Annotated in this window: 48 protein-coding genes and 1 riboswitch (2 of these 49 running past the window's edge); of the genes, 22 read left to right on the forward strand and 26 right to left on the reverse strand. The window is 61.3% G+C overall.

Annotated elements, in window-relative coordinates; all coding sequences use genetic code 11:
- The 11 genes from murC to mraZ all read right to left on the reverse strand — a co-directional run.
- A protein-coding gene (gene murC / locus ACJ8MK_RS11875; protein ID WP_025301571.1) for a UDP-N-acetylmuramate--L-alanine ligase crosses the window boundary here: on the reverse strand, positions 1-1,194 show its 5' portion. Its footprint begins 282 nt before the window's first position; only the first 1,194 of its 1,476 coding nucleotides appear in the window; the start codon lies at positions 1,192-1,194; the stop codon falls past the left edge of the window.
- Between the two features lie 84 nt (positions 1,195-1,278).
- Positions 1,279-2,343, reverse strand: coding sequence for an undecaprenyldiphospho-muramoylpentapeptide beta-N-acetylglucosaminyltransferase (murG, locus tag ACJ8MK_RS11880; RefSeq protein ID WP_004932773.1), 1,065 nt, complete (start codon positions 2,341-2,343; stop codon positions 1,279-1,281).
- A gap of 3 nt (positions 2,344-2,346) precedes the next feature.
- Complete coding sequence (gene ftsW / locus ACJ8MK_RS11885; protein WP_004932776.1) at positions 2,347-3,549, reverse strand: cell division protein FtsW; 1,203 nt, start codon at positions 3,547-3,549, stop codon at positions 2,347-2,349.
- Positions 3,546-4,865 (reverse strand): UDP-N-acetylmuramoyl-L-alanine--D-glutamate ligase, encoded by a 1,320-nt coding sequence (gene murD / locus ACJ8MK_RS11890; RefSeq protein WP_033652914.1) that lies wholly within the window; start codon positions 4,863-4,865, stop codon positions 3,546-3,548. Before murD ends, ftsW begins: the two co-directional genes overlap by 4 nt.
- A 2-nt stretch (positions 4,866-4,867) precedes the next feature.
- The gene (mraY, locus tag ACJ8MK_RS11895; protein ID WP_004932782.1) at positions 4,868-5,950 is read right to left on the reverse strand and encodes a phospho-N-acetylmuramoyl-pentapeptide-transferase; all 1,083 of its coding nucleotides are present in this window, start codon (positions 5,948-5,950) and stop codon (positions 4,868-4,870) included.
- Positions 5,944-7,305, reverse strand: a complete 1,362-nt coding sequence (murF, locus tag ACJ8MK_RS11900) for a UDP-N-acetylmuramoyl-tripeptide--D-alanyl-D-alanine ligase (RefSeq protein ID WP_033652913.1) — start codon at positions 7,303-7,305, stop codon at positions 5,944-5,946. The genes mraY and murF overlap by 7 nt, the downstream gene beginning before the upstream one ends.
- A complete protein-coding gene (gene murE, locus ACJ8MK_RS11905; RefSeq protein WP_442517765.1) occupies positions 7,302-8,789 on the reverse strand; it encodes a UDP-N-acetylmuramoyl-L-alanyl-D-glutamate--2,6-diaminopimelate ligase in 1,488 nt (495 codons plus the stop codon). Before murE ends, murF begins: the two co-directional genes overlap by 4 nt.
- Positions 8,776-10,539, reverse strand: coding sequence for a peptidoglycan glycosyltransferase FtsI (locus ACJ8MK_RS11910; protein ID WP_004932790.1), 1,764 nt, complete (start codon positions 10,537-10,539; stop codon positions 8,776-8,778). Before ACJ8MK_RS11910 ends, murE begins: the two co-directional genes overlap by 14 nt.
- Positions 10,540-10,581: 42 nt before the next feature.
- Positions 10,582-10,902 (reverse strand): cell division protein FtsL, encoded by a 321-nt coding sequence (gene ftsL, locus ACJ8MK_RS11915; RefSeq protein ID WP_012005204.1) that lies wholly within the window; start codon positions 10,900-10,902, stop codon positions 10,582-10,584.
- The gene (gene rsmH, locus ACJ8MK_RS11920; protein ID WP_033637099.1) at positions 10,899-11,840 is read right to left on the reverse strand and encodes a 16S rRNA (cytosine(1402)-N(4))-methyltransferase RsmH; all 942 of its coding nucleotides are present in this window, start codon (positions 11,838-11,840) and stop codon (positions 10,899-10,901) included. Before rsmH ends, ftsL begins: the two co-directional genes overlap by 4 nt.
- Before the next feature lie 2 nt (positions 11,841-11,842).
- The gene (mraZ, locus tag ACJ8MK_RS11925) at positions 11,843-12,301 is read right to left on the reverse strand and encodes a division/cell wall cluster transcriptional repressor MraZ (RefSeq protein ID WP_025159638.1); all 459 of its coding nucleotides are present in this window, start codon (positions 12,299-12,301) and stop codon (positions 11,843-11,845) included.
- 862 nt (positions 12,302-13,163) lie between these two features.
- Here mraZ and ACJ8MK_RS11930 point away from each other — a divergent pair.
- Positions 13,164-13,604 (forward strand): L-alanine exporter AlaE, encoded by a 441-nt coding sequence (locus tag ACJ8MK_RS11930; protein ID WP_033637098.1) that lies wholly within the window; start codon positions 13,164-13,166, stop codon positions 13,602-13,604.
- 37 nt (positions 13,605-13,641) lie between these two features.
- On the opposite strand, the gene cra is transcribed toward ACJ8MK_RS11930, so the two are convergent.
- The 5 genes from cra to leuO all read right to left on the reverse strand — a co-directional run bounded on the left by cra (position 13,642) and on the right by leuO (position 20,616).
- Positions 13,642-14,646 (reverse strand): catabolite repressor/activator, encoded by a 1,005-nt coding sequence (cra, locus tag ACJ8MK_RS11935; protein ID WP_004932801.1) that lies wholly within the window; start codon positions 14,644-14,646, stop codon positions 13,642-13,644.
- A 218-nt stretch (positions 14,647-14,864) separates the two neighbouring features.
- Complete coding sequence (gene ilvN, locus ACJ8MK_RS11940) at positions 14,865-15,356, reverse strand: acetolactate synthase small subunit (protein ID WP_004932806.1); 492 nt, start codon at positions 15,354-15,356, stop codon at positions 14,865-14,867.
- 2 nt (positions 15,357-15,358) lie between these two features.
- Positions 15,359-17,077, reverse strand: a complete 1,719-nt coding sequence (gene ilvI / locus ACJ8MK_RS11945; RefSeq protein ID WP_060422467.1) for an acetolactate synthase 3 large subunit — start codon at positions 17,075-17,077, stop codon at positions 15,359-15,361.
- A gap of 316 nt (positions 17,078-17,393) precedes the next feature.
- Positions 17,394-19,202: an AMP-dependent synthetase/ligase gene (locus tag ACJ8MK_RS11950; RefSeq protein ID WP_033652908.1), complete on the reverse strand. Its 1,809-nt coding sequence runs from the start codon at positions 19,200-19,202 to the stop codon at positions 17,394-17,396.
- Between the two features lie 466 nt (positions 19,203-19,668).
- Positions 19,669-20,616, reverse strand: a complete 948-nt coding sequence (gene leuO / locus ACJ8MK_RS11955) for a transcriptional regulator LeuO (protein WP_033649194.1) — start codon at positions 20,614-20,616, stop codon at positions 19,669-19,671.
- 872 nt (positions 20,617-21,488) lie between these two features.
- Between leuO and leuA the strand changes: the two genes are divergently transcribed.
- The 4 genes from leuA to leuD are packed head-to-tail and all read left to right on the forward strand — an operon-like array spanning position 21,489 to position 26,171.
- Positions 21,489-23,063, forward strand: coding sequence for a 2-isopropylmalate synthase (gene leuA, locus ACJ8MK_RS11960; protein WP_004932820.1), 1,575 nt, complete (start codon positions 21,489-21,491; stop codon positions 23,061-23,063).
- Between the two features lie 2 nt (positions 23,064-23,065).
- Complete coding sequence (leuB, locus tag ACJ8MK_RS11965) at positions 23,066-24,157, forward strand: 3-isopropylmalate dehydrogenase (RefSeq protein WP_033649192.1); 1,092 nt, start codon at positions 23,066-23,068, stop codon at positions 24,155-24,157.
- Between the two features lies 1 nt (position 24,158).
- On the forward strand, positions 24,159-25,559 hold the full coding sequence (gene leuC, locus ACJ8MK_RS11970) for a 3-isopropylmalate dehydratase large subunit (RefSeq protein WP_164134596.1): 1,401 nt from the start codon (positions 24,159-24,161) through the stop codon (positions 25,557-25,559).
- A gap of 9 nt (positions 25,560-25,568) precedes the next feature.
- Positions 25,569-26,171 (forward strand): 3-isopropylmalate dehydratase small subunit, encoded by a 603-nt coding sequence (gene leuD, locus ACJ8MK_RS11975; protein WP_025159634.1) that lies wholly within the window; start codon positions 25,569-25,571, stop codon positions 26,169-26,171.
- A gap of 38 nt (positions 26,172-26,209) precedes the next feature.
- Here leuD and ACJ8MK_RS11980 read toward each other — a convergent pair whose 3' ends face one another.
- The 3 genes from ACJ8MK_RS11980 to sgrT form a co-directional block, all read right to left on the reverse strand.
- Positions 26,210-27,682 (reverse strand): DASS family sodium-coupled anion symporter, encoded by a 1,473-nt coding sequence (locus ACJ8MK_RS11980; protein ID WP_033649188.1) that lies wholly within the window; start codon positions 27,680-27,682, stop codon positions 26,210-26,212.
- 144 nt (positions 27,683-27,826) lie between these two features.
- Complete coding sequence (locus ACJ8MK_RS11985) at positions 27,827-29,023, reverse strand: sugar efflux transporter (RefSeq protein WP_033652907.1); 1,197 nt, start codon at positions 29,021-29,023, stop codon at positions 27,827-27,829.
- 154 nt (positions 29,024-29,177) lie between these two features.
- Positions 29,178-29,354 (reverse strand): glucose uptake inhibitor SgrT, encoded by a 177-nt coding sequence (sgrT, locus tag ACJ8MK_RS11990; RefSeq protein WP_170310358.1) that lies wholly within the window; start codon positions 29,352-29,354, stop codon positions 29,178-29,180.
- A gap of 88 nt (positions 29,355-29,442) precedes the next feature.
- Between sgrT and sgrR the strand changes: the two genes are divergently transcribed.
- From sgrR to ilvN (ACJ8MK_RS12025), 7 genes are all read left to right on the forward strand, one after another.
- The gene (gene sgrR / locus ACJ8MK_RS11995) at positions 29,443-31,104 is read left to right on the forward strand and encodes an HTH-type transcriptional regulator SgrR (protein WP_033652906.1); all 1,662 of its coding nucleotides are present in this window, start codon (positions 29,443-29,445) and stop codon (positions 31,102-31,104) included.
- A gap of 37 nt (positions 31,105-31,141) precedes the next feature.
- Positions 31,142-31,260: riboswitch (TPP riboswitch) on the forward strand.
- Between the two features lie 57 nt (positions 31,261-31,317).
- Positions 31,318-32,304: a thiamine ABC transporter substrate binding subunit gene (gene thiB, locus ACJ8MK_RS12000; protein ID WP_049196034.1), complete on the forward strand. Its 987-nt coding sequence runs from the start codon at positions 31,318-31,320 to the stop codon at positions 32,302-32,304.
- Positions 32,280-33,887: a thiamine/thiamine pyrophosphate ABC transporter permease ThiP gene (thiP, locus tag ACJ8MK_RS12005; protein ID WP_038873432.1), complete on the forward strand. Its 1,608-nt coding sequence runs from the start codon at positions 32,280-32,282 to the stop codon at positions 33,885-33,887. The genes thiB and thiP overlap by 25 nt, the downstream gene beginning before the upstream one ends.
- Positions 33,874-34,578: a thiamine ABC transporter ATP-binding protein ThiQ gene (gene thiQ, locus ACJ8MK_RS12010; protein WP_025301552.1), complete on the forward strand. Its 705-nt coding sequence runs from the start codon at positions 33,874-33,876 to the stop codon at positions 34,576-34,578. The genes thiP and thiQ overlap by 14 nt, the downstream gene beginning before the upstream one ends.
- An 88-nt stretch (positions 34,579-34,666) precedes the next feature.
- Complete coding sequence (ivbL, locus tag ACJ8MK_RS12015; protein WP_154747116.1) at positions 34,667-34,780, forward strand: ilvB operon leader peptide IvbL; 114 nt, start codon at positions 34,667-34,669, stop codon at positions 34,778-34,780.
- Positions 34,781-34,891: 111 nt separating this feature from the next.
- The gene (gene ilvB, locus ACJ8MK_RS12020) at positions 34,892-36,586 is read left to right on the forward strand and encodes an acetolactate synthase large subunit (protein WP_193168929.1); all 1,695 of its coding nucleotides are present in this window, start codon (positions 34,892-34,894) and stop codon (positions 36,584-36,586) included.
- 3 nt (positions 36,587-36,589) lie between these two features.
- The gene (gene ilvN / locus ACJ8MK_RS12025) at positions 36,590-36,883 is read left to right on the forward strand and encodes an acetolactate synthase small subunit (protein ID WP_060427219.1); all 294 of its coding nucleotides are present in this window, start codon (positions 36,590-36,592) and stop codon (positions 36,881-36,883) included.
- A 26-nt stretch (positions 36,884-36,909) separates the two neighbouring features.
- On the opposite strand, the gene ACJ8MK_RS12030 is transcribed toward ilvN (ACJ8MK_RS12025), so the two are convergent.
- Positions 36,910-37,680: a DedA family protein gene (locus ACJ8MK_RS12030; protein ID WP_033637083.1), complete on the reverse strand. Its 771-nt coding sequence runs from the start codon at positions 37,678-37,680 to the stop codon at positions 36,910-36,912.
- A 214-nt stretch (positions 37,681-37,894) separates the two neighbouring features.
- On the opposite strand from ACJ8MK_RS12030, the gene ACJ8MK_RS12035 reads away from it, so the two are divergent.
- From ACJ8MK_RS12035 to rluA, 3 genes are all read left to right on the forward strand, one after another.
- Positions 37,895-40,261, forward strand: a complete 2,367-nt coding sequence (locus ACJ8MK_RS12035; protein ID WP_060427220.1) for a DNA polymerase II — start codon at positions 37,895-37,897, stop codon at positions 40,259-40,261.
- Between the two features lie 246 nt (positions 40,262-40,507).
- Complete coding sequence (gene rapA, locus ACJ8MK_RS12040; RefSeq protein ID WP_033637081.1) at positions 40,508-43,414, forward strand: RNA polymerase-associated protein RapA; 2,907 nt, start codon at positions 40,508-40,510, stop codon at positions 43,412-43,414.
- 57 nt (positions 43,415-43,471) lie between these two features.
- The gene (rluA, locus tag ACJ8MK_RS12045; protein WP_033637080.1) at positions 43,472-44,122 is read left to right on the forward strand and encodes a bifunctional tRNA pseudouridine(32) synthase/23S rRNA pseudouridine(746) synthase RluA; all 651 of its coding nucleotides are present in this window, start codon (positions 43,472-43,474) and stop codon (positions 44,120-44,122) included.
- 192 nt (positions 44,123-44,314) lie between these two features.
- On the opposite strand, the gene djlA is transcribed toward rluA, so the two are convergent.
- Complete coding sequence (gene djlA, locus ACJ8MK_RS12050) at positions 44,315-45,136, reverse strand: co-chaperone DjlA (RefSeq protein ID WP_033637079.1); 822 nt, start codon at positions 45,134-45,136, stop codon at positions 44,315-44,317.
- A 227-nt stretch (positions 45,137-45,363) separates the two neighbouring features.
- Here djlA and lptD point away from each other — a divergent pair, with 227 nt between their 5' ends.
- From lptD to apaH, 6 genes are all read left to right on the forward strand, one after another.
- Complete coding sequence (gene lptD / locus ACJ8MK_RS12055) at positions 45,364-47,718, forward strand: LPS assembly protein LptD (protein WP_442517766.1); 2,355 nt, start codon at positions 45,364-45,366, stop codon at positions 47,716-47,718.
- A 65-nt stretch (positions 47,719-47,783) separates the two neighbouring features.
- Positions 47,784-49,085 (forward strand): peptidylprolyl isomerase SurA, encoded by a 1,302-nt coding sequence (gene surA / locus ACJ8MK_RS12060; RefSeq protein WP_033637077.1) that lies wholly within the window; start codon positions 47,784-47,786, stop codon positions 49,083-49,085.
- Entirely contained in the window at positions 49,072-50,064 is a 993-nt protein-coding gene (gene pdxA / locus ACJ8MK_RS12065) for a 4-hydroxythreonine-4-phosphate dehydrogenase PdxA (RefSeq protein WP_033649277.1), read from the forward strand. The genes surA and pdxA overlap by 14 nt, the downstream gene beginning before the upstream one ends.
- On the forward strand, positions 50,057-50,875 hold the full coding sequence (rsmA, locus tag ACJ8MK_RS12070; protein WP_033637076.1) for a 16S rRNA (adenine(1518)-N(6)/adenine(1519)-N(6))-dimethyltransferase RsmA: 819 nt from the start codon (positions 50,057-50,059) through the stop codon (positions 50,873-50,875). Before pdxA ends, rsmA begins: the two co-directional genes overlap by 8 nt.
- Before the next feature lie 12 nt (positions 50,876-50,887).
- Positions 50,888-51,265, forward strand: coding sequence for a Co2+/Mg2+ efflux protein ApaG (apaG, locus tag ACJ8MK_RS12075; RefSeq protein WP_016929119.1), 378 nt, complete (start codon positions 50,888-50,890; stop codon positions 51,263-51,265).
- 2 nt (positions 51,266-51,267) lie between these two features.
- Complete coding sequence (gene apaH, locus ACJ8MK_RS12080) at positions 51,268-52,119, forward strand: bis(5'-nucleosyl)-tetraphosphatase (symmetrical) ApaH (protein ID WP_021505355.1); 852 nt, start codon at positions 51,268-51,270, stop codon at positions 52,117-52,119.
- Between the two features lie 48 nt (positions 52,120-52,167).
- Here apaH and ACJ8MK_RS12085 read toward each other — a convergent pair whose 3' ends face one another.
- The 4 genes from ACJ8MK_RS12085 to ACJ8MK_RS12100 all read right to left on the reverse strand — a co-directional run bounded on the left by ACJ8MK_RS12085 (position 52,168) and on the right by ACJ8MK_RS12100 (position 56,125).
- Positions 52,168-54,057, reverse strand: coding sequence for a PhoX family protein (locus ACJ8MK_RS12085; RefSeq protein ID WP_342176431.1), 1,890 nt, complete (start codon positions 54,055-54,057; stop codon positions 52,168-52,170).
- 180 nt (positions 54,058-54,237) lie between these two features.
- Positions 54,238-54,720, reverse strand: a complete 483-nt coding sequence (folA, locus tag ACJ8MK_RS12090; RefSeq protein WP_033637073.1) for a type 3 dihydrofolate reductase — start codon at positions 54,718-54,720, stop codon at positions 54,238-54,240.
- Between the two features lie 143 nt (positions 54,721-54,863).
- Positions 54,864-55,328 carry a threonine/serine exporter gene (locus ACJ8MK_RS12095; protein ID WP_033637072.1) on the reverse strand — a complete coding sequence of 155 codons (465 nt, stop codon included), beginning with the start codon at positions 55,326-55,328 and terminating at the stop codon, positions 54,864-54,866.
- Positions 55,325-56,125 carry a threonine/serine ThrE exporter family protein gene (locus tag ACJ8MK_RS12100; RefSeq protein WP_041033215.1) on the reverse strand — a complete coding sequence of 267 codons (801 nt, stop codon included), beginning with the start codon at positions 56,123-56,125 and terminating at the stop codon, positions 55,325-55,327. Before ACJ8MK_RS12100 ends, ACJ8MK_RS12095 begins: the two co-directional genes overlap by 4 nt.
- Before the next feature lie 127 nt (positions 56,126-56,252).
- Between ACJ8MK_RS12100 and ACJ8MK_RS12105 the strand changes: the two genes are divergently transcribed.
- On the forward strand, positions 56,253-56,867 hold the full coding sequence (locus tag ACJ8MK_RS12105) for a LysE family translocator (RefSeq protein WP_015376619.1): 615 nt from the start codon (positions 56,253-56,255) through the stop codon (positions 56,865-56,867).
- A gap of 35 nt (positions 56,868-56,902) precedes the next feature.
- Here ACJ8MK_RS12105 and kefC read toward each other — a convergent pair whose 3' ends face one another.
- Positions 56,903-57,671: the 3' portion of a glutathione-regulated potassium-efflux system protein KefC gene (gene kefC / locus ACJ8MK_RS12110; RefSeq protein ID WP_033637070.1), read on the reverse strand. The gene runs 1,085 nt beyond the window's last position; 769 of the gene's 1,854 nt are visible here — the last part of the coding sequence; its start codon lies beyond the right edge, outside the window; the stop codon is at positions 56,903-56,905.

Genomic DNA, 57,671 nt, shown 5'->3' on the forward strand with positions numbered 1-57,671 from the left:
CAGCACGTTGGCGAAATCGTCGTACAGATCGCGGGTGCGCGTATAACGATGCGGCTGGAAGATCATCACCAGACGCTTGTCCGGCCAGCCGGCGCGCGCCGCTTTCAGCGTGGCGTCCACTTCGGTCGGATGGTGGCCGTAGTCGTCCACCAGCATCGCGCTGCCCGCTTTGCCGTTGACCGGCTCCAGCGGGAACTCGCCGAGGAAATCGAAGCGGCGCCCGGTGCCCTGGAAGCCCGCCAGCGCGCGCAGGATATCTTCGTCGTCGATGCCTTCTTCGGTCGCTACCGCTACCGCCGCCGCCGCGTTCAACGCATTGTGGCGGCCCGGCGCGTTCAGCGTCACCGTCAGCAACGGCTTGTCCTGACGGCTCAGGGTAAAGTGCCCCTGCGGCCCAATCTGCCGGTAGTCTTCGATGCGCACATCGGCATCTTCACTGAAGCCATAGGTGGTGATGTGGCGACCCACGCGCGGCAACAGCTCGCGCACTACCGGATCGTCGATGCACATCACCGCGCGGCCGTAGAACGGCAGGTTGTGCAAGAAATTGATAAACGTCTGCTTCAGGTTCTCAAAGTCGCCTTGGTAGGTGTCCATGTGGTCGGCTTCGATGTTGGTGACCACGGCCACCATCGGCTGCAGATGCAGGAACGACGCATCGCTCTCATCCGCTTCCGCGATCAGATAACGGCTGGACCCCAGTCGCGCATGGGTGCCCGCCGCCTTCACCAGCCCGCCGTTGACAAAGGTCGGGTCCAGGCGGGCTTCGGCGTAAATGCTCGAAACCATCGCCGTGGTGGTGGTTTTGCCGTGCGTGCCGGCGATAGCGATGCCGTGGCGAAAACGCATCAGCTCCGCCAGCATCTCTGCGCGGCGGATCACCGGGATGCGCGCTTCACGGGCGGCGACGATCTCCGGGTTGTCGGCGGAGATGGCGGTAGACACCACCACCACGCTCGCATCCAGCACGTTTTCCGGACGGTGATTGAAGTAAATCGTCGCCCCGAGCGCGCTCAACTGTTGGGTGACCGGATTCGGCGCCAGGTCGGAGCCGCTGATCTGATACCCTTCGTTTGCCAACACTTCGGCGATACCACCCATGCCGGCACCACCGATGCCGACAAAGTGAATGTGCCGGACGCGACGCATCTCGGGCACGATAGTACGTAGTTTCGCCAGTTGTTGTGTATTCATCACTCTCTCTAATCCGGATCCGGTACCCCGGCCCTACATCACATTGCTTTTATTCAGGTTCGGCACACCGAACCCCTGCACTCGTTACTTGGCGAGCCGCACCAGCTCCGCCGCCACGCGCTCGGTAGCGTCCGGAATGGCGACCGCGCGCGCTTTCTCGGCCATGGCCAGCAGCGTCTTGCGATCCCAGCTCGCCAGCAGTTCGGCCACCACATCGGCGTTGAACTGCGGCTGTTCGATAATCTTCGCCGCGCCGGCTTCTTCCAGCGGGCGCGCGTTCCAGTACTGCTGACGATCCTTATGCATGAACGGCACGAAGATCGCCGGCAGCCCCGCCGCCGCGATTTCGCTGACGGTCAACGCGCCGGAGCGGCAGACCACCACGTCGGCCCAGGCGTAGGCGGCGGCCATGTCGTCGATGAACTCGGTCACCTTGTGCTGCGTCTGCCCTACCCTTTCGTAGTCGCGCAGCACCGTTTCCAGCGCGCCCTTGCCAACCTGATGCCAGAGCGTAATTCTATCGCCCAAACGCGCCGCGACTTCAGGAACTGTCTGATTCAGCACGCGCGCGCCCTGACTTCCGCCAATCACCAGCACGCGGATCGGGCCTTCGCGCCCCTGCAACCGCTCCGCCGGCAACGGCAGCGCCAACACGTCGGTGCGCACCGGGTTGCCCACCACCTCGGCGTTCGGGAACGCACCGGGGAAGGCCTGCATCACTTTGGCGGCGATGCGCGCCAGCCAGCGGTTGGTCAAGCCGGCGATGCCGTTCTGCTCGTGCAGCACCACCGGGATGCCGCACTGCCAGGCCGCCAGGCCGCCGGGGCCGGAAACGTAACCGCCCATCCCCAGCACCACATCCGGCTGATAGCTGCGCATGATGGCTTTCGCCTGGCGCACCGCCTGCCAGATCCGCAGCGGCGCAGTCAGCTGGGCCTTCAGGCCTTTGCCGCGCAGGCCGGAGATGCGGATAAAATCAATCTCGATCCCGTGCTTCGGCACCAGATCGGCTTCCATTCGGTCTGCGGTTCCGAGCCAGCGCACCTGCCAGCCCTGCGCCATCAGATGATGCGCGACCGCCAGCCCCGGGAACACGTGCCCGCCGGTACCGCCTGCCATCACCATTAAACGCTTAGGTTTCCCGCTCATCCCTTACCTCTTCACAAACGCCTGAGCCTTGGTCAGGCGCGTTTCATAATCAATTCGCAGCAACAGCACGATGGCCGTCGACATAATCAGCAAGCTTGAACCGCCGTAACTGATCAGCGGCAGCGTCAGACCTTTGGTCGGCAGCATGCCCGCCGCGGCGCCGACGTTAACCAGCGCCTGGAAGCTGAACCATACGCCGATCGCGCAGGCCAGGAAGCCGGAGAAGCGTTGGTCGATCTCCAGCGCGCGGCGCCCGATGGACATCGCGCGAAAAGCGACGAAGAATACCATTAACAGGGCTAAAACCACACCGATATAGCCCAGTTCTTCACCCAAAATGGAGAAGATGAAGTCGGTGTGCGCTTCCGGCAAATACTCGAGTTTCTGCACCGAGTTGCCGAGCCCCTGCCCCCAGAACTCGCCGCGGCCAAACGCCATCAGCGACTGGGTCAGCTGGTAGCCGCTGCCGAACGGATCGGCCCACGGGTTCCAGAACGAGGTCACGCGGCGCATACGGTACGGTTCCGCGATGATCAGCAGCACCACGGCGAACACGCCGGAGCCGATGATCGCCAGGAATTGCCACATTTTCGCGCCGGCCAGGAACAGCATCGCCAGCGTGGTGATGAACAGCACCACCACGGTACCGAGGTCCGGCTGCGCCAGCAGCAGCACCGCCAGCACCACCATCACGCCCATCGGCTTGCAGAAGCCCCAGAAGTTGCTGCGCACCTCTTCCACCTTGCGCACCAGATAGCTCGCCAGGTAGCAGAACAGCGACAGCTTGGACAGCTCCGCCGGCTGAATACGCAGCGGGCCGAGCGCGATCCAGCGCGAGGCCCCGTTTACCGAGCTCCCCACCACCAGCACGATCAGCAGCATCACGATCGACATCAGCAGCATCACGTTGCTGTAACGCTGCCAAACTTCCATCGGGATACGCAGCGTCACCAGCGACAGACCGAACGCCAGGCCGAGGTACAGCGCGTCACGTTTGGCGAACAGGAACGGATCGTCTGCCAGGCGTTGGCCGATCGGCATCGACGCCGAGGTCACCATCACGAAGCCGATGATCGCCAACCCGAAGGTCAGCCACAGCAGGGTGCGATCGTACAGCACCATGTTGACCGCATCGTTGTCGCGCGCGCCGGTCACCCAGTCTTTCATCCGTTCTGTCAGCCCGAAGTTCGGCAAGCGTAGTTTCATCCGCCAAGCTCCTGCGCCAGGCGGGCGAACTCATCGCCGCGCACTTCAAAATTACGGAACTGATCGAGACTGGCGCAGGCCGGCGACAGCAATACCATGTCGCCGGGCTGTACGCGGCCGGCGATGGTGCGCATCGCCTGCTCCATGGTCTCGGTCAGCGTCGCCACCTCCGGCCGCAGCTGTGCCAGCTGGGCGCCATCGCGGCCAAAGCAGTACAGACGCACGTTGTCGCCCTGCAGATAGCGCGCCAGCGGCGAGAAATCGGCGGACTTGCCGTCGCCGCCCAGCAGCAGATGCAGCGTGCCGTCTACCTGCAGGCCGTTCAGCGCCGCTTCGGTGCTGCCGACGTTGGTGGCTTTGGAATCGTTGATCCAACGCACGCCGTTGTTCTCCCAGGCCAGCTGGAAGCGGTGCGCCAGGCCGGTGAAGGTGGTCAGCGCCTTCAGGCTGGACGCGCGCGGAATATTGACCGCATCCGCCAACGCCAGCGCCGCCAGGGCGTTGGTGTAATTGTGGCGGCCGGTCAGCTTCATCTCGCGCGTATTCAGCACCTTCTCACCGCGCACCCGCAGCCAGGTTTCCCCCTGCTGACGGTTCAGGTGATAGTCGCCCACGTCGGCGCCGAAGCTGACGCAGCGCGCGTCGGCGCCGCGCACCGGCATGGTCAGCGCGTCGTCGGCGTTCACCACGCACACCGCGGCGTTTTCATACACGCGCAGCTTGGCGCCGCGATACTGCTGCAGGCCGAACGGATAGCGATCCATATGATCTTCGGTCACGTTCAGGATGGTCGCCGCCGCCGCTCGCAGGCTATACGTCGTTTCCAACTGGAAGCTGGACAACTCCAGCACGTAAAGCTGGCATTCCTGGCGCAGCAGGCTCAGCGCCGGCAGGCCGATATTGCCGCCCACGCCCACCGCCCAACCGGCGGCTTTCGCCATCTCGCCCACCAGGGTGGTAACGGTGCTTTTACCGTTAGAGCCGGTGATCGCCACGATCGGCGCCTGCGCTTCACGGCAGAACAGTTCGACGTCGCCGACGATTTCCACGCCGGCGTCCGCTGCGGCGCTCAATGCCGGGGTCGCCAGCGCGACGCCCGGGCTGGCGACGATCAGATCCGCCGCCAGCAGCCAGTCCTGATTCAGATCGCCCAGATGGCGCTCCACGCTTTCAGGCAGTTTGTCCAACCCTGGCGGCGCGATACGGGTATCCATCACGCGCGGCGTCACGCCGCGCGCCATGAAGAAATCGACACAGGACAGGCCGGTGAGGCCCAACCCGATGATGACGACTTTTCTACCCTGATAGTCTGCCATGATTAACGCACCTTCAGCGTTGCCAGGCCAATCAGCACCAGCATCAGCGAAATGATCCAGAAGCGCACGATAACGCGCGGCTCCGGCCAGCCTTTCAATTCATAGTGGTGGTGAATCGGCGCCATGCGGAAAATGCGTTGCCCGCGCAGCTTGAACGATCCCACCTGCAGGATCACCGACAGCGTCTCCACCACGAACACGCCGCCCATGATCACCAGCAAGAACTCCTGACGCAGCAGCACCGCGATGGTGCCCAGCGCGCCGCCCAGCGCCAACGAACCGACGTCGCCCATAAACACCTGGGCCGGGTAAGTGTTGAACCACAGGAACCCGAGGCCGGCGCCGACGATGGCGGTACACACGATCACCAGCTCACCGGCATGACGCAGATACGGAATATGCAGGTAGTTGGCGAAGTTCATGTTACCGGTCGCCCAGGCCACCAGCGCGAAGCCGGCCGCCACGAATACCGTCGGCATGATCGCCAGGCCGTCCAGGCCATCGGTCAGGTTGACCGCGTTGCTGGTGCCGACGATGACGAAATAGGCCAGCAGGATATACAGCAGGCCCAGCTGCGGCATCACGTCCTTAAAGAACGGCACAACCAGCTCGGTGGCTGGCGTGTCTTTTCCTACGGCGTACATGGCGAATGCGACAATCAGCGCAATCACCGACTGCCAGAAATACTTCCAGCGGGCGATCAGCCCTTTGGTGTCCTTACGCACCACCTTGCGGTAGTCGTCGACGAAACCGACGATGCCGTACCCCACCAGCACGAACAGCACGCACCAGACATACGGGTTGGACGGGTAAGCCCACATCAGCACCGAAATGGTGATGGAGGTCAGGATCATGATGCCGCCCATGGTCGGCGTGCCGCGCTTGCTGAAGTGCGACTCGGGGCCGTCGTTGCGCACCACCTGGCCGAAGGACATTTCTTGCAGACGCTTGATCACCCGCGGGCCCATCCACAGCGACAGGAACAGCGCGGTCAGCAGGCTGACAATGGCTCGGAACGTCAGATAAGAAAAGACGTTGAAGCCTGAGTAATACTTGACCAAATGCTCGGCCAGCCAAACTAACATGGTGCTTTCTCCTGTAACGCGCGTACTACCTGCTCCATTGCGGCACTACGTGAACCTTTGATTAACACGGTAATGACCGCATGTTCCGACAGTAATTCCGCCACGCGCGCGATCACTGCAGTCTTGTCCTGATAATGTTCGCCGTTGCCGGAGGCTTCGCTCAGCACGCGGCTCAAACCGCCGACGCTGATCACTTTGTCGACCCCGGCCAGACGGGCGGCTTCGCCCACCTGACGGTGACACTCTTCCGCTTCCGCACCCAGCTCGGCCATATCGCCGACCACCATCACGCGGTAGCCCGGCATCTCTGCCAGCACCTGCGCCGCCGCGGTCATCGACCCGACGTTGGCGTTATAGCTGTCGTCCAGCAGCAGCTTGCCTTCGGCCAGCGCCACCGGGAACAGACGCCCCGGCACCGCCTGCAGCTGTTTCAGCCCCTGACGCACCGCTTCGAGGGTGGCGCCCACCGACATCGCCAGCGCCGTCGCCGCCAGCGCATTGGCCACGTTGTGGCGCCCCGGCAGCGGCAGCGCGATCTCGGCGGTGCCGAACGGGCTGTGCAGCGTGAACTGCGTGCCCGCGCCGTTTACCCGCACGTCGTCCGCGAAGAAGTCCACGCCTGCGGCGGCCTGCGGCGAGAAGCGCCAGACGGTTTTGCCGCCCAGCATGTTCTGCCAGTGCGGCCAGTCGTTGTTATCGGCGTTGATGATCGCCACGCCGTCGGCCGGCAGGCCGGTAAAGATTTCACCTTTCGCCTGGGCGACGCCGGCCAGCGAGCCAAAGCCTTCCAGGTGAGCCGCCGCCAGGTTGTTCACCAAAGCGGTCTGCGGCCGCGTCAATGCGGTGGTGTAAGCAATTTCGCCAATGTGGTTAGCGCCCAGCTCAATCACGGCAAAATCATGCTGCGGTTCCAGACGCAGCAACGTCAGCGGCACGCCGATGTCGTTATTGAAGTTGCCGGCGGTATACAGCACTTCGCCGCATTCGCGCAGAATGGCGGCGGTCATTTCTTTCACCGATGTCTTGCCCGAGGAGCCGGTCAGCGCCACCACGCGCGCCGGCACCTGCTGACGCACCCAGGCGCCAAGCTGCCCCAGCGCCAGACGGGTGTCTTGCACCACCAGCTGCGGCACGTCCACCAATAAGCGCTTACTGACCAGCAGCGCCCCGGCGCCTGCGGCTACGGCATCCGCCGCGAAGTCGTGAGCGTCGAAACGCTCGCCTTTCAGCGCCACAAACAGGCAACCGGCGGTCACCTTGCGGGTGTCTGTCGTCACCTCGACAATTTGGCAATCGGCGCCAATCAGCTCAGCGCTCAATACCTCAGCCAGTGTCTGAAGAGAGACAGGGATCATGCCAGCACCCCCAGCAGTCGGGCGACCGTCGTGCGGTCGGAGTAATCCAGGCGGCGGTTGCCTACCAATTGGTAATCTTCGTGGCCTTTGCCCGCCACCAACACCACATCCTGTTCCTGCGCCTGCATGATGGCGCTGGTTACCGCTTCGGCGCGGCCGTGGATCACCAGCGCCTGCCCGGCGTCCAGCAATCCGGTCAGGATGTCGTTGATAATCGCGCGCGGCTCTTCGGTACGCGGGTTGTCATCGGTGATCACCACGCGATCGGCGAACTGTTCGGCGATGCCGCCCATCAGCGGACGCTTGCCCTTGTCGCGATCGCCGCCGCAGCCGAACACGCACCACAGCTGCCCCTGGCAGTGCAGGCGCGCGGCTTCCAGCGCTTTCTCCAGCGCATCCGGCGTGTGGGCGTAATCCACCACTACCGTCGGTTTGCCCGGCGCGTTAAACACTTCCATGCGGCCGCAGACCGGCTGCAGACGGCTGCCGGTTTCCACCAGCGCCTCCAGCGGATAGCCCAGCGACAGCAGCGTCGCCAAGGCCAACAGCAGGTTGCTGACGTTGAACGCGCCCATCAGGCGGCTTTCGATCTCGCCGTCGCCCCAGCTGGAGCTGAAGCGAACGGTGGCGCCGTTGTCGTGATAGTCGACCGCCGTGGTTTTCAGCCAGCGGCCGTGGCCGCCCGGCTGCAGGTTGCCCTGCATCGTCACCGCCACCGCATCCGGCAGCTTGCTCAGCCAGCGCTGACCGACTTCATCGTCGGCGTTGATGATCGCCTGCCCCACGCTGTGGGCGGCGAACAGCGACCATTTGGCCACCTCGTAATTGGCCATATCACCGTGGTAATCCAGGTGATCGCGGCTCAGGTTGGTGAAGACCGCCGCGGCGAACGGCAGCGCCGCCACCCGGTGTTGCACCAGACCGTGCGAAGAAACTTCCATGGCGGCGAAGGTCGCGCCCTGTTCCGCCAGCTCGTTTAATACGTGTTGAACATCCACCGCAGAACCGGTGGTATTCTCGGTCGGGCACACCTGGCCCAGCAGGCCGTTGCCGACGGTGCCCATCACCGCGCTGGTTTCGCCCAGCCGTTGGCTCCACTGCGCCAGCAGCTGCGTAGTGGTGGTTTTGCCGTTGGTGCCGGTCACGCCGACCAGACGCAGACGCTCGCCCGGCTGGTGGTAAAAACGCCCCGCCAGCGCGGAAAGGCGCTGGTTCAGTTGGCTCAGGTAGATCACCGGCACGCCGTGCATTTCAACGATGGCGCCGTCTTCGGCCTGACCGTCAGCTTCGGCGATCACGGCGGCGACGCCCTGCGCGATGGCCTGCGGAATATAGCGGCGTCCATCCGTTTGATGGCCGACAACGGCGACAAACAGATCCCCGGCAGCCGCCACACGGCTGTCTAATGTCATTTCCCGCAGCGCGCGCCCGGGTGCCGTCGGCACCCACGGGGCGAGTAAGTCGCGCAAATTACGATCTGCCACCTGAACCCTCTTTCTTGTTAATCACTAATTCGCTTTTGTCACCGGTAGGCAACGCGTCAGGCTCGACGTTCATGGTGCGCAATACGCCGCCCATGATGGCGCCGAACACCGGCGCGGAGATTGCGCCACCATAGTATTTCCCACCCTGCGGGTCGTTGATGACGACCACCAGGGCAAAACGGGGGTTACTTGCCGGCGCGACGCCGGCGGTATAAGCGATGTATCGGTTGACGTATTTGCCGTCCGGGCCCACTTTTTTCGCGGTACCGGTTTTGATGGCGATACGGTATCCCTTGATGGCGGCTTTCACGCCGCCGCCGCCCGGCAGGGCCACGCTTTCCATCATGTGCACCACGGTGCGCACCAGAGGTTCAGGGAAAACGCGCTCGCCGGCGACCGGAGGGTCAACCTTGGTGATCGACAATGGGCGATATACGCCCAGGCTGCCGATCGTTGCATAGACTCGCGCCAACTGTAACGGAGTTACCATCAGCCCGTAGCCGAAAGAGAAGGTGGCCCTCTCTATGTCAGACCACCGTTGTTTTTTTGGGTATATGCCACTGCTTTCTCCGACCAGCCCCAAATTGGTCGCTTTTCCCAGCCCAAAACGAGAGTAAGTATCTACTAACGCTGAGGACGGCATCGCTAACGCCAGCTTTGAAACACCGACGTTACTCGACTTCTGCAAGATCCCGGTCAATGACAGCTCCGAGTACCGCGCCACGTCTTTGATCTCGTGGCCCTGAATGCGGTACGGGATGGTGTTCAGCACGCTGTTTTCTCTCACCACGCCGTTTTGCAGCGCGGTCATCACCACCATCGGCTTCACGGTTGAACCGGGTTCAAAAATATCGGTGATAGCACGGTTACGCATGGTCTCTTTCGGCGTACCGGCCATGTTGTTCGGGTTGTAAGACGGGCTGTTGGCCATCGCCAGCACTTCGCCGGTGTTCACGTCGATCAGCACCGCAGTGCCCGACTCGGCCTTGTTGAACGCCACCGCGTTGTTCAGCTCGCGATACACCAGCGCCTGCAGGCGTTCATCGACGCTCAGCACCAGGTTGTGCGCCGCCTGGCTGTCGACGGAGGAAATATCTTCGATCACCCGGCCGAAGCGGTCCTTACGCACCGTTCTCTCGCCCGGTTGCCCGGTCAGCCAGCGGTCGAAGCTCTTCTCGACGCCTTCGATGCCTTGCCCGTCGATATTGGTCACGCCGATAATGTGTGACGTCACCTGCCCCGCCGGATAGTAACGGCGCGACTCCTGCCGCAGGTAGATCCCCGGCAGCTTGAGTTTGTGGATGTAGTCGCCGATCGCCGGGTTCACCTGGCGCGCCAGATAAACGAAGCGCCCTTTCGGGTTGGCGTTGATGCGGTTTGAGAGTTGGTCCAGCGGGATGTTCAGCGCATCGGAAAGCGCTTTCCAACGGCTGTCCAGCGTGATGCCGCCGCGCTCGTTCAGCTCTTTCGGATCCGCCCACACCGCATTGACCGGCACGCTGACCGCCAACGGCCGGCCGGCGCGATCGCTGATCATGCCGCGCGCGGTCGGCACTTCCTGCACGCGCAGCGAACGCATGTCGCCTTCTTTCACCAGACGATCGGGGTTGATGACCTGCAGGTACGCGACGCGCAGCATCAGGCCGACCATCGCCAGCAAAATGCAGCCGCACAGCAACGCAAAACGCCAGCTGACAAAGCTGGCCTGATCTTCCTGGCGTCTCAACTTACCGGGGCGCGCTGCTTTCATGCGTTTCCTTTCTACTCCGTGTCATTATTCCGGTTAAACCATTCATTGTTTAACGATGATATTTTCCTGCGATGGATCAACGTGTTGCATCTGCAGTTTTTCTGTCGCGATACGTTCAACCCGGCTGTGATCGCCGAGGGCGTTCTCTTCTAAAATCAGGTTGCGCCACTCGATATCCAGCGCATCGCGCTCCAGCACCAGCTGTTCGCGCTCGGCGGTCAGCAGGCGGGTGCGGTGCGCGGTGGTCACCACGAAAACCGCGGAGACCAGTGACGCAATCAGTAAAATCAGGGGGATCTTGGCATTGCGCAGCAGATCGCCGCCAATCACCCCGACCAGGCCGTGACGTTCGTTGCCAATCACGCGGGCATCCTCTCAGCAATACGCAGCACCGAGCTGCGCGCACGCGGGTTGTCCGCCACTTCCGCTTCCGACGGCATCATTTTGCCCAGCGCTTTCAGCGTTCGCCCGCCCATGCTGCGCAGTTGCTCTTCGGTCAACGGAATGCCCGCCGGCACCTGAGCGCCGCGGCTGTGGTGACGCATAAAGCGTTTGACGATGCGGTCTTCCAGCGAGTGGAAGCTGATGATCGACAAACGGCCCCGTGGGGCCAGCACTTCCAGCGCGCCGTCGAGCGCACGCTCGATCTCTTCCAGCTCGCTGTTGATATAGATGCGGATCGCCTGGAAGCTGCGCGTCGCCGGATGCTTGTGCTTTTCACGGAACGGGCTGGCATCGGCAATCAGATCCGCCAACGCTTTGGTGCGCGTCATCGGCTCCACGCGGTTTCTTTCCACGATGGCGCGTGCGATGCGCTTGGCGAAACGCTCTTCGCCAAAGGTTTTCAGCACCCAGGCGATGTCGTCCGCTTCGGCCTTCATCAGCCACTCGGCGGCGGACAAACCGGTGGAGGGATCCATGCGCATGTCCAGCGGGCCATCGCGCATAAAGGAAAACCCGCGCTCTGCGTCGTCAAGCTGCGGCGAAGAAACGCCCAGATCGAGCAGAACGCCGTCGATCTTGCCCACCAATTCACGTTCCCGCACGTAGTGCGACAACTCGGAGAATGGGCCGTGTACGATGGTAAAACGAGGATCTTCAATAGATTTGGCGGCTGCAATCGCCTGAGGGTCACGGTCAATCGCCAGCAAGCGCCCTTCCGGCCCCAGCTGGGACAGAATCAGACGAGAATGGCCACCGCGACCAAAAGTACCGTCGATATATATGCCGTTGCTGCGGATATTGAGGCCGTTGACGGCTTCGTCCAGCAGGACGGTGGTGTGTTTATAGTTTTCCAACATGCTTATAGCGACAAGTCCTGTAGCCGCTCAGACAACGGTTCCTGAGTCGACTGTTCAGCGTCAATATCATCCTTGACTTGTTGATACCAGGTCTGTTCATCCCACAGTTCAAACTTGTTGAACTGACCGACCAGCATCACTTCTTTCGTGAGCCCGGCGTGTTGCCGCAGCGTATTGGCGAGCAGCAAACGACCGGCACTATCCATCTGACACTCACTGGCATGCCCCAGTAACAGGCGCTGAACGCGGCGCTCGGCGGGATTCATGCTCGACAGACGTGATAATTTTTGTTCAATAATTTCCCATTCGGGCAAAGGATAAAGCAGCAGGCAGGGCTGATGGAGGTCAATGGTACAGACCATTTGGCCTTGCGATTCCTCGTTGAGCAATTCCCGATATCGGGTAGGTACGGCGAGCCGCCCTTTGCTGTCGAGGTTGACCATCGTCGCTCCACGGAACATTCCTGAGCTACCCCTTAGTGACCGTTTTCACCACTTTACCCCACAAATTCCCACACAATGGAGTTTACGGAGGGTATGAAAACCTTGTCAAGCCAGAGCGCCAGCGCTTTGGCAATATTTCTCTGGTCATTTTGGGAGCTGACTCGCGAAAGAAACTCTGATTATTCGACGATTAAAAATTAACACCATGATAAACGGAGAGAATTTTCTAAGCGGAAAGAATCTGATTAAAAACCTTACGAACTGGCGATTAATTAACTCATTACTTCCTTCTGCAAGCCATGTCTCATTTTTCAGCTCGGCAATCTCAGTGCGGTAACCGCTGGCGAGCCGCGCCCGCCAAGGCTCGGCGCCTGGCGAATCGATCGCGGAATAAGGCCATAACTCCTTGAGTTAATAACGCTCAATCGTTATTCACCGTAAAACCGGTCGCTATTTTACTTCAATTTGCACTGCCGTGATGAGGCCGCGAAAAAAATAAATGGCTCGGATATTACGAGCAGAAGTAATTTCGATTTAAATCAATTTGGTAAGATTATTCCCAAAATACCTGTTTACAATTATGGTTTCATTTTCTTACACCTTTATTTCCACAATTTCTGCCGGAAAAAATCCTCACTTGAAGCAAAAAATCGCAACCACATGTTTTTAATGAGTTTATTTTAAAATGCCGATTTTAATCCCTCCGCCCTCACCTCTTCCCCGGTTCCGCGGGACAAAAACCGAACAAATGTTAAAAATAAAAATATAAACCTAGTTAAAAAACATAATGCAGATTAGTACACTATAAAAAACGCAAAAACCCAGACTTAACATCCAAGCATTAATAATTTAACAGCAGGTTAACCAAAGGGGATGACACATGCTTTCGCCCGCCGCTCACTGGCGTAGCGCCGCTGCCGATACGTTCGCACTGGTGGTGTACTGCTTTATCGCCGGCATGGCGATAGAAGTGTTGATCTCCGGCATGAGCTTTCAGCAATCCCTCTCTTCGCGCCTGCTGTCGATTCCGGTCAACATCCTGATCGCCTGGCCCTACGGCCGCTATCGCGATCTGTTTATTCGCACGGCGCGCCGCTGCCCGCGCGGCCAGTTCGTGCTGCGCAACCTCGCCGATCTGCTGGCCTACGTCAGTTTCCAGTCGCCGGTTTATGCCGCCATTCTGTGGAGCGTAGGCGCCGACGGCCCACAAATGCTGGCGGCGGTGACCAGTAATGCGCTGGTCTCCATGGCGATGGGCGTGGTGTATGGCTATTTCCTGGAATATTGCCGGCGGCTGTTCCGGGTGGCGGGCTATGTCTAAACCAGGAGCCCGCCAAAGCGAGCTCCCGTAGAGCGAACTATTTGCGGCTCAGGCTGCCGCGGCGGAACAGATTGCGGCGAATACGCGTCAAACCCGGCTTGGGTTTACGCGGTTCGTCCAGGCTGGCCAACACCAGCTCGAGCACGCGTTCGGCCACGTCGCGATGGCGCTGCGCCACCGCGAGCACCGGGCACTCGAGGAAATCCAACAGTTCATGGTCGCCGAAGGTGGCAATTGCCAGATCGGTCGGCAAACGGCCGCGTTGCTTCAGCGTCACGTCCATCACGCCCTGCAACAGCGAGAACGAAGTGGTGAACAGCGCCTGCGGCATCGGGTGCGTTTTCAGCCATTCGGCGAACAGCGCGCCGGCGGCTTCACGTTCATAGCTGTTGGCGTACAGGTAATCGACATGGCGGGGATCCTCTTGCCAGGCCTGACGGAAGCCCTGCTCGCGCAGGAAGCTCACCGAAAGCTCCGGCAAGGCGCCCAGATACAGCACCGATTCCGCCGGGAAGGTGCGCAGCTCCTGCGCCAGCGCAAAGGCGTCTTCCTGATCGGCCCCGACGACGCTGATGAAATGCTCGCGATCCAGCGCGCGGTCCAGCGCGATGATCGGCAGCGGATCGTTGGCCCAGCGTTGATAGAAAGGATGCTCCGGCGGCAAGGCGGTGGAGACGATGATGGCGTCCACCTGGCGCTGCAGCAGGTGCTCGATACAGCGCATTTCGTTGTCCGGCTGATCTTCGGAACAGGCGATCAGCAATTGGTAACCACGCTGGCGCGCCTGGCGTTCCAGGTAGTTGGCGATGCGGGTATAGCTGGTATTTTCCAGATCCGGGATCACCAGACCGATAGAACGGGTACGCCCGGCGCGCAGCCCCGCCGCGACGGCATTCGGGTGATAGTTATGCTCCCTGACCACGGCCATCACTTTCTCGACGGTTTTATCGCTGACACGATACTGCTTCGCCTTGCCGTTGATGACGTAACTGGCCGTCGTGCGCGAAACGCCCGCGAGACGCGCGATTTCATCCAGTTTCACATTAACCCCTTAATGACGCTGAAAATAGAAGTGAAGGCTGTGCTCGGATTAACCATGACATCCCGTGCGGTTATTCAATCCAGCCTCTGCGATCTAACAGCAGAAAACACTGCCTAGCAACCGCTTTTGCCGAAAGGTGCCAGCAATCGGGCAAAAAATACCGAAAAACAAAGGGCGCAGCCACGCCGCGCCCCTGATTATTCACCGCCAGACCGCACTCAGCGCATGATTTTGTCGCCACGCGACACGCCGACCACCCCGGAACGGGCCACTTCCACGATCTCCGCCACTTCACGCACCGCGCTCAGGAAAGCGTCGAGCTTGTCGCTGGTGCCGGCCAGCTGTACCGTGTACAGCGTCGCCGTCACATCCACGATCTGGCCACGGAAAATGTCGGCGCAGCGCTTCACCTCTTCACGGCCGTAGCCGCTGGCCTGCAGCTTCACCAGCATGATCTCGCGCTCAACGTGGGCGCCCTGCACCAGCTCGCTGACGCGCAGCACGTCCACCAGCTTGTGCAGCTGTTTCTCAATCTGCTCCAGCACTTTCTCGTCGCCGACGGTCTGGATAGTCATGCGCGACAGCGTCGGATCGTCGGTCGGCGCCACCGTCAGGCTCTCGATGTTATAACCGCGCTGGGAGAACAGCCCGACCACGCGCGACAAAGCGCCGGATTCGTTTTCCAGCAAGACAGATAAAATACGGCGCATGATCAGGTCCTCTCCGTTTTGCTAAGCCACATTTCGTCCATGCTTCCGCCGCGGATCTGCATCGGGTAAACATGTTCGGTTTCATCGACGGTCACGTCGACGAACACCAGCCGCTCTTTTTCCGCCAGCGCCTGCGCCAGCTTGCTTTCCAGCTCATCCGGCGTGCGGATGGCGATGCCGACATGACCGTAAGCCTCGGCCAGCTTGACGAAGTCCGGCAGCGAATCCATGTAGGACTGCGAGTGACGGCCGGAATAAATCATGTCCTGCCACTGCTTTACCATGCCCAGATAGCGGTTGTTGAGGTTCACCACCACCACCGGCAGGTTATATTGCAGCGCGGTGGACAGCTCCTGAATATTCATCTGAATGCTGCCGTCGCCGGTCACGCACACCACGGTTTCCTCCGGCAGCGCCAGCTTGACGCCCAGTGCCGCCGGCAGGCCGAAGCCCATGGTGCCGAGGCCGCCGGAGTTGATCCAGCGGCGCGGTTTATCGAACGGATAATAGAGTGCGGCGAACATCTGGTGCTGGCCGACGTCCGAGGTGACATACGCATCGCCTTTGGTCAGGCGGTGCAAGGTTTCGATCACCGCCTGAGGTTTGATGGTGCCGCTGTGCTTGTCGTAACCCAGGCAGTCGCGGGCACGCCACTGCTCGATAGACTGCCACCAGTCGCGCAGCGCGTCGTGATCCTGCGCTTTCTCGTCCTGTGCCAACAGCTCCAGCATCTGCACCAGCACCTGTTTGGCATCGCCGACGATCGGAATATCGGCGTCCACCGTTTTGGAGATCGAGGTCGGATCGATATCGATGTGCAGCACGGTGGCGTCCGGGCAGTATTTGGCCAGATTGTTGGTGGTGCGATCGTCGAAACGCACGCCGACGGCGAAGATCACGTCGGCGTGATGCATGGTTTTGTTGGCTTCATAGGTGCCGTGCATGCCGAGCATGCCGACGCTCTGCCGGTGGGTGCCGGGGAAAGCGCCCAATCCCATCAGGCTGCTGGTCACCGGCAGATTCAGCTGCTCCGCCAAGGCCAACAGTTCGGCTTCGCAACTGGCGTTAATCGCGCCGCCGCCGACGTACATCACCGGCTTTTTGGCCGCCAGAATGGTTTGCAGCGCGCGTTTTATCTGCCCGCGGTGCCCCTGCACCGTCGGGTTGTAAGAACGCATGCTCACGTCCTGCGGGTAGGCATAAGGCATCCGCACCGCCGGGCCGACGATATCTTTCGGCAGATCGATCACCACCGGGCCGGGCCGGCCGCTGGAAGCCAGGAAGAACGCCTTCTTCAACACCGCCGGGATGTCTTCGGTGCGTTTTACCAGGAAGCTGTGCTTCACCACCGGGCGCGAAATCCCCACCATATCGCACTCCTGGAAGGCGTCGTAGCCGATCAGCGAGCTGGGCACCTGCCCCGACAGCACCACCATCGGGATCGAGTCCATATAGGCGGTGGCGATACCGGTAATGGCGTTGGTGGCGCCGGGGCCAGAGGTCACCAGCACCACGCCCACTTCACCGGTGGCGCGCGCGTAGCCGTCGGCCATGTGCACCGCCCCCTGCTCGTGGCGCACCAGAATATGATCGATCCCTCCAACCGTATGCAGGGCGTCGTAGATATCGAGCACCGCCCCGCCGGGGTAGCCGAATACATGCTTAACGCCCTGATCGATCAACGATCGGACGACCATCTCGGCTCCTGACAACATCTCCATGGGTTTGCCTCCAGGCTTGCTTATTCTTCTCTGGCGCCGGAACGTGGCGCCTGCTGCGGGGCAATGCCCCAAAGTTTTTATGGGTTGTCGCTATCGAATTAACATAACGTCAGAATTTGGGGCAGGCAAACGACAAAATGGCTTAGCGGAGGCATGGTTATTGCCAAGCGGCTGGATATCACGGCTTTATAAAAACAATGCGCTAGCCGCAGGGTTGTCAGGCTAGGCATTGTTTCGAACAGAGGGAAAATTACAGAACTAAATCAGGTGAAGGATATGCCGCTTTTTTCGCCGGGCACATGGCCCGGCGGCGGCGTCAGGCCTGTTCCTGGTACATTGAATCGATTTCGCGCTGATAGCGCTGCAGGATCACTTTGCGGCGCAGCTTCAGCGTTGGCGTGAGCTCTCCCAACTCCATGGAAAAGGCTGCCGGCAGCAGGGTGAACTTCTTCACCTGTTCGAAGCGCGCCAGCTCCTTTTGCATCTCGCGCAGGCGCTTTTCGAACATCTCGAGGATTTCGCCGTTGCGCAGCAGTTCCAGGCGATCCTGGTATTTCAGGTTGACTGACTTCGCATACTCTTCCAGCGACTCAAAGCACGGCACGATCAGCGCAGAAACGAATTTACGCGCATCGGCGATGATCGCCACCTGCTCGATAAAGCGATCCTGCGCCAGCGTGCCTTCCAGCATCTGCGGCGCGATGTATTTGCCGCCGGAGGTTTTCATCAAATCCTTCAGCCGTTCGGTGATGAACAGGTTGCCCTCTTCATCGATCGCACCGGCGTCGCCGGTTTTCAGCCAGCCGTCCTCGGTAAAGGTCGCGGCGGTTTCCAACGGTTTGTTGAAATAGCCGCGCATCACGATCGGCCCGCGCACCTGGATTTCATTTTCCTCGCCAATGCGCACCTCGACCTCCGGCAGCGGTTTGCCGATAGAGCCGAAGCGGAAATGCCCCTCTTCCCAGCAGGAGACGGTGGCGCAGGTTTCGGTCATGCCGTAACCGTACTTGATGTTGACGCCCATCGCCTGGAAAAACAGGATCACATTGTCGTCCAGCTTGGCGCCCGCCGCCGGCAAAAAGCGCACCCGGCCGCCGAGGATACCGCGCAGCTTGCTCAACACCAGCTTGTCGGCCCAGCGGTGGGTGAAGTCGAACACTTTGCCCAACGGTTTGCCGGCCCGCTCCTGCAGGAACTTGCGCTCGCCGCAGACGATCGCCCAGTGGAACAACGCACGGCGCAGCCAAGGGGCGCGCGCCACTTTTTCATGCACCGCGCTGAAAATCTTCTCGTAGAAACGCGGCACCGCACACATCAGCGTCGGGCGGACCTGCCCCATCGCTTCCCGCACCCAATCGGTATTCGGCAGGAAGACGTTCTGCGCGCCGGAATGCATCACAAAGAAGCTCCAGGCCCGCTCGAACACGTGCGACAGCGGCAGGAAGCTGAGCGACACATCCTCTTCGCCGACCGTCAGCCTTTCATCATGCAGGTAGAGCTGCGCCGCCAGGTTGCGGTAGTCCAGCATCACCCCTTTCGGCTCGCCGGTAGTACCCGAGGTATAAATCAGGGTGAAGAGATCCTGCAGGTCGCACTCTTCAATACGCTGCCGACGTTGAGCGGCAAAAGCCGCCGGATCGGCAGCGCGCTCGAAGGCGCTCAGATGCTGTGCGATCTCGCAGCCGCGCAGATCGGCCCCCTCGTCGAAGACGATAATGTGCCGCAGCTGTGGGCAGACGCCGCGCAGCGCGATGGCGGCGTCAAGCTGCGCCTGCTCACCGACGAACAGTATGCGGATGTCAGCGTCGTTGGTGACAAACGCCGCCTGCGCCGGCGTATTGGTGGAATAGAGCGGTACGCTGACGCCACGCAGGTGCAGGATCGCGAGATCGGTCAACGACCAGGCCATCGTGTTATTGGCGAAAATACCGATGCGTTCTTGCACTTCGACGCCCAGCCCCAGCAGCCCGGCGGCGATGCGATCAATGCGGGCGGCGGCCGCTCCCCAGGTCAGTTGCAACTCGCCGTTGGGCGACCATTGGCGAAAAGCTGTGCGATCGGCTCGGTGGGTGATTTGATGCTGTATACGATGGATCAGATGGTATTGCAGCAGATTAGTGATCATAGTGTTCTAAGCCTGAAATGAATCATACAGTTAAGCCTGAACGACGCCTTGCGGCCCTCATCTCAGCTTACAGGTGTTTACTTTTTTCCGCGCAGTCTACCTACTCTCAGGCAGGGGGAAAAGCGATTTCAGCGTAGAAGTGTGAGCCAAAACTCAAGCCGGCTTTCGTGCTTTCATCAGTTGGACAGAACGGGAAGGAAAAGGTTTGCCGGCGGCAATAAAACGCGGCCCATCCGGGCCGCTGCATCGAGTTAGTTTAAAATACTAGCCGGAAAGTAAAAATCAGAATATTAATTTATATTAATTATTTTTGCTGAACGAACAAACCCACTATGAAAATAAGTTATTTTATCGCCGTAAAACCAAGAAACATCTTAATAAAAACACAGATAGTTCTTAGTTTTTATCATGAGAAAAAAACGCTCAGTTGAATATTATCTTTATATGGCTCCCATTTTTTATCGATTTACTTTGGGTTACCTGCCTCAATCAGGACGGATTTCATCCACTGGTGCCCTTTATCCCGCTCGGAGGATTCATGCCAGGAAAGATAGCAGGTTGCTTTATTGTGATTGGCGCACAAAGGAACCGCCTTTATTTTCAACGCCTCCGTCTGTTGTCTCACCAGCCAGGCTGGTGCAATCGCCACCATCTCCGTTTGCGACACCATATTCAACACGCTGTAGAGATCCGTGCACTGCTGCGTCACGGCGCGCAGCATCGGTTCCTCTAAATAAAAAGGCTTACTGAACGATCCAAAACTTTCCAGGGATACCGCCGCGTGCTGTTCGGCCAGCATTTGCTCCGGCGTCGCCTCCTCGCCCATTCTCGGGTGCGCCTGCGCGGCCGCCAGCACTAATTCGTCGTCGAACATCGCCAAACTGCGAAACTCTGCCGATTCGAAACGGCTGTAGCCGATGACAAACTCGACGTCCTGATAACGCAATTGATGTTCGATATTATTGTTGATGTATGACTTTATTTGCAGATTAAGCTGCGGCGCGATCTGTTTGACGTGATTGATTATCCCGGCGCCCAGGCGCAAGTCGAGCGGACTGCACAGCGACAAGGAAAACGCTCGCGTGCTGGTCAGCGGCTCGAACTCGGCGCCCGGCAATTCATTCTGCACCAGCTGCAACGCTTGCCGCACCGGGCCAAACAGCTGCCTGGCTCGCATGGTGGGCTGGATCCCGCGCCCACAGCGCACGAACAGTTCGTCGTTGAACATCACCTTCAGGCGCGCTACCGCGTTGCTCACCGCCGGCTGCGACATCCCTAGCGAATTAGCGGCTCGCGTAATATTTTGCATTTGCATCACGGCGTCAAACACCGTCAGCAAATTAAGATCGACGCTGCGCAAATGAATGTCCGCCGGCTCTTTGACCATAGTGATTTCTGAATCATATTCAGCCATATTTCACTCCACTAAATCCTGTGTAGATAATCTAATCCTTATGCTCGACAAACAATGAAACGCCGCATTGTCATATCTTTGCACGACAAATCCTGCCATTACCGTCATCAACCGATAAAAAACCTCGTGTTATCGACACGATATAAGTCGTATATGGAATACATGTCAGTAGTTTCTCCCGTCAGCGGGAAGAATGCCACCTGGGTAGTACTAATAATTAGGTATCAACAATGATTAATACAACTAAACAACATAGCTGCACTGTATGAGACAAACTATAAAAACACATCATAAGCAATCAAACCATCTAAAAACACCGCTCACTTTGTGTAAAATTACATTATTTTGTTATATTATGACTAAAATAATCAATTAATCATATGAATTCAATTTAAATCATTTGTATAAAAAATGTTATTTTGTTGCCCCCCGTGATTAATTCCTCTTATTTTTTCATCGCAAATCTTAACGCAACGAAATCCAGAAGCAATTAGCGCAGTATATATTCGATTCGTTTATGCTAAGCAGCGCGCAAACTGGCCCCATTTTTTCTCTAAGGCGTCGCTTTTTTGCCGAATGATCCTCTGTTTGGCCAATGGGCTGGTGCATTGTCCCCGCATTCAATCAGGTGTTGACATCGCCAGGCCAATCACGTATCAAATTAGGCAGACACCCAATTTAAGAGAAGCTGAACCCTTATGATCCGTACTCATCGTCTACTAGGCCTACTACTCAACGCATCTTGTTTGCGCGGTATGCCTATGGACGAAGTTCGGAGCTGACTCAGCCGATCACCCATAAGAAACCCGCGCTACTGCGCGGGTTTTTTTTTGCCCGCTTAGCGTGAAATCAACACGATAAGGAATGCACCGATGAGCCAACAAGTCATTATTTTCGATACCACGCTGCGTGATGGCGAACAGGCGTTGCAGGCCAGCCTGAGCGTAAAAGAGAAGATTCAGATTGCGCTGGCGCTGGAAAGAATGGGCGTCGACGTGATGGAGGTCGGCTTCCCGGTCTCTTCGCCGGGCGACTTCGAGTCGGTGCAAACCATCGCGCGCCAGATCAAGAACAGCCGCGTCTGCGGCCTGGCCCGCTGTGTGGACAAAGACATCGACGTGGCCGCCGAAGCGTTGCGCGTCGCCGAAGCATTCCGCATCCACGTATTCCTGGCCACCTCAACCCTGCACATCGAATCGAAACTGAAGCGCTCGTTCGACGAAGTATTGGAGATGGCGGTGCGCTCGGTCAAACGCGCCCGCAACTACACCGACGACGTAGAGTTCTCCTGTGAAGACGCCGGCCGCACGCCGATCGACAATCTGTGCCGCGTGGTCGAAGCCGCCATCAACGCCGGCGCCACCACCATCAATATTCCGGACACCGTCGGTTACACCACGCCGAACCAGTTCGGCGGCATCATCACCACCTTGTATGACCGCGTGCCGAACATCGACAAAGCCATCATTTCCGTGCACTGCCACGACGATTTGGGCATGGCGGTCGGCAACTCCATCGCCGCGGTTCAGGCCGGCGCCCGTCAGGTGGAAGGCACCCTGAACGGCATCGGTGAGCGCGCCGGCAACTGTTCGCTGGAAGAGGTGATCATGGCGATTAAGGTGCGCCAGGACATCATGAACGTGCACACCAACATCAATCATCAGGAAATCTTCCGCACCAGCCAGATCGTCAGCCAGCTGTGCAACATGCCGATCCCGGCCAACAAGGCGATCGTCGGCTCCAACGCCTTCGCCCACTCCTCCGGCATTCACCAGGACGGCGTGCTGAAAAACCGCGAAAACTACGAAATCATGACCCCGCAGTCGATCGGCCTGAAGGACGTGCAGTTGAACCTGACCTCCCGCTCCGGTCGCGCGGCGGTGAAACACCGCATGGAAGAGATGGGCTACCAGGAGCAGGACTACAACCTGGATACCCTGTACGCCGCCTTCCTGAAGCTGGCCGACAAAAAGGGCCAGGTGTTCGACTATGACCTGGAGGCGCTGGCCTTCATCAACAAACAGCAGGAAGAGCCGGAGCACTTCAGCCTGGGCTACTTCAGCGTGCAGTCCGGCAGCAGCATCATGGCCACCGCCTCGGTGAAACTGATCTGCGGCGGCGAAGAGAAAGCCGAAGCCGCCACCGGCAACGGCCCGGTCGATGCGGTTTATCAGGCAATCAATCGCATCACCGACTACCCGATCGAGCTGGTGAAGTACCAGTTGACCGCCAAGGGCCATGGCCGTGACGCGCTGGGCCAGGTGGATATCGTGGTCTCTTACAACGGCCGCCGCTTCCACGGCGTGGGTCTGGCGACCGACATCGTCGAATCTTCCGCCAAGGCGATGGTGCACGTGTTGAACAATATTTGGCGCTCACAGCAGGTAGAAAAAGAAAAGCAGCGCCTGCAGCAAAACAAACATCAAAATAATCAGGAAACGGTGTGAACATGACGAAGACTTATCACATTGCCGTCTTGCCCGGAGACGGCATCGGCCCGGAAGTAATGGCTCAGGCGCGCAAAGTGTTGGACGCGGTGCGTCAACGCTTTGACATTCGCATCACCACTGCCGAATACGACGTCGGCGGCATCGCCATCGATCGCCACGGCAGCCCGCTGCCGCCGGCGACCGTCGCCGGCTGCGAGCAGGCCGACGCCATCCTGTTCGGATCGGTAGGCGGCCCGAAATGGGAACACCTGCCGCCGGCCGAGCAGCCGGAACGCGGCGCGCTGTTGCCGCTGCGCAAGCACTTCAAACTGTTCAGCAACCTGCGCCCGGCGCGCCTGTATCAAGGGCTGGAGGCATTCTGCCCGCTGCGCGCCGACATCGCCGCCCGCGGCTTCGACATTCTGTGCGTGCGCGAACTGACCGGCGGCATCTACTTCGGCCAGCCGAAGGGCCGCGAAGGCCAGGGCATGCAGGAGCGCGCTTTCGATACCGAGGTGTATCACCGTTTCGAGATTGAACGCATCGCGCGCATCGCCTTCGAATCCGCCCGCAAGCGCCGCCACAAGGTGACGTCGATCGACAAGGCCAACGTGCTGCAAAGCTCCATCCTGTGGCGTGAAGTGGTCAATCAGGTCGCCAAGGATTACCCGGACGTGTCGCTGTCACACATGTATATCGACAACGCCACCATGCAGCTGATCAAGGATCCGTCCCAGTTCGACGTCTTGCTGTGCTCCAACCTGTTCGGCGACATTCTGTCCGACGAGTGCGCGATGATCACCGGCTCGATGGGCATGTTGCCGTCCGCCAGCCTGAACGAGCAAGGCTTCGGCCTGTACGAACCGGCGGGCGGTTCCGCGCCGGATATTGCCGGCAAAGGCATCGCCAACCCGATTGCGCAGATCCTGTCCGCCACCCTGCTGCTGCGTTACAGCCTGGGCGCCGATGAAGCGGCCGACGCCGTGGAGCGCGCCATCAACCAGGCGTTGGAACAGGGCTACCGCACCGCCGATCTGGCCGGTGACGGCAAAGCCGTCAGCACCGATGAAATGGGCGACATCATCGCTCGCTTTGTAGCTCAGGGGGCATAACATGGCCAAGACCTTATACCAGAAGCTGTACGACGCCCACATGGTGCACGAAGCGCCGAACGAAACGCCGTTGCTGTATATCGACCGTCACCTGGTGCACGAAGTCACTTCGCCGCAGGCGTTCGACGGCCTGCGTGCCATGGGCCGTAAGGTGCGCCAGCCCGGCAAAACCTTCGCCACCATGGATCACAACGTGTCGACCCAGACCAAAGACATCAACGCCAGCGGCGAGATGGCGCGCATCCAGATGCAGGAGCTGATCAAGAACTGCGCGGAATTCGGCGTTTCGCTGTATGACCTGAACCACCCGTTCCAGGGCATCGTGCACGTGATCGGGCCTGAGCAAGGCATGACGCTGCCGGGCATGACCATCGTTTGTGGCGACTCGCACACCGCCACCCACGGCGCTTTCGGCTCGCTGGCGTTCGGCATCGGCACCTCCGAAGTGGAACACGTGCTGGCGACCCAGACCCTGAAGCAGGGCCGCGCCAAGACCATGAAGATTGAAGTCACCGGCGACGCCGCCGAGGGTATTACCGCCAAAGACATCGTGCTGGCGGTGATCGGCAAAACCGGCAGCGCCGGCGGCACCGGCCACGTGGTGGAGTTCTGCGGCAAGGCGATCGAAGCGTTGAGCATGGAAGGACGCATGACCCTGTGCAACATGGCGATCGAAATGGGCGCCAAGGCCGGGTTGGTCGCGCCGGACGACACCACCTTCGCCTACCTGAAGGGGCGTCAGTTCGCGCCAACCGGCGAAAACTGGGAGCAGGCGGTCGCCTATTGGCGCACGCTGAAGTCCGATGCCGACGCCCAATTCGATACCGTGGTGACGCTGCGCGCCGAAGAGATCGCGCCGCAGGTCACCTGGGGCACCAACCCCGGCCAGGTGATCGCCGTCAATCAGGCGATCCCGGCGCCGGAATCGTTCAGCGATCCGGTCGAGCGCGCCTCCGCGGAAAAAGCCTTGGCCTACATGGACTTGAAACCGGGCATCAAATTGACCGACGTGCCGATCGACAAAGTGTTCATCGGCTCCTGCACCAACTCGCGCATCGAAGATCTGCGCGCGGCGGCGGCGATCGCCAAGGGGCGCAAGGTCGCCAGCGGCGTGCAGGCCATCGTGGTGCCGGGCTCCGGCCCGGTGAAGGCCCAGGCGGAAGCCGAAGGGTTGGACAAAATCTTTATCGAAGCCGGTTTCGAATGGCGTTTGCCGGGCTGCTCGATGTGTCTGGCGATGAACAACGATCGCCTGAATCCGGGCGAGCGCTGCGCGTCCACCAGCAACCGTAACTTCGAAGGGCGTCAGGGCCGCGGTGGGCGCACCCACCTGGTCAGCCCGGCGATGGCCGCCGCGGCCGCCGTTGCCGGTCACTTCGCCGACATCCGTGATATTCACTAAGGGGCTAACGTGGCTAAATTTACTCAACATACCGGCTTAGTGGTGCCTTTGGATGCGGCCAACGTCGACACCGACGCCATTATTCCCAAGCAGTTTTTACAGAAGGTCACCCGCACCGGCTTCGGCCAGCACCTGTTCAACGACTGGCGCTTCCTCGACGACGCCGGCCAGCAGCCGAACCCGGAATTCGTGCTGAACAAACCGCGCTATAAAGGCGCCAGCATCCTGTTGGCGCGCGAGAACTTCGGCTGCGGCTCCTCGCGCGAACACGCGCCCTGGGCGCTGACCGATTACGGATTCAAAGTGGTGATCGCGCCGAGCTTCGCCGATATCTTTTACGGCAACTCGTTCAACAACCAGCTGTTGCCGGTGACGCTGAGCGAACAGCAGGTGGATGAGCTGTTCAAGCTGGTGGACGCCAACGAGGGAACGGAGTTCGTGGTGGATCTGGAGAACCAGACGGTCAACGCCGGCGGCAAAAGCTATCCGTTCGAAATCGACAGCTTCCGCCGCCACTGCATGATCAACGGGCTGGACAGCATCGGCCTGACGCTGCAGCACGAAGCGGACATCTCCCGCTACGAAGCGCAGCAGCCGGCGTTTTTGAATTAATCCCCTTCACCCGCCGCCCGGCGGGTGAGTTTTTTTCCTCACCAGTAGCCCAGCAGCTTCCACCATGCTCCGCCGATCACTATCCAGATCAGCAAGTTAACCACGCTCATCACCCATCCCGCTTTCCACCATTCCCCCAGCGTCACGTAGCCGGAGCCGAAGACGATCGGCGCGGTGCCGGTACCGTAATGCGTCAGCGACATCATCAGCGAGGAAGAGAACGCCAGGATCAGGCCCAGCAGCGCCGGTGGCGCGCCGAGCGCGATGCCGGCGGCGAAGAAGGCGGCGAACATCGCCGTCACGTGCGCGGTGGTGCTGGCGAAGAAATAGTGCGAATACAAATAGATGAGGGTCAGCAAGATCGTGCCGCCCACCCAGCTCATGCCCATATGGTCGATGCCGTTGCCCACGGTTTGCGACAGCCAGCCGATCAGCCCCAGCTTGCCAAGGAAGCTGGCCATCATCACCAGCGCCGAGAACCACACCACGGTGTCCCAGGCACCTTTATGCTTGAGCACATCCTCCCAGCTCAGCACCCCGGTGGCCAGCAGCACCGCCAGGCCGATCAGCGCCGCGGTGGTGGGATTGACCGCCAGCGCCGGGCCGAAGATCATCGCCGGAATGCCGGCCCACAGCACCAGCAACAGCGCGAACACCCCGAGGGTGATTTTCTCCGGCAGCGTTACCGGCCCCAGCGCCTGCAGTTTTTCGCGCGCGAAGCGCGGCGCGTCCGGGGTACTTTTCACCTCCGGCGGATACAGCAGATAGATGACCAGCGGCATCACGATCAGCGAGCACAGTCCCGGCACCAGAGCGGCGACTGCCCACATCGACCAGGACAGCTCGAAGCTGCCGTGTGTGCCTTTGGCGATCAGGCTGACAATCAGCGGGTTAGGCGCGGTAGCGGTGATAAACATCGCCGAGGTGACCGGGTTGATGTTGTAGTTCACCAGCGACAGGTAGCGGCCGATTTTTCCGGAGGTATTGAGCTCGGGTTTGGAGCCGAAGCTGTCGGCGATCGACTTCATGATCGGGTGAATGATACCCCCGCCGCGCGCGGTGTTGCTCGGCGTCACCGGCGCCAGCGTGGTTTCCGCCAGCGTCAGCGCATAGGCGATACCCAGCGTTTTTTTGCCGAACAGCGAAATAAAGTAATAGCCGATGCGCGCGCCCAGCCCGGTTTTATTCAGGCTGAGGGAGATCATGATCGAAAAGCCGATCAGCCAGATCAGCTGGTTGGAAAAGCCGCTGAGCGCGTCGTCCAGCGCGGCGCCCGGCTTGCCGGGATTGGTGACGCCGGTCACCGCCACCAGGGCGATGGCGATCACCGAGACTGCGCCGATCGGCATCGCCTTGCCGATGATGGCGATGATGGTGCCGATAAACAGCGCCAGCAGCTGCCAGGCATTAGGCGCGACGCCCTCCGGCACGGGAATGAGGAACCAGATAATCAGCGTGGCGGCAAGGGCGCACAGGGAAGGAAGCGGTTTGAGCGGTGTGAGTTTATCCATAACGTTCCCACTGTTCTAAACGACAAGGCGGCATCTCAATAGCGAGATGGGCGTGGGCGCAACGATCGCGCGCCATATGTCTTCAGCTTGGGCGTCCGGTTCAGCCTTCTCAATGACTTGCATCAAGAATGCCGTCGTTTGACCTCACACTTCACGCACTTTGGCGCTCATCCCGAGCGCCGCCAGCGCCAACAGCGCCGCCATCCAATACACCGAGCCATGACCGAAATTCTCCACCAGCGCGCCCTGCAGCACCCCGGCCAGGATCACCCCGGTAGAGATGCTGTTGGTGAACAGCGTGGTGGCGGCGCCCGGCCGGCCCGGCATCAAATCCTGAAAATAGAGCATGCCGATACCGGCGACGATGCCGATAAACACCGCGTTGAGCAACTGCAGCGCGATCAGGGCCGGCTTGCTCTCCAACACCGTCAGCCCGAGATAAAACAGCACGCCCGCCGCCACCGCCAGCAGCATCATGTTGCGTTTGCCGAAGCGTTGGACGTAATAACCGGCCAACAGCATCGCCGGGATCTCCAACCCGGCGGCGGTGCCCATCAGCACCCCGGCCAGCCCTTCCGGCAGGCCGAGATCGGCGGTGATATACAGCGGCATATCGATGATGTACAAGGTATTGCAGGTCCACATCAGCATCGAGGCGATGAACAGCAGCCGCACATCGCGATTGCGCCAGGCGCTGGCGGGCGCAATCGGCGCGGAAGCGCCTTCCCGCAACCCTTCGCCATCCGCCGCGCGCGGCACCGAAGGCAGCATGAATCCTACCAGCAGCACGCAGACCGCGAAGGTGGCGGCGGCGATCAGGAACATCACGGTGAACCCGTAGCTGAGCGCCAGCGCAAACGACAGCGGCGGGCCGATCACCCACGCCAGCGAAAGCTGGGCGCGCATCACCGAGCTGAACATCACCACTTCACGCGCCTCGCTGTCGGCGTATTCCCGCGCCAGCGCGAAAATCTGCGGCATGGCGGTGTTGGCAACGGCGGACATCAGCACCCCGGCGGTGATTAGCGTCAGGTAGTCGCGGTTAAAGGCAAACAGCAGACAGTTGCCGACCGCCATCAGGCAGCACAACAGGATCAGCCTGCGCCGATCGCCGCGGGTATCGGAGCGTTTGGCCAGCAGAAAACTGACGACGATGCCGGCCACCGCGTTGGCGGTGTAAAACAGCCCGACCCACAGCGGCCGCACCTTGACCTCGGTGGTCAGAAACAGGCTGAGCGTCGGCGTCAGCAACGCGCCGGCGATGCCAGAAAGAAAAGCAATCAGCAGGAATGCGGCAAAGATGGGATTGATGCGCTGTGACAACCGGCTCAGGCGTTGCATATCGTCTTCCCTGACCTCAAAGCAGAAAAAAGAACCTTAGGCCACGGCGAGAAAAATGCAAGCGCATTGCCATGACCACGCATAAAAAAACCAGTGGGTCGCCCCACTGGCTGGTGAAACAGCACCATTACTCAGAAATTGGTTGCCGGAGCCCCTACAGGTGCTCGCGATACTGCTTATCGGTCATCTCTTTGATGTCCCATTGCGTCAGGTGCGCCAGCATCGCCAGCCGCGCCTGCTCGGGCACCACGCTCAGCCAGTCTGCGCGCTGGCGGCGCACCGCGCTGAAATAGCGCTGGTAGAACTGTCTGGATAAGAAAGCTTTCATCATTACGCCCTCCCCCTTTCATTGATGAAAATTATCGGCGTAATATAGGGAAAGAAAAATTGACGAGTTGAGGCAGGAGCGTTCCTCTTTTATGTCCACGTCCCGATTGCAGCAGCAGTTCATCCGCCTGTGGCAGCGCTGCCACGGTGAAACCACCGACACCACGCTGCAGGATCTGGCGGAGGTGCTGAGCTGCTCGCGGCGCCACGTGCGCTCCCTGCTGAGCGCCATGCAGCGAGAGGGCTGGCTCACCTGGCAGGCGGAGTCGGGGCGCGGCAAACGTTCGCGGCTAACCTTCCACTACACCGGCCTGGCGCTGCAGCAACAGCGGGCCGAGGAGCTGTTGGAACAGGACCGCATCGATCAGTTGGTGCAGTTGGTGGGCGACAAAAACGTGGTGCGCCAGATGCTGCTGTCGCAGCTGGGCCGCAGCTTCCGCCAGGGGAAACATATCCTGCGGGTGCTCTACTACCGGCAGCTGTACAACCTGCTGCCCGGCTCGGCGCTGCGGCGTTCGGAGACCCATTTGGCGCGCCAGATCTTCAACGGCCTGACGCGCATAAATGAGGAAAACGGGGAACTCGAGTCCGATCTGTCCCACCATTGGCAGGCGCTGACGCCGCTGCACTGGCGGTTTTACCTGCGCCCGGCGATCCATTTTCATCACGGCCGCGAGCTGGAGATGGCGGACGTCATCACTTCCCTCTCGCGTCTGACCTCGCAACCGCTGTTCTCGCATATCGAGAGCGTCACCTCGCCGACGCCGTTCGTGATCGACGTGCAGCTGCGCAGCCCCGACCACTGGCTGCCCTGGCTGCTGGGCAGCGTGCAGGCCATGATCCTGCCGCGCGAATGGCGCGAACTGCCTGATTTCGCCCGCCATCCGGTCGGCACCGGCCCCTACCGCATGGTGCGCAACCATCCCAGCCAGATGAAGATCCACGCCTTCGACGACTATTTCGGCTACCGGGCGCTGATCGACGAGGTGAACATCTGGGTGCTGCCGGAGTTTTCCGAAGAGCTGGTGCACTCCGGCGTACAGCTGCAGGGCGATGAAACCGGCAACAGCGAGCTGGAAAGCCGGCTGGAAGAGGGCTGCTATTTCCTGCTGTTCGATCAGCGCTCCCCGCTGGCTGCCGATCCCGCCATTCGCAGCTGGCTGTGCGAATTGATCAACCCCATTTCGCTGCTGAGCCACGCCGGGCCGCTCTACCAGCGCTATTGGTCGCCGGCGTACGGCCTGCTGCCGCGCTGGCACCATAACCGCACGCTGGCGCAGCAGCCCAAGCCCGCGGGCCTGACCGAACTGACGATGACCCACTTCAATGAGCATTCGGAGTTTCACGCCATTCGCCAGGCGATCGAACCGCTGCTGGCGCAGCACGGCATCCGCCTGATTGTGCAAAGCGTGGATTACGCCACCTGGCACCAGGGCGACGCGCGCAGCGATCTGTGGCTCGGCAGCGCCAACTTCTATCTGCCGCTGGAGTTTTCGCTGTTCGCCACGCTGTACGAACTGCCGCTGATGCAGCACTGCATGAACGAAGATCTGGCGCAGGACGCGGCGCTGTGGCGCGCCAACCGCTTGCCGCTGGCGGAGTTCTGCCAGCGTCTGGTCAGCAACCACCAGTTGCATCCGCTGTTCCACCACTGGTTGCAACTGCACGGCCAGCGCAGCATGCGCGGCGTGCGGATGAACACTCTCGGCTGGTTCGACTTCAAGTCCGCCTGGTTTGCCCCGCCGGAGGCATAAGCGCCTTTCGCCCGGGTCGGTTAATCTTTACAATAGCGCCGTCTCAACGGGGTGCGGTAAGTCGGGCCGCGTGATAAGCCCGATTTTCCGCTGAGAGCACACCCGTCGAACCTGATCCGGTCAATACCGGCGGAGGGATTTGAGCCCAGCGAACCGGCGACGCCGCCTCGCCCCCTCAGATACCCTTGCCCCCTTATTTTTCAGGAGTGCAACGTGGTCAAAACATATCTGCCCTGCTTATTGCTGCTGTGCGCCGCGCCGGTGTTCGCCAAGCCGACGCTGACGGTTTACACCTACGATTCCTTCGCCGCCGACTGGGGCCCCGGCCCGGCGGTGAAAAAAGCCTTCGAAGCCGAGTGCGACTGTGAATTGAAGTTCGTCGCGCTGGAAGACGGCGTCTCGCTGCTGAACCGCCTGCGCATGGAAGGCAAGAACAGCGCCGCCGACGTGGTGCTGGGGCTGGACAACAACCTGTTGCAGGCGGCGCAGCAAACCGGCCTGTTCGCGCCGAGCGGCGTCGACACCGCCAAGCTGACGGTGCCGGGCGGCTGGCAGGACGCGACCTTCGTGCCTTACGACTACGGGTACTTCGCCTTCGTCTACAACAAAGAAAAACTGAAGAACCCGCCGAAAAGCCTGCAGGAGCTGGTCAGCAGCGATCGCAACTGGAAAGTGATCTACGAAGATCCGCGCACCAGCACGCCGGGCCTCGGCCTGCTGCTGTGGATGCAAAAAGTGTATGGCGACAAGGCGCCGGCCGCCTGGCAGCAGTTGGCGAAGAAGACCGTCACCGTCACCAAAGGCTGGAGCGAAGCCTACGGCCTGTTCCTGAAAGGCGAAGGCGATCTGGTGCTCAGCTACACCACCTCTCCCGCCTATCACCTGATCGAAGAGAAAAAAGATCTCTACGCCGCCGCCACGTTCAGCGAAGGCCACTACCTGCAGGTGGAAGTGGCGGGCAAGCTGAAGGCCGCCAAACAGCCTGAGCTGGCGGAGCGCTTCATGCAGTTCATGGTGACGCCGGCGTTCCAGAACACCATCCCGACCGGCAACTGGATGTACCCGGTGATCAACACCCCACTGCCCGTCGGCTTTGAGCAGATGAGCGTGCCGCAGACCGCGCTGCAATACAGCGCCGAAGAGGTGGCCAAACAACGCGGCGGCTGGATCCGGGCATGGCAAACCGCCGTCAGCCGCTGATCCCCCGCTGGCTCTGGCCGGGGCTGCTGGCCGCCGGCGTGATCCTGCTGGTCGCCGCGCTGGCGATGGGCTCGCTGTGGCGTCACGCGCCGGACAGCGACTGGCGCGGCCTGTGGCAGGACAGCTACCTGTGGCACGTGGTGCGCTTCACCTTTTGGCAGGCGCTGCTGTCGGCGCTGATTTCGGTGCTGCCCGCCGTTCTGCTGGCACGCGCGCTCTATCGCCGCCGTTTCCCCGGCCGTCAGCTGCTGCTGCGGCTGTGCGCCATGACGCTGGTGCTGCCGGTGCTGGTGGCGGTGTTCGGCCTGCTCAGCGTCTATGGGCGCCAGGGCTGGCTGGCAACGCTGTGCGGCTGGCTGGGCGTCGAGTATGGCTTTTCGCCCTACGGCCTGCAGGGCATTCTGCTGGCGCACCTGTTCTTTAACCTGCCGCTGGCCACCCGCCTGTTGCTGCAGGCGCTGGAGAACATTCCGGTGGAGCAGCGCCAGCTGGCCGCCCAGCTGGGCATGAACGGCTGGCAGCAGTTCCGCTTCGTCGAATGGCCGGCGCTGCGCCGCCAGATCCTGCCGAGCGGCGCGTTGATCTTCATGCTGTGCTTCGCCAGCTTCGCCACCGTGCTGTCGCTGGGCGGCGGGCCGCAGGCCACCACCATCGAACTGGCGATCTACCAGGCGCTGAGTTACGACTACGATCTGGGCCGCGCCGCCATGCTGGCGCTGATCCAGTTAAGCTGTTGTCTGGGGCTGGTGTTGATCAGCCAGCGGCTGAGCCAGGCGCTGCCGGTGGGCCATACCCACGCCCAGCGCTGGCGCAACCCGGAAGACAGCCTGTGGCGGCGCGTCGGCGATTTTCTGCTGATCGCCGCCGCGCTGCTGCTGCTGCTGCCGCCTCTGCTGGCGGTGATCGCCGATGGCGCCAATCAGGCCGTCGTCAGCGTGCTGCGCCAGCCGGTGCTGTGGCAGGCGCTGTTCACGTCGCTGCGCATCGCCCTCGGCGCCGGGCTACTGTGCGTGGCGCTCACGATGATGCTGCTGTGGAGCAGCCGCGAGCTGAAGCTGCGGCAGCATCTGCGCGGCGGCCAGGCGCTGGAGCTGAGCGGCATGGTGATCCTGGCGATGCCGGGTATCGTGCTGGCCACCGGCTTCTTCCTGCTGCTGAGCGATACGATCGGGCTGCCGCAGTCACCCTATGCGCTGGTGATCCTCACCAATGCGCTGATGGCGGTGCCCTATGCGCTGAAGGTGTTGGAGAACCCGATGCGCGACCTCGCCGAACGTTACAACCCACTGTGCCTGTCGCTGGATATCCACGGCTGGCAACGGCTGCGGCTGATCGAATTGCGCGCGCTGCGCCGCCCGCTGGCGCAGGCGCTGGCCTTCGCCTGCGTGCTGTCGATCGGCGATTTCGGCGTGGTCGCCTTGTTTGGCAACGAGCATTTCCGTACCCTGCCTTTTTACCTGTATCAGCAGATTGGCGCCTACCGCAGCAACGACGGGGCGGTGACCGCGCTGCTGTTGCTGCTGTTGTGCTTCCTGTTGTTTACCCTGATCGAACGCTTACCGGGGCGCCATGCTGACGCTTGAAAAACTGACCTATCTGTATGAACACCTGCCGATGCGCTTTGATCTGCGCATCCAGCCGGGCGAGCGCGTCGCGGTGCTCGGCCCCAGCGGCGCCGGTAAAAGCACCCTGCTGAGCCTGATCGCCGGTTTTCTGCCGGCGGCCAGCGGCCGGCTGCTGCTGAACGGCGAAGACCACACCGCCACACCGCCGGCCAAACGGCCGGTGTCGATGCTGTTTCAGGAGAACAACCTGTTCGCGCACCTGACGGTAGCGCAGAACATCGGACTGGGGTTGGATCCCGGTCTGCGCTTGACTGAACAGCAGCGCCAACAGCGGGCGCATATCGCCCGTCAGGTCGGCCTGGAAGAGCACCTGGAGCGCCTGCCGTCGCAGCTTTCCGGCGGCCAGCGTCAGCGCGCCGCGCTGGCGCGCTGTTTGATTCGCCAACGGCCGATCCTGCTGCTCGACGAGCCCTTCTCGGCGCTCGATCCGGCGCTGCGCAACGAGATGCTGCAGCTGCTGCAGACGGTGTGCGAACAGCGCAACCTGACGCTGCTGATGGTGTCGCACAACCTCGACGACGCCGCGCGCATCGCCCCGCGCACGCTGCTGGTGGTCGATGGCCGCATCTATTACGACGGCCCGACGCAGGCGCTGCTGGACGGCAGCGCGCCCGAAGCGCGCGTGCTGGGCATTTCGGGTAAAGCGTGATCTGACGCGCGTTTTTTATGCTGCGCCAATAAACCTGTTGTGCGAATTTTGCGCCTGTGTTTTTATAAAAACCTGACTCTTTTTACTGATGATAAGGTTCCCTGTGATCGCATCCTCGCTGACTTCGACCCTACTAGTTACCGCGCTACCAGCCGCGGTGGTCGTCGTGCGTGTGGTGGTGGTCGTCGGCAATGCGCCGTAGGGTCCGAATCAACGCATCGATTCCCAAACCCCGCCGGCGCAAACCGGGCGGGGTTTCTTGCTTTAGCACCCTGCCCAGAAAAGCTCACCGGCCTTGAGAAAGGACAGGAACATGGCAACTTCGGGCACGCCTCAACCGGGCACCAGCTTCACCGGCGCACAATTGATCGTTCATCTGCTGGAGCGGCAGGGTATCACCACCGTCGCCGGCATCCCCGGCGGCGCCGCGCTGCCGCTGTATGACGCGCTGAGCCAAAGCACCCGCATTCACCACGTACTGGCGCGCCACGAACAGGGCGCGGGCTTTATGGCGCAGGGCATGGCGCGCGCCAACGGCAAAGCGGCGGTGTGCATCGCCTCCAGCGGGCCGGGCGCCACCAACCTGGTCACCGCCATCGCCGACGCCAAGCTCGACTCCATTCCGCTGGTGTGCATCACCGGTCAGGTGCCCTCCTCAATGATCGGCACCGACGCCTTCCAGGAGGTGGACACCTACGGCATTTCCATTCCGATCACCAAGCACAACCATCTGGTGCGCGATATCCGCGAGCTGCCGCAGGTGATCGGCGACGCGTTCCGCATCGCCGAATCCGGCCGCCCCGGCCCAGTCTGGATCGATGTGCCGAAAGATGTGCAAACCGCCACCATCACCCTGGAAGAGCTGCCGCCGATCGCCGTGCCGGACGCCGCCCCAACCTTCGATCCGGCGCTGGTTGCGCAGGCCGCCGCGATGATCAACCAGGCGAAACGCCCGATCCTCTACCTGGGCGGCGGTATCATCTGCGCCGACGCTCACCGGCAGGCGTTGGAACTGGCCGAGCGCGCCGGTCTGCCCACCACCATGACGCTGATGGCGCTGGGGGCGATGCCGGTGGAACACCCGCTGTCGCTGGGCATGTTGGGCATGCACGCGGCGCGCAGCACCAACTTCATTCTGCAGGAGGCCGATCTGCTGATCGTGCTGGGCGCGCGCTTCGACGATCGGGCAATCGGCAAAACCGAGCAGTTCTGCCCTAACGCCGCCATCATTCACGTGGATATCGATCGCGCCGAGCTGGGCAAGGTCAAACAGGCCAACGTGGCGATCCATGCCGACGTCGGCCAGGTGCTGCAACAGCTGCTGCCGCAGATCGACACGCAGCCGCGCAGCGAATGGCTGAGCACCGTCAACGACCTGAAACGCGAGTTCCCGTTCAACATGCCGAACGCCGACGATCCGCTGAGCCATTACGGCCTGGTGCTGGCCGCCGCGCGCTGCGTGGACGACAGCGCCATTATCACCACCGACGTGGGCCAGCATCAGATGTGGGTGGCGCAGGCCTATCCGCTGAGCCGGCCGCGCCAGTGGCTGACGTCGGGCGGCCTGGGCACCATGGGCTTCGGTCTGCCGGCGGCGATCGGCGCGGCGCTGGCGGAGCCTGCGCGTAAAGTGCTGTGCTTCTCCGGCGACGGCAGCCTGATGATGAACATTCAGGAAATGGCCACCGCCGTCGAGCACGATTTGGACGTGAAAATCATTTTGATGAACAACCAGGCGCTGGGGCTGGTGCACCAGCAGCAAACCCTGTTCTACCAGCAGCGCATCTTCGCCGCCGCCTATCCGAAGCGCACCGACTTCCTGAAGATCGCCGCCGGATTCGGGCTGGATACCTGCGATTTGAACGCCGCGGAAGATCCGCAGGCGGCGCTGGCCGAAGCGGTCCAACGCCCGGGGCCCTGCCTGATCCACGCGCTGATCGATATCAACGAAAAAGTGTTCCCGATGGTGCCGCCGGGCGCCGCCAACATCGACATGATTGGAGAATAAGCCATGCTGCAACCACAAGATAAACCCCAGGTGATCCTGGAGCTGGCCGTGCGCAACCATCCCGGCGTCATGTCGCACGTTTGCGGGCTGTTCGCTCGCCGCGCGTTCAACGTCGAAGGCATTCTGTGTCTGCCACTGAAGGACGGCCAGCAGAGCCGCATTTGGCTATTGGTCGCCGACGATCAGCGGCTGGAGCAAATGATCAGCCAGGTGGAAAAGCTGGAAGACGTGCTGCAGGTGAAGCGCCACAGCGAAGACGTGCAGGTATTTGAACAGCTGGAAGCGTTCTTCCAGTAATACGAAGGGGGCTTACGCCCCCGCAATCATTGCCCGGACAGCACCTGCCACAGCAGGTGCCGATACACCGGCATCAAGGGCTGCTGGCTCAGCAGATAACCGACCGCCAGCGCCGCCAGCCAGCTCAATCCGCAAACCACGCGCAGCCGCAGCGGCGTCAGCCAACGGCTCAGCCGATCGGCGCTGCGCTTATCCTCACGCCACCAGCGCCAGCTCAGCCACACAGCCAGCCAGATCGTGAGCGCCGCGGCGAGCAGCAGCCACTTGAACATCGCGCTGTTGGCGCCGGCGGGAATGTCGATCGCCACGCCCGCCAGGATGCCAGGGAAGAAATAGACCGGCGGCCAGGTCAGGCAACCGATGATGTTCGGCAAGGCAAACTTGTACGGCGGCAGATCGAGCATGCCGGCCACCATCGGCACCAGCGGGCGCGTCGGGCCAACGAAGCGGCCGATCAGAATGGTCGCCATGCTGTGCTGGTGCAAGGCGTGCTCGGTTTTGTCGAGCAGCGCTTTGTTCTTCTTCAGGAACGACCAGCGGTGCAAGGGCCCCTTGAAGGCGCGGCCGACGAAATAAGAGATCCAGTCGCCGAGCAGGCAGCCGACGATCCCCGCCGCCCAGGCGTAGTAGAAGTCCACCTTGCCGCTGCCGATCAGCGCGCCGATGCTGGCCATCATCACCGTGCCGGGCAGCAGCAGCCCCACCAGCGCCAGCGACTCGAGAAAAGCGACCAGCAGGACGACCATCAGGGTGAAAGCCAGCGACTGGGTGATCAAATCTTGTAAATAGGCTTCCATTACACCTCTGCGGATTATTCGGCCAAACGGGGCCGAGGATTTTCCAGCGCCGCCGCTGGCGAGTCAATCGATGAATTGTATGCGTATTTGGCAGCGCCGAACGCCGATGGACAATGACTGTATAAAAACACATACTATAATTTATCTATATTAGCGCCAAAACCGACATCTCGCTGAATGTCGCGCACGCCGCCCGGCGGAAGACGAAGGGGTTATGACAGCACTGCAACAGGGTTTCCTGCTCACTCGCCACTGGCGCGACACGCCCGCCGGCACCGAGGTCGAATTTTGGCTGGCGACCGACGCGGGCCCGCGTCAGCTGCGCTTGCCGCCGCAAACCTCGGTGGCGTTTATCCCCGCCGAACAAAAGCCGCGCGCGGAACTGCTGCTGCGCGAAGAACGGCAGGTGGAACTGAAACCGCTGGCACTGACGGATTTTCATCACCGCCCGATGCTGGGGCTGTACTGCCGCCAGCACCGTCAGCTCATCAAGCTGGAAAAACTGCTGCGGGAAGGCGGCGTTACGGTCTACGAGGCCGACATTCGCCCGCCCGAACGCTATCTGATGGAGCGCTTCATCACCGCGCCGGTGTGGTTCAACGGCCAGGCCAACGGCGGCGGGCCGTTGCTCAATGGCCAGATGAAGCCGGCGCCGGACTACCGCCCGACGCTCAGGCTGGTGTCGCTGGATATCGAAACCACCGCCCACGGCGAGCTTTACTCCATCGCGCTGGAAGGCTGCGGCCAGCGGCAGGTCTACATGCTGGGGCCGGCCAACGGCGGCGATGCGCCGCTGGATTTCGATCTGGAATACTGCGCCAGCCGCCCCCAACTGCTGGAACGACTCAACGCGTGGCTGGAGCGCCACGATCCCGACGCCATCATCGGCTGGAACCTGGTGCAGTTCGATCTGCGGGTGCTGCAAAAGCACGCCGAACGCTACCAAATCCCGCTGCGGCTGGGGCGCGGCGGCAACCTGTTGGAGTGGCGCGAGCACGGCTTCAAGCAGAACCACTTTTTCGCCGCCGCCGCCGGCCGCCTGATCATCGACGGCATCGAAGCGCTGAAGTCCGCCACCTGGAACTTTCCCTCCTTCAGCCTGGAGTACGTTTCGCAGGAACTGCTGGGTGAAGGCAAGGCGATCGACAACCCTTATCAACGCATGGCGGAGATCGACCGGCGCTTCGCCGAAGACAAGCCGGCGCTGGCCCGCTACAACCTGAAGGACTGCGAGCTGGTGACGCGCATCTTCGCCAAGGCCGATCTGCTCAACTTTCTGCTGGAACGCGCCACCGTCACCGGGCTGGCGGCCGATCGCAGCGGCGGATCGGTGGCGGCCTTCAGCCACCTTTATATGCCGCGCATGCACCGCCTGGGCTTTGTCGCCCCCAACCTCGGCGAACAGCCGGAGGAACACAGCCCCGGCGGCTTCGTGATGGACTCCCGGCCCGGCCTGTACGATTCGGTGCTGGTGCTGGACTATAAAAGCCTGTACCCGTCGATCATCCGCACCTTCCTGATCGATCCGGTCGGGTTGGTGGAAGGCATGCGCCACCCAAACGACGCCGATTCGGTGCCCGGCTTTCGCAACGCCCGCTTCTCGCGCAGCAAACACTGCCTGCCGGCGATCGTCGAGCAGATCTGGCAAGGGCGCGAGGCCGCCAAGCGCCAGCACAACAAGCCCCTGTCGCAGGCGCTGAAGATCATCATGAACGCGCTGTACGGCGTGTTGGGATCGAGCGGCTGCCGCTTCTTCGATCCGCGGCTGGCGTCGTCGATCACCCTGCGCGGCCACGAGATCATGCGTCAAACCCGCGAGCTGATCGAAGCCGAAGGCTATCAGGTGATTTACGGCGATACCGACTCCACCTTCGTGTGGCTGAAACAGCCGCATGACGAGCAGCAGGCGGCGCAGATCGGCCGGGCGCTGGTGCAGCGGGTCAATGCCTGGTGGCAGCAGCATCTGCAGCAGCAGTTCGGGCTGGAGAACGCGCTGGAGCTGGAGTTCGAAACCCACTATTCCCGCTTCCTGATGCCGACCATTCGCGGCGCCGAACAGGGCAGCAAGAAGCGCTACGCCGGCCTGATCGCACGCGGCGGCGGCGAGGAAGAGATGGTGTACAAAGGCCTGGAAACGGTGCGCACCGACTGGACGCCGCTGGCGCAGCAGTTCCAGCAGCAGCTCTATCAGCGCATCTTCAAACGGCAGCCCTACCAGGACTATGTGCGCGACTACGTCGGCAAAACCCTGAACGGCGACTTCGACGATCAGCTGGTGTACCGCAAGCGCCTGCGCAGGAAACTCGACGACTATCAGCGCAACGTGCCACCGCACGCCCGCGCCGCGCGCATCGCCGACGACTACAACCGCAGCCAGGGGCGGCCGCTGCAGTATCAGAACGGCGGCTGGATCAGCTACGTGATGACCGTCGCCGGGCCGGAACCGCTGGAAACGCGCCATTCGCCCATCGACTATCAGCATTACCTCGAACGCCAGCTGCAACCGGTGGCAGACGCTATACTCCCTTTCTTGCACGACGATTTCACCACGCTGGTCACCGGGCAGATGGGGCTGTTTTGAGATTGCGCCAGGTTAAGAAAAATCATCCGGTTTTGCAGGTGACGAACGCGCCGCCTTCCATTACCATAGCGCCCTTCCCAAAACTGAACCACGCTTAGCCCTGCCGTCTCGCGACGTCTGCATGGCGTGAACGGCTATTGCCCGTCAAATTTAAAACAAACCGGGATAGCAGACGTTCAGTACAGGTGCCGCGGCCCTTCCCGCCCGGTAACAAGACTTACTTACAAAGAATCGAGCCGACAATATATGCCTTTTACTCTTGGTCAACGCTGGATCAGCGACACGGAAAGCGAATTAGGACTGGGCACCGTCGTGGCGCTGGACGCGCGCATGATTACCCTGCTTTTCCCCGCCACCGGTGAAAACCGCCTCTATGCCAGAAACGATTCGCCGATCACCCGCGTGATGTTCAACCCGGGCGATACCGTCAGCAGCCACGAAGGATGGCAGCTGCAGGTGGAAGAGGTGAAAGAGGAAAACGGTCTGTTGACCTATATCGGCACCCGCCAGGACACCCAGGAGAGCGGCGTGGCGATGCGCGAAGTCCTGCTGGACAGCAAGCTGACCTTCAGCAAGCCGCAGGATCGCCTGTTCGCCGGCCAAATTGACCGCATGGACCGTTTCGCGCTGCGTTTTCGCGCGCGCAAGTATCAGAGCGAGCAGTATCGCCTGCCGTTCGCCGGCCTGCGCGGCATGCGCGCCAGCCTGATCCCGCACCAGCTGCACATCGCCCATGAAGTCGGCCAGCGCCATGCGCCGCGCGTGCTGCTGGCGGACGAAGTCGGCCTCGGCAAAACCATCGAAGCCGGCATGATCATCCACCAGCAGCTGCTGGCGGGCCGCGCCGAGCGCGTGCTGATCGTGGTGCCGGAAACGTTGCAGCACCAGTGGCTGGTGGAGATGATGCGCCGCTTCAACCTCTACTTCTCGCTGTTCGACGACAGCCGCTACGCCGAAGCCAAGCTCGACAGCAGCAACCCGTTCGAAACCGAACAGCTGGTGATCTGCTCGCTGGACTTCGTGCGCCGCAACAAGCAGCGCCTGGAAGAGCTGGCGGACGCCCAGTGGGATCTGCTGGTGGTCGACGAAGCGCACCACCTGGCCTGGAGCGAAGAAGCGCCGAGCCGCGAATATCAGGTGATCGAGCAGTTGGCCGAGCATATCCCCGGCGTGCTGCTGCTGACCGCCACCCCGGAACAGCTGGGCCAACAGAGCCACTTCGCGCGCCTGCGCCTGCTCGATCCAAACCGTTTCCACGACTACGGCGAGTTCGTCGCCGAGCAGCAGAAATACCGCCCGGTGGCCGACGCCGTCACCCTGCTGCTGAGCGGTAAACGCCTGGCCGACGACAAATTGAATCTGCTGGGCGAGCTGATCGACGAGCAGGACATCGAACCGCTGCTCAAAGCCGCCAACAGCGAAGGCGACAACGCCGAGCAGGCGCGCCAGGAGCTGGTTTCCATGCTGATGGATCGCCACGGCACCAGCCGCGTGCTGTTCCGCAACACCCGTAACGGCGTGAAGGGCTTCCCGCACCGCAACCTGCACCAGATCAAGCTGCCGTTGCCGACCCAGTATCAGACTGCGATCAAAGTGTCCGGCATCATGGGCGCCAAGAAGTCCGTCGAAGCGCGCGCGCGCGACATGCTGTACCCGGAGCAGATCTACCAGGAATTCGAGGGCGAAAACGCCACCTGGTGGAACTTCGACCCGCGCGTCGAGTGGCTGCTGGACTACCTGCTGGCCAACCGCAACGAAAAAGTGCTGGTGATCTGCGCCAAGGCCGACACCGCGCTGCAGCTGGAGCAGGTGCTGCGCGAGCGTGAAGCGATCCGCGCCGCGGTGTTCCACGAAGGGCTGTCGATTATCGAGCGCGACCGCGCCGCCGCCTACTTCGCCTCCGAAGAGGAAGGCGCGCAGGTGCTGCTGTGTTCCGAGATCGGCTCCGAAGGCCGCAACTTCCAGTTCGCCAGCCAGCTGGTGATGTTCGATCTGCCGTTCAACCCGGATCTGCTGGAGCAGCGTATCGGCCGTCTGGACCGTATCGGCCAGATGCACGATATCCAAATCATGGTGCCTTACCTGGAGCACACCGCGCAGGCGGTGCTGGGCCGCTGGTTCCACGAGGGGCTGGATGCCTTCGAACACACCTGCCCGACCGGCCGCACCATCTACGACAGCTGCTACGAGCAGTTGATCGGTTATCTGGCCGCGCCGACCGAACAGGAAGGCTTTGACGAATTCATCCACGCCTGCCGCCAGCAGCACGATCAATTGAAAGCGCAGCTGGAACAGGGCCGCGACCGCCTGCTGGAGATGCACTCCAACGGCGGCGACAAAGCCCAGGCGCTGGCTGCCGCCATCGCCGAGCAGGATAACGACGTCAATCTGGTGGGCTTCGCGCTCAACCTGTTCGACATCGTCGGCATCAACCAGGAAGACCGCAGCGACAACCTGATCGTGCTGACGCCGTCCGACCATATGCTGGTGCCGGACTTCCCGGGCCTGCCGCAGGACGGCTGCACCGTCACCTTCGATCGCGATCGGGCGCTGTCGCGCGAAGACGCGCAGTTCGTCAGTTGGGAACACCCGATCATCCGCAACGGCCTGGATCTGATCCTGTCCGGCGATACCGGCAGCTGCGCGGTGTCCCTGTTGAAAAACAAAGCGTTGCCGGTCGGCACCCTGTTGGTTGAGCTGGTGTACGTGGTGGAGGCTCAGGCGCCGAAGCACCTGCAGCTGACCCGCTTCCTGCCGCCGACGCCGATCCGCATGCTGATGGATCGCAAGGGCACCAATCTGGCGGCGCAGGTCGAGTTCGAAAGCTTCAACCGCCAGTTGAACGCGGTCAACCGCCACACCTCCAGCAAGCTGGTCAACGCCGTGCAGCAAGACGTGCACGCCATGCTGCAGCAGGCGGAAAGCTTGGTGGAAGCGCAGGCGCGCACGCTTATCGAACAGGCGAAGCAAGAGGCGGACGACAAGCTGAGCGCCGAGCTGGCGCGTCTGGAAGCGCTGAAGGCGGTCAACCCGAACATCCGCGACGACGAAGTCGAAGCGCTGGAGTTCAACCGCCGTCAGGTGCTGGCCAACCTTAATGAAGCCGGCTGGCGTCTCGACGCCATTCGTCTGGTGGTGGTCACCCACCAGTAACCGGCGCGATGCGGGGCGGCAACCGCCTCCCCGTTCGGCCCTTTTCGCGGAGCCAAGATGGAACCCTACAATCCCCCGCAGGACCCGCTGCACATCCTGTATCAGGATGAACACATCATGGTGGTCAACAAGCCCAGCGGCTTGCTGTCGGTGCCCGGCCGCGCGCCGGAAAACAAAGACAGCCTGATGACCCGCATTCAGGCCGATCATCCGGCCGCCGAATCGGTGCACCGGCTGGACATGGCCACCAGCGGGGTGATCGTGGTGGCGCTCAACAAGGCCGCCGAGCGCGAGCTGAAGCGTCAGTTCCGCGAACGTGAACCGAAGAAATCCTATATCGCCCGCGTTTGGGGGCATATGGCGCATGACGAAGGGTTGGTGGACTTGCCGCTGATCTGCGACTGGCCGAACCGGCCGCTGCAAAAGGTGTGTTTTGACACCGGCAAAGCGGCGCAGACGGAGTATCAGGTGCTGTCGCGCGACGCCGACGGCAGCACGCGCGTAAAGCTGACGCCGATCACCGGCCGCTCGCACCAGCTGCGGGTTCACATGCTGGCGCTGGGGCATCCGATCCTCGGCGACGGTTTCTACGCCCCGCCGGAGGCCAAGGCGATGGCGCCGCGGCTGCAGCTGCATGCGCAAGAGCTGCGCATCACCCACCCCGCCTTCCAGACGCCGATGCACTTTCGCGCCGAACCGGATTTCTGAATCGCCTGTTAAACGGGCCCAGCATGCCGGGCCCCTGGGGACTCCCCCCGAAATACTTACGCTCTTTCCCCTAAATAATTGGGGTTGCATCGCGGCGGCAAGCCTGCAAATCCCCGGGAGCATAGGCAACTATGTGACCGGGGTGAGCAGGTACAGCCAACAAAGAGGCAGCGCCAAGTATGACGGGGAAGGTTATTTGAAGCCTTTCTCGCGTTTGATCAGGTCGTACGCCGCCTGAATTTCCTGCGCTTTCTGCTTGGCCATTTCCATCATCTGCGGCGGCAAGCCCTTCGCCACCAGCTTATCCGGATGGTGTTCGCTCATCAATTTGCGGTAGGCGCGTTTGATGGTGGCGGCATCGTCGCTGCTGCGCACGCCGAGCACCTTGCACGCATCGTCGAGCGTCGGGCCGCGCTGAGCCTGCTGATAGCCGCCCTGCGAATACCCGCCCTGCTGACCGCCGCCGAACTGACGCCCGCCCTCCATCATGCTGAGAAACTGATCGAACTGCGCATGCGAAATGCCCAGCTCTTCGGCGATGACATACAGCACCTGGCGTTCATTCGGGTGCAGCGAGCCGTCGGCGAACGCCGCCTGAATCTGAATTTCCAGAAACATCCGAATCAAATCGAAGCGGCCAAAACAAATGCTGCGGAACTGCTGCAGCGTCTCACGCAGCGGGAACTGGCTCTGTTTCCCCTCGCGGAACGCCTGCTGCGCCGCGGTGCGCGCTTCGCCGTGCAGCTGCAGGCGATCCATGAACAGGCTGGCGATCTGGATATCTGCCTCGGTAACGCGTCCTTTGGATTTGGTCAGGTGGCCCATCACCTGAAAAGTGGTGCGGAAAAACAGCGTTTGCCGCGTTTGCTGGTCGGTGAAGAAACCCCGGCTGCGCTTATTGCTGCGCGCCGTATCGATCATATGACCGATAATCAGCCCCAGAACTACACCCCAGAATCCCGCGCCAGACCAAATGGCGACGATGACGCCGAGCAGTTTTCCCCAATACTGCATATACTCCTCAATTATCATGCCGAAAGCCGCCCGCCCCCTTCGCTTCAGGAAAGGGCGCAGGCGATTTTTCCCAGAATTTGGATTATCATACCTGTCATTTATCTTTGCGCCTAACGACGACGCAAGTAAACGGCTGGATTTAGCACTAGCGCAACGCAGATGAGTAATATAGTCTCTGACCGTTTGCCGGACATGACGCCTCTGATGACGGAACACCAAAACCGCGTATGAAAAAAAGTTTCCCAACACTGCTGGCCACGATGATTTGGACGGCACTCTACAGTCAGCACGCGCTGGCTGATCTGGCCGAGCAATGCATGCTTGGCGTTCCCGTTTACGACAAACCTTTGGTCAGCGGCGATCCAAACAGCCTGCCGGTCACCATCAATGCCGATGACTCGCGCGCCGACTATCCGAAAAGCGCCCTGTTCAGCGGCAACGTGCATATCGAGCAGGGCAACAGCACCCTGACCGCCAAAGAAGTCGAGCTGAACCAGACGCAAGACCCTGGCCAGGCGGAGCCGGTGCGCACCGTCACCGCCACCGGCGACGTGCACTACAGCGACAATCAGATCAAACTGAAAGGCCCGAAGGCCTGGTCGAACCTGAACACCAAAGATACCGACGTCTATGAAGGCGACTACCAAATGGTAGGCCGTCAGGGGCGTGGCGACGCCGACAAGATGAAAATGCGCGGCGCCAACCGTTACACCATTCTGGAAAACGGCACCTTTACCTCCTGTCTGCCGGGCGACGACAGCTGGAGCGTGGTCGGCTCCGAAGTGATCCACGATCGCGAAGAGCAGGTGGCGGAAGTGTGGAACGCCCGCTTCCGCATCGGCGGCGTGCCGGTGTTCTACAGCCCGTACCTGCAATTGCCGGTCGGCGACAAGCGCCGTTCCGGCTTCCTGATCCCGAACGCCAAGTACGGCAGCAACAACGGCTTCGAGTTCATGTTGCCGTACTACTGGAACATCGCGCCGAACTACGACGCCACCATCACGCCGCACTATATGTCCAAGCGCGGCCTGCAGTGGCAGACCGAGTTCCGCTATCTGGTGCAGCCGGGCCTCGGCCTGATGGAGTTCGACTGGTTGCCGGACGACAAGGAATACGGCAAAGATCATGACGACAGCAAGCGCTGGCTGTTCTACTGGAACCACAACGGCGTCATGGATCAGGTGTGGCGCTTCAACGTCGACTACACCAAGGTCAGCGATTCCAAATACTTCACCGATCTGGACTCCAAGTACGGTTCCACCACCGACGGCTACGCCACGCAGAAATTCAGCCTCGGCTACGCCAACGAGAACTGGAACGCCACGCTGAGTTCCAAGCAGTTCCAGATTTACGACGATACCGATCGCTCGCAGTCGGAATCGTATAAAGTTCAGCCGCAGCTGGATCTGAACTACTACAAAAACGACCTCGGCCCGTTCGATTTCCATATTTACGGCCAAGCGGCCAAGTTCACCAGCGTCAACCCATACAGCCCGGACGCCACCCGTCTGCATATGGAGCCGACGCTCAACCTGCCGCTGACCAACGGCTGGGCCAGCCTGAACACCGAAGCCAAGGTGATGGCGACCCACTACCAGCAGGATATTCCTGACGGTTTCGCCGCCAACTACCAGAGCCGCAAAGGCACCGCTGCACCGGATCTTGATGATTCGGTCAACCGCGTATTGCCGCAGTTCAAGGTCGACGGCAAGCTGGTGTTCGAACGCCCGATGATCTGGGCCGAAGGCGCCACCCAGACGCTGGAGCCGCGCGTACAGTACCTGTACGTGCCCTACCGCGACCAGAGCAACATCTACACCTACGACACCACGCTGCTGCAGACCGACTACTCCGGCCTGTTCCGCGACCGCACCTACAGCGGCCTGGATCGCATCGCTTCGCAGAACCGCGTCTCCACCGGTTTGACCACCCGCATTTATGATGACGCGCTGGTTGAACGTTTTAACGCTTCCGTGGGTCAAATCTACTACTTCAGCCGTTCGCGCACCGGCGATCAGGTAACCGGGTACGACAACAACGACGATACCGGCAGCGTGGCCTGGGCCGGCGATACCTATTGGAAAATCGACGATCGTTGGGGCCTGCGCGGCGGCCTGCAGTACGACACCCGCCTGAACAGCGTCTCGCTGGGCAACGGCGTGGTGGAATACCGCCAGGATGCCGAGCGCGTGGTGCAGTTGAACTACCGTTACGCCACGCCGGAATACATCCAGACGGCGTTGAACACCAAAACGGTTCCGGCCTTCCAGGACGGCATATCGCAGGTGGGCATCACCGGCAGCTGGCCGATCGCCGATCGTTGGGCGGTGGTCGGGGCGTATTACTACGACACCCGCGCCAAACAATCCGCCGATCAGCTGGTGGGGCTGAAGTACAACACCTGCTGCTGGGCAGTGACCCTGGGCTATGAGCGCAAGATCACCGACTGGAACAACAGCAACAGCGTTTACGACAACAGAGTTTCGTTCAACGTCGAACTGCGCGGCCTGAGCAGCGATCATAGTCTCGGCTCCGCAGAAATGCTGCGCTCCGGCATTCTGCCGTATCAGCGCGCATTCTGACGCTTTGCAACACTTTGAAAACGAGAACTTTCACCCGCATTTGCGGATTACATAATGGGAAATGTATGAAGAACTGGAGAACGCTTATTCTCGGATTGGTGGTTTGCGCCAATGCCGCGTTCGCAGCACCCCAAGAAGTGGATAAAGTCGCCGCCGTCGTGGATAACGGCGTGGTACTCGAAAGCGACGTCAACGGTCTGTTGCAGTCAGTGAAGCTCAACGCCCAGCAGGCCGGCCAGCAATTGCCGGACGACAAGACGCTGCGCCATCAGATCATCGAACGCCTGATCATGGATAACATCCAGCTGCAGATGGCCAAGAAAATGGGCATCACCGTGTCCGACGCCGATCTGGACAAGGCGATCGCCAACATCGCCGCGCAAAACAAGATGAGCGTCGATCAGCTGCGCAGCCGCCTGTCGTACGAAGGGTTGAACTACAACACCTACCGTTCGCAGATCCGCAAAGAGATGCTGATCTCCGAAGTGCGTAACAACGAAGTGCGCCGTCGCGTCACCATCCTGCCGCAGGAAGTGGATGCGCTGGCGAAACAGGTGGGCGCGCAGAACGGCAGCGACACCGAAATGAACATCAGCCACATCCTGATCCCGCTGCCGGAGAATCCGTCGCAGCAGCAGGTCGACAAAGCCGAAGAGCTGGCCAAACGCCTGGTGGGTGAGATCAACAGCGGCGCCGACTTCGGCAAGCTGGCGATCACCTACTCCGCCGATTCTCAGGCGCTGAAAGGCGGCAACATGGGCTGGGGCAAGCTGCAAGAGATCCCGACCCTGTTCGCGGAACGTCTGGTGAGCGCCAAGAAAGGCGACGTCGTCGGCCCAATCCGTTCCGGCGTCGGCTTCCACATCCTGAAAGTGAACGACATCCGCGGCGCCAGCCAGTCGGTGTCGGTTACCGAAGTGCACGCCCGTCACATCCTGCTGAAACCTTCGGTGGTGCTGACCGACGATCAGGCGCGCGCCAAGCTGCAATCCGTGGCGGAAGCGATCAAGAGCGGCCGCGCCAAGTTTGCCGACGAAGCCAAACAGCTGTCGCAGGATCCGGGTTCTGCCATGCAGGGCGGCGATCTGGGCTGGGCTTCCCCGGACATCTACGATCCGGCCTTCCGCGATGCGTTGCTGAAGCTGAGCAAGGGTGAAATCAGCGCGCCGGTCCACTCTTCCTTCGGCTGGCACCTGATTCAGCTGCTGGATACCCGCCAGGTGGATAAGACCGACGCCGCGCAGAAAGATCGCGCTTACCGCATGCTGTTCAACCGTAAATTCGCCGAAGAAGCGCAGACCTGGATGCAGGAACAGCGCGCCCAGGCTTACGTGAAGATCCTCGATGGCAGCGATGCACAGCAATAAACGCGTCGTCATTACCCCCGGTGAACCCGCCGGGGTAGGGCCGGATTTGGTAGCAGCGCTGGCGCAACAGGATTGGCCTGTTGAGCTGGTGGTGTGCGCCGATCCGGCTCTGCTGCTTGAACGCGCCAAGCGTTTGGGCCTGCCGCTGACGCTGCGCGACTACCAGCCGCAGCAACCGGCCGAAGCGCAACGCGCCGGCACGCTGACCGTGCTGCCGGTCCCGCTCGCTCACCCGGTCACCGCCGGGGAGCTGAACGTCGGCAACAGTGCCTACGTGGTGGAAACCCTGGCGCGCGCCTGCGACGGCTGCCTGAACGGCGAATTCGCTGCGCTGATCACCGGCCCGGTGAACAAGGGCGTGATCAACGACGCCGGCGTGCCGTTTATCGGCCATACCGAATTCTTTGCCGATCGCAGCCGCTGCGATCGCGTGGTGATGATGCTCGCGACCGAAGAGCTGCGCGTGGCGCTGGCGACCACCCACCTGCCGCTGCTGGCGGTGCCGGGCGCCATCACGCAACAGAGCCTGTTCGAAGTCATCCGCATCCTCGACCACGATCTGAAAACCAAATTTGGCATCGCCCGGCCGCACATTTACGTCTGCGGCCTGAACCCCCACGCCGGGGAAGGCGGCCATATGGGGCACGAAGAGATAGACACCATCATCCCTGCGCTCGACGCGCTGCGCGCTGAGGGCATCCATCTTGTCGGCCCGCTGCCGGCGGACACCCTGTTCCAGCCCAAATATCTGCAAGATGCCGATGCGGTGCTGGCGATGTATCACGATCAGGGGCTGCCGGTGCTAAAATACCAAGGGTTCGGCCGCGCGGTGAATATCACCCTCGGTTTGCCTTTCATACGCACCTCGGTCGACCACGGTACCGCTCTGGAGCTGGCCGGCACCGGCACCGCCGATGTCGGCAGTTTCCAAACGGCCCTGAATCTCGCCATTAAAATGATAATTAATTGTAATGAATAACAGAGTCCACCAAGGGCACTTTGCCCGCAAACGCTTTGGACAAAACTTTTTAACCGATCAGTTTGTCATCGATAGCATTGTCTCCGCCATTCACCCGCAGCCGGGCGAAGCGGTGGTCGAGATCGGCCCCGGCCTCGGCGCCTTGACCGAGCCGGTCGGTGCGCGCATGGACCGCATGACGGTGATCGAACTGGACCGCGATCTGGCCACCCGGCTTGAGAACCACCCGCGGCTGAAAGACAAGCTGACCATCCACCAGCAGGACGCCATGACGGTGAATTTCGCCGAACTGGCGGAGGAAGCTGGCCAACCGCTGCGCGTATTTGGTAACCTGCCGTACAATATTTCGACGCCGCTGATGTTCCACCTTTTCAGCTATACTCAGGCAATCCGCGACATGCACTTTATGTTGCAAAAAGAGGTGGTCAACCGTCTGGTGGCCGGCCCGAACAGCAAGGCCTACGGGCGTTTGACCGTGATGGCGCAGTACTACTGCAACGTCATTCCGGTGCTGGAAGTGCCGCCGACCGCGTTCGCGCCGCCGCCGAAGGTCGATTCCGCCGTGGTGCGTCTGGTGCCGCACAGCGTGCTGCCGAATCCGGTGGGCGACGTGCGCATGCTGAGCCGCATCACCACGCAGGCGTTCAACCAGCGGCGGAAAACCATCCGCAACAGCCTGGGCGACCTGTTCACGCCGGAGCAGCTGACGGAGCTGGGCGTCGATCCTTCGCTCAGAGCAGAAAATATTTCTGTGGCGCAGTACTGCAAGCTGGCGAACTGGCTGTCAGCCAATCCGGCGCCGCAGCAATAAGGAGTTGTTGTCATGATTGATTCGCCCCGCGTGTGTATTCAGGTTCAGAGCATCTATGTGGAATCACAGTCGATCCCTGAAGAAGAGCGTTACGTCTTCGCCTATACCATCACCATCCGCAATCTGGGGCGGACCGACGTGCAACTGCTGGGCCGTTACTGGCTGATCACCAACAGCAACGGCCGCCAAACCGAAGTTCAGGGCGAAGGCGTGATCGGCGAACAGCCCGTCATTCCGCCCGGCGGAGAGTTTCAGTACACCAGCGGCGCCATTCTGGAAACGCCGCTGGGCACCATGGAAGGCCATTACGAAATGGTTGACCACCAGGGTCAGCCGTTCCGCACCGCTATTCCCGTGTTTCGCTTAGCCATTCCAACGCTGATCCATTAATTATGTCGACATACCTTATCGGCGACGTTCACGGCTGTTTCGATGAACTGAAGTCGCTGCTGGCTCAGGTTGCGTTCGATCCCGAGCGCGATCAACTGTGGCTGACCGGTGATCTGGTGGCGCGCGGCCCCGCCTCGCTGGACGTGCTGCGCTACGTGCGTTCGCTCGGTCCGGCGGTGCGCATGGTGCTGGGCAACCACGATCTGCACCTGCTGGCGGTTTACGCCGGCATTAGCCGCAACAAACCCAAAGATCGCATCACCCCGCTGCTGGAGGCGCCTGACGCCGACGAGTTGATCAACTGGCTGCGCCGCCAACCGGTGCTGCAGGTGGATGATGAGCAAAAGCTGGTGATGGCGCACGCCGGCATCACCCCGCAGTGGGATATCGACACCGCGAAAATGTGCGCGCGCGAAGTGGAAGCGGTATTGAGCAGCGACAGCTATCCGCTATTCCTCGACGCCATGTACGGTGACATGCCGAACAACTGGGCGCCGGAGCTGAGCGGCCTGGCGCGCCTGCGTTTCAGCACCAATGCGTTCACGCGCATGCGCTACTGCTTCCCCAACGGCCAGCTCGACATGATCTGCAAAGATGCGCCGGGCAGCGCGCCGGCGCCGCTGAAACCGTGGTTCGAGCTGCCGCGCCTGGTGGACCCGGAATACACCATCATCTTCGGCCACTGGGCCTCGCTGGAAGGCAAGGGCACGCCGGAGGGCGTGATCGGGCTGGATACCGGCTGCTGCTGGGGCGGCGATCTGACGATGCTGCGCTGGGAAGACCGCCGTTACTTCACGCAACCCGCCAATCGCGGCGAAGCGCCTGACCACGCCGGCAGATTAGCCGCATCCTGAAAATACAAAGGCGGCCCCGTGGCCGCCTTTGTTTTCTATATTATCGCCTTACGCCCCAATCACCCCGCCATCTTCACGCGTGATCATCAACACCGATGAACGCGGGCGCGGGCTGTTGTTTGGGAAGTGCGAATCGCCCTCTTCTCCCGGATGCTGCACGTTGACGAACATCGTCTTGTAGTCCGGGGTGAAGGTGATGCCGGTCAGTTCGCAGGACTTCGGCCCCACCATGAAACGGCGAATTTCGCCGCTGATCGGATCGCCCACCAGCATCTGGTTGTTGCCCTGCCCGGCGTAATCGCCCTTGTTGCTGTACTTGCCGTCGGTGAGGATCCACAGACGGCCGGCGCGATCGAAGCCCAGCCCATCCGGGCTGTTGAAGGTATTTTCCGCCGTGATGTTCGGCGTGCCGCGGTTGACGCCTTCCGGATGGGCGATCGGATTGCCGCACAGCGCATAGATGTCCCAGGCGAAGGTGCCGGCGGTGGCGTCGCCGCCCTCGTCCCAGCGAATGATCTGGCCATAGATATTGTTCGGCCGCGGGTTGGCGGCGTTCAGCGGCATCCCTTCCTCGCCGCGCTTGCTGTTGTTGGTCAACGTGCAGTACGCGCGGCCGTCATGCGGGTTCACCGCGATCCACTCCGGGCGATCCATTTTGGTGGCGCCGACCTGCTGCGCCGCCTTGCGGGCGAAGATCAGCACTTCGGCCTCGTCGCGGAAACCGTTCTCCGGCGTCAGGCCGTTCTTGCCGAACTCGAGCGCAATCCAGCGCCCTTTGCCCTTCAGCGGCGTGCCGGCCTCATCGCCGTCGAACTGCGCCACGTACAGCGTCCCTTCGTCCAGCAGCGTGCGATTGTTGGCCGGATTGGCGGCGTCGACCACGCCTTTGGAAACGTACTTATAGATATGTTCGCCGCGCTCGTCGTCACCCATGTACACCACCAAACGGCCATCTTTGGCCACGATCACCGCCGCATTTTCATGCTTGAAGCGGCCCAGCGCGGTGTGCTTGATGGGCGTCGAGGTCGGATTCAGCGGATCGATCTCGACGATCCAGCCGTGGCGGTTGAATTCGTTGGGGTTCTTCGCCACGTCGAAGCGCTCGTCATAGTCCGGCCAGTTGCGCTCCGGTTCGCTGACCTTCAGCGTGTAGCGCTTCTGTTCCGGCGTGGTTTTGTAATCAGCCTGATGAGTGCCAAAGTAGGTATCGAAGTTTTCTTCGCAGGTCAGGTAGGTGCCCCACGGCGTCTTGCCGTTGGCGCAGTTGCCGAAAGTGCCCAGCACCTTGCGCCCGCTCGGATCGGCGGCGGTCTGCAGCAGCGGGTGCCCGGCGGCCGGGCCGCTGAACTGCATTTCGGTATTGGCGGTGATGCGGCGGTTATAGCGCGACGGGCGCTCCACCTCCCAGCGCTGGCCGTCGCCGACGCGCTTTACCGCCACGATGGAGACGCCGTGCGCCGCCTGCGATTTACGCACCTCTTCCAGGCTGGTGGCCTTGGCGCCGCCGTGAGCGAACAGGTACTGCTCGTTAACGTATTCGTTATTGATGGCCATCACGCCGTGATTGTCATCGATCGGGAAGAAGCTCATGCCGTCGTTATTGTCGCCGAACTGTTTTTCCTGATCGGCGGCGCTGTTGTTGCCCTGCGGATCGAAGGCCGGCGCGCCGTCCACCAGCGGCTCGCCCCAGGAGATCAGCACCTCGGCGCGGTAGCCCGGCGCGATGGTCACCTCATCGGCGGTAGACGCGGCAATACCCTGAAAGCCCAACAGCTTGTTCGGCGGCAGATCCTCGGCCAACGCCTCACTGGAGACCGACCAGATGCCGCCGCCGAGAAAACCGGCCAGGCCGACGGCGCCGGCGCTGCCGAGCAGCAGTTTGCGGCGAATGGGATCGATCAGGCGGTCGGCGTCTAATTGCTCAATTTGCTTGGTCATAGCGTGGTTACCTTTTTAGTTATGGCGCCGCGGTCAAGATTCACCAGAGTTGCCGTGGCGCTCGGAGTTGGGCTTCATACTAATCAGGTAATGTGACGGAAAGGTTACAAACGACGGGCGCAAAAAGGCCGGGGGCGCAATTGCTTGCGCCCCCGGGGAGAGTTGGCTAACACGCTTAAATCAGCGGCGCTGCAGGATTTCGAAGCAGTAGCTGTGCGAGTTCAGATCGTCGGCGTCGTGGAATTCGCTGAACGTGGTTTCCCACTCGTCCGGCTCGTAATCCGGGAAGTGGGTATCGCCGCCGACTTCGGCGTCGATGTGCGTCAGGTACAGGCGATCGGCGCGCGGCAGCAGCTGGGTATAGATGCGCCCACCGCCGATCACCATCACTTCTTCCACCTCGCCCGCGGCGGCCAGCGCTTCATCCAGCGAGGTCACCCAGGTCACCCCGGCGGCATTGCCCGGGCGGCTGCTCAAAACGATATTGTGGCGGCCCGGCAGCGGGCGGCCGATGGACTCGAAGGTCTTGCGGCCCATAATAACCGGCTTATTCAACGTGTTGCGTTTAAACCACGCAAGGTCCGCCGGCAGGTGCCACGGCATGGCGTTTTCCATGCCAATAACGCGATCCGCCGCCAAGGCAGCGATCAGGCTGATAATCATTGTTTAACCCTGTGTAGGCAGCAAAATTGGTGACACTATACGTAAAGGCCTGAGTGCCGTCGATAGGCTAATCAAGCAAGATGAATATATAAGATAGCTCTTATCAGTATATCTAATAACCAACGATCTCCCGCCAGGTCATTTCACACGCCGGGGCGTTTGCGGTACAGCCACAGGCCCGGCAACGACAGGCCGATCGACAATGCGCCAACGATAAAACTGGCCTTGAGGAAGTTGGTGATCATGGTCTCCATCAGGGCTTCGCTGTAGCCCAGATGCGAGATCTCCACCACCGTTATCATCGCGGTATAGGCGGAAATGCCGGGGAACATCGGGATCACCGCCGCCACGGTGAACACCTTCGGATGCGCCAGCAGCCAGCGCGACCAGTAGATGCCGATGATACCGATCAGGATCGCCGCCAGCAGCGAGGCCCACTCGATGTTCATGCCGCCGTGCATCATCAGCATGCGCGAGCCGCGCCCGATAGCCCCGAGCAACGCGCAATAGCGCAGCGCGCGCAGCGGCACGTTGAACACCATGGCGAAGCCCAGCGCCGGCACCGCCGCCAACAGCATCTCCTGCAACAAGGCCCACAGCAGACTCATGACCACCCCCGCAGATCCCACAGCGACATCGCCATCACTACCCCGATGCAGGTCGCCAGCGTCAGCAGGCTGGCCATCGCCCAACGCGCCAACCCGGTATTGACGTGCCCCTTGAACATGTCTGCCACCGCGTTGATCAGCGGGAAGCCCGGCACCAGCAACAGCACGCTGGCGGCCATCGCCACGCTCGAGGTGTCTTTAAACGCCGGCAGGCGCAGCAGCAGTCCGGAGATCGACGTAGCGACAAACGCCGTCAGGCAAAAATTGATCAGCGGATTCATATGGCGGGCGGTGAGGATTTGACGCACCAGCATCGCCGCGCCGCTGGCGATAAAGGTCACCAGGAAAGCATCGCCGCCGCCGCCGTTGAGCATGCTGAAACACCCGCAGGACAACCCCACCATCAGCACCACCAGCCAGCGCGGGTAGCGTAACGGTCGGATCCTGTCAAAGCGGCGCGCCACGTCGTGCGCATCCGCCAGGTGGTGCTCGGCGAGGATCACGATATGCTGCACTTCGGTCACCACCTGCATATTGATGCCGCGATCGACGTTCTTGCGGGTGGTGGTCAGGCAGGCGCCGTGGCTGAGGGTGGTCAACACCACCGCATTGGCGGAGATCGAGCTTTCCACGCTGTCCATCCCCAGCGCCAGCCCCAGGCGGGTCGACAGCTGTTCCACCACCGTGCTCTCGGCGCCGTGCTGCAACAGCAGCAGCGCGCATTGAATGCACAGGCGGGTGATTTCACGCTGTTGCCGGTGCGGCTCCGGCCGGTCTGTGGCGTTAGTCTGCTGCATGGTGCTCCGTTGCTGGCGGTAGATGAATTATTATCATAGAGCCTAACAATACCTCATTGGGTTGATGCGCATCAGAGGAAGCGGCGTTATTATCGCCAGAACTCTGTCTTTTGCGCGAGACGCTCCCATGCTTGAAACTTCGCTGTTCGTCGCCGGCATTGCCGCCCTCGGCATGCTCTCCCCCGGCCCGGATTTTTTCCTGGTGATCAAAAACGCCGCCCGCTATCCGCGGCTGGCAGCCATGATGACCGCCTTCGGCGTGATCTGCGGCGTCGCCACCCACATGTCCTACTGCGTCGCCGGGCTGGCGGTGGTGATCACCACCACGCCGTGGCTGTTTAACCTGCTGAAATACGCCGGGGCGGTCTATCTGGTGTGGATCGGCATCCAGGCGCTGCTTTCGCGCGGCGGCGGCAAGATGAACGTCAGCAATCTGCCGCAGCAGCAGGTCAGCCTGAAGAGCGCCTTTGCGCAAGGCTACCTGTGCAACCTGCTGAACCCGAAGGCCACCCTGTTCTTCCTGGCGGTGTTCACCCAGGTGCTGCAGATCGATTCCGGTCTGGGCGACAAGCTGTGGTACGCGGGGATTATTCTCGGCCTGTCGGTTATCTGGTGGCCGCTGCTGGTGTTCCTGATCCAGAGCGGGCCGGTACGCCGCGGGTTGGAAAAGACCCAGAAGATCGTCGACAAGCTGCTGGGCGGCATGCTGATCGCCTTGGGCATCAAGGTCGCGCTGAGCTAAGCAAAAGAAGGGGCGCCAATCTGGCGCCCCTACTCTTATCCTTTGGCTTCCACCACCTCGTCCTCCGGCGCCTTGCCATCGATACTGCCGCGCCAGCCGGTCTGCTGCACCCGCGCCAGCCGATTCTGATCCTGCTCGATGGCCGCGCTGAGCATCTCCTTGGCCCGCTGCAGGCTGGCGATGCGGAACTCGGTGTCCTGATAATTCTCCAGCGTGTCTTCCAGCATCTTCAGGTTATAGCGGCGGAACGTGTCCGCCTTCTCGCGCGCCTCATAGGCGTCCAGCCCCAGCAGCTCCAGCGTTTCACGGCCGACGCGCAGCGAGCTTTCGAAGGTTTCGCGCTCCGGTTTTTCCACCCCCAGCTGCCGCAGCTGATACCAGTGATCGACGTCGCGCGCCCGTGCCACCACCTTCAGATGCGGGAAGTGCTGCCTGGCCAGCTCGGTTAGCGCCAGGCTGTCTTCCACGTCATCGATGGCGTTGATCAGCACCTTGGCGTGGGCGGCGCCAGCGGCCTCCAGCAGATCGGCGCGCGTGGCGTCGCCGTAGAACACCTTGGTGTCGAATTTGCGCAGCGTTTCGATATGGTCCGGATCGTGATCCAGCACCACGGTGTGTACGCCATTGGCCAGCAGCAAGCGGCCGGCGATCTGGCCGAAACGGCCGAAGCCGGCGATGATCACGCTGGCATTTTCGTCGTCGATGACGTCCGCCGGGCGCTCCTCTTTCGGCGCATTTTTCTCCAGCTGCGCGGCGATCACCAACAGCAGCGGCGTGGCCGCCATCGACAGCGCCACCGCCAGC

Source organism: Serratia sp. CY38905 (assembly GCF_052168875.1).
GTDB lineage: Bacteria > Pseudomonadota > Gammaproteobacteria > Enterobacterales > Enterobacteriaceae > Serratia > Serratia sarumanii.

Coding starts and splice junctions, on each gene's coding strand:
- sgrT (WP_170310358.1), bottom strand. CDS start 29,354: ATGATGAAAGCTTTCTTATCCAGACAGTTCTACCAGCGCTATTTCAGC.
- leuA (WP_004932820.1), top strand. CDS start 21,489: ATGAGCCAACAAGTCATTATTTTCGATACCACGCTGCGTGATGGCGAA.
- apaH (WP_021505355.1), top strand. CDS start 51,268: ATGTCGACATACCTTATCGGCGACGTTCACGGCTGTTTCGATGAACTG.
- rapA (WP_033637081.1), top strand. CDS start 40,508: ATGCCTTTTACTCTTGGTCAACGCTGGATCAGCGACACGGAAAGCGAA.
- apaG (WP_016929119.1), top strand. CDS start 50,888: ATGATTGATTCGCCCCGCGTGTGTATTCAGGTTCAGAGCATCTATGTG.
- ftsW (WP_004932776.1), bottom strand. CDS start 3,549: ATGAAACTACGCTTGCCGAACTTCGGGCTGACAGAACGGATGAAAGAC.
- ilvI (WP_060422467.1), bottom strand. CDS start 17,077: ATGGAGATGTTGTCAGGAGCCGAGATGGTCGTCCGATCGTTGATCGAT.
- mraZ (WP_025159638.1), bottom strand. CDS start 12,301: ATGTTCCGTGGAGCGACGATGGTCAACCTCGACAGCAAAGGGCGGCTC.
- ACJ8MK_RS11985 (WP_033652907.1), bottom strand. CDS start 29,023: ATGCAACGCCTGAGCCGGTTGTCACAGCGCATCAATCCCATCTTTGCC.
- ACJ8MK_RS11910 (WP_004932790.1), bottom strand. CDS start 10,539: ATGAAAGCAGCGCGCCCCGGTAAGTTGAGACGCCAGGAAGATCAGGCC.
- leuC (WP_164134596.1), top strand. CDS start 24,159: ATGGCCAAGACCTTATACCAGAAGCTGTACGACGCCCACATGGTGCAC.
- lptD (WP_442517766.1), top strand. CDS start 45,364: ATGAAAAAAAGTTTCCCAACACTGCTGGCCACGATGATTTGGACGGCA.
- ACJ8MK_RS11950 (WP_033652908.1), bottom strand. CDS start 19,202: ATGATCACTAATCTGCTGCAATACCATCTGATCCATCGTATACAGCAT.
- ACJ8MK_RS11930 (WP_033637098.1), top strand. CDS start 13,164: ATGCTTTCGCCCGCCGCTCACTGGCGTAGCGCCGCTGCCGATACGTTC.
- folA (WP_033637073.1), bottom strand. CDS start 54,720: ATGATTATCAGCCTGATCGCTGCCTTGGCGGCGGATCGCGTTATTGGC.
- ilvB (WP_193168929.1), top strand. CDS start 34,892: ATGGCAACTTCGGGCACGCCTCAACCGGGCACCAGCTTCACCGGCGCA.
- murF (WP_033652913.1), bottom strand. CDS start 7,305: ATGATCCCTGTCTCTCTTCAGACACTGGCTGAGGTATTGAGCGCTGAG.
- rsmA (WP_033637076.1), top strand. CDS start 50,057: ATGAATAACAGAGTCCACCAAGGGCACTTTGCCCGCAAACGCTTTGGA.
- ACJ8MK_RS12030 (WP_033637083.1), bottom strand. CDS start 37,680: ATGGAAGCCTATTTACAAGATTTGATCACCCAGTCGCTGGCTTTCACC.
- rsmH (WP_033637099.1), bottom strand. CDS start 11,840: ATGTTGGAAAACTATAAACACACCACCGTCCTGCTGGACGAAGCCGTC.
- pdxA (WP_033649277.1), top strand. CDS start 49,072: ATGCACAGCAATAAACGCGTCGTCATTACCCCCGGTGAACCCGCCGGG.
- ACJ8MK_RS12105 (WP_015376619.1), top strand. CDS start 56,253: ATGCTTGAAACTTCGCTGTTCGTCGCCGGCATTGCCGCCCTCGGCATG.
- leuB (WP_033649192.1), top strand. CDS start 23,066: ATGACGAAGACTTATCACATTGCCGTCTTGCCCGGAGACGGCATCGGC.
- ACJ8MK_RS12035 (WP_060427220.1), top strand. CDS start 37,895: ATGACAGCACTGCAACAGGGTTTCCTGCTCACTCGCCACTGGCGCGAC.
- ACJ8MK_RS12095 (WP_033637072.1), bottom strand. CDS start 55,328: ATGAGTCTGCTGTGGGCCTTGTTGCAGGAGATGCTGTTGGCGGCGGTG.
- mraY (WP_004932782.1), bottom strand. CDS start 5,950: ATGTTAGTTTGGCTGGCCGAGCATTTGGTCAAGTATTACTCAGGCTTC.
- ivbL (WP_154747116.1), top strand. CDS start 34,667: ATGATAAGGTTCCCTGTGATCGCATCCTCGCTGACTTCGACCCTACTA.
- sgrR (WP_033652906.1), top strand. CDS start 29,443: ATGTCCACGTCCCGATTGCAGCAGCAGTTCATCCGCCTGTGGCAGCGC.
- djlA (WP_033637079.1), bottom strand. CDS start 45,136: ATGCAGTATTGGGGAAAACTGCTCGGCGTCATCGTCGCCATTTGGTCT.
- thiP (WP_038873432.1), top strand. CDS start 32,280: ATGGCAAACCGCCGTCAGCCGCTGATCCCCCGCTGGCTCTGGCCGGGG.
- thiQ (WP_025301552.1), top strand. CDS start 33,874: ATGCTGACGCTTGAAAAACTGACCTATCTGTATGAACACCTGCCGATG.
- murD (WP_033652914.1), bottom strand. CDS start 4,865: ATGGCAGACTATCAGGGTAGAAAAGTCGTCATCATCGGGTTGGGCCTC.
- ACJ8MK_RS12100 (WP_041033215.1), bottom strand. CDS start 56,125: ATGCAGCAGACTAACGCCACAGACCGGCCGGAGCCGCACCGGCAACAG.
- ACJ8MK_RS12085 (WP_342176431.1), bottom strand. CDS start 54,057: ATGACCAAGCAAATTGAGCAATTAGACGCCGACCGCCTGATCGATCCC.
- murG (WP_004932773.1), bottom strand. CDS start 2,343: ATGAGCGGGAAACCTAAGCGTTTAATGGTGATGGCAGGCGGTACCGGC.
- ilvN (WP_060427219.1), top strand. CDS start 36,590: ATGCTGCAACCACAAGATAAACCCCAGGTGATCCTGGAGCTGGCCGTG.
- ACJ8MK_RS11980 (WP_033649188.1), bottom strand. CDS start 27,682: ATGGATAAACTCACACCGCTCAAACCGCTTCCTTCCCTGTGCGCCCTT.
- rluA (WP_033637080.1), top strand. CDS start 43,472: ATGGAACCCTACAATCCCCCGCAGGACCCGCTGCACATCCTGTATCAG.
- ilvN (WP_004932806.1), bottom strand. CDS start 15,356: ATGCGCCGTATTTTATCTGTCTTGCTGGAAAACGAATCCGGCGCTTTG.
- leuO (WP_033649194.1), bottom strand. CDS start 20,616: ATGGCTGAATATGATTCAGAAATCACTATGGTCAAAGAGCCGGCGGAC.
- surA (WP_033637077.1), top strand. CDS start 47,784: ATGAAGAACTGGAGAACGCTTATTCTCGGATTGGTGGTTTGCGCCAAT.